43 protein-coding genes and 3 pseudogenes are annotated in these 53,746 nt (G+C 70.8%); 11 read left to right on the top strand and 35 right to left on the bottom strand.

The genetic code is table 11. The annotated features are described in order from the left end of the window. Positions 1-53: 53 nt before the first annotated feature. Positions 54-1,280 (bottom strand): annotated as a pseudogene (istA, locus tag ECOMGDLI_RS01825) (IS21 family transposase); the annotation flags it as partial. Between the two features lie 394 nt (positions 1,281-1,674). Between istA and ECOMGDLI_RS01830 the strand changes: the two are divergent. Then, positions 1,675-2,256, top strand: coding sequence for a C40 family peptidase (locus ECOMGDLI_RS01830; RefSeq protein WP_143447437.1), 582 nt, complete (start codon positions 1,675-1,677; stop codon positions 2,254-2,256). Positions 2,257-2,349: 93 nt separating this feature from the next. Here ECOMGDLI_RS01830 and ECOMGDLI_RS01835 read toward each other — a convergent pair whose 3' ends face one another. The 15 genes from ECOMGDLI_RS01835 to ECOMGDLI_RS01905 all read right to left on the bottom strand — a co-directional run bounded on the left by ECOMGDLI_RS01835 (position 2,350) and on the right by ECOMGDLI_RS01905 (position 25,200). Next, on the bottom strand, positions 2,350-5,898 hold the full coding sequence (locus tag ECOMGDLI_RS01835) for a LysM peptidoglycan-binding domain-containing protein (protein WP_088313043.1): 3,549 nt from the start codon (positions 5,896-5,898) through the stop codon (positions 2,350-2,352). Continuing rightward, on the bottom strand, positions 5,898-6,368 hold the full coding sequence (locus ECOMGDLI_RS01840) for a pilus assembly protein TadG-related protein (protein WP_143447438.1): 471 nt from the start codon (positions 6,366-6,368) through the stop codon (positions 5,898-5,900). The genes ECOMGDLI_RS01835 and ECOMGDLI_RS01840 overlap by 1 nt, the downstream gene beginning before the upstream one ends. Beyond that, positions 6,365-6,769 carry a TadE/TadG family type IV pilus assembly protein gene (locus tag ECOMGDLI_RS01845; protein ID WP_088313047.1) on the bottom strand — a complete coding sequence of 135 codons (405 nt, stop codon included), beginning with the start codon at positions 6,767-6,769 and terminating at the stop codon, positions 6,365-6,367. The genes ECOMGDLI_RS01840 and ECOMGDLI_RS01845 overlap by 4 nt, the downstream gene beginning before the upstream one ends. 53 nt (positions 6,770-6,822) lie before the next feature. After that, entirely contained in the window at positions 6,823-7,284 is a 462-nt protein-coding gene (locus ECOMGDLI_RS01850) for a TadE/TadG family type IV pilus assembly protein (protein WP_088313049.1), read from the bottom strand. Continuing rightward, positions 7,281-7,487, bottom strand: a complete 207-nt coding sequence (locus tag ECOMGDLI_RS01855) for a hypothetical protein (protein ID WP_088313051.1) — start codon at positions 7,485-7,487, stop codon at positions 7,281-7,283. The genes ECOMGDLI_RS01850 and ECOMGDLI_RS01855 overlap by 4 nt, the downstream gene beginning before the upstream one ends. Before the next feature lie 93 nt (positions 7,488-7,580). Further along, entirely contained in the window at positions 7,581-8,327 is a 747-nt protein-coding gene (locus tag ECOMGDLI_RS01860) for a hypothetical protein (protein ID WP_143447439.1), read from the bottom strand. Between the two features lie 191 nt (positions 8,328-8,518). Further along, positions 8,519-9,550: a type II secretion system F family protein gene (locus tag ECOMGDLI_RS01865; RefSeq protein WP_088313116.1), complete on the bottom strand. Its 1,032-nt coding sequence runs from the start codon at positions 9,548-9,550 to the stop codon at positions 8,519-8,521. Beyond that, positions 9,550-11,007, bottom strand: coding sequence for a CpaF family protein (locus tag ECOMGDLI_RS01870; RefSeq protein WP_158220849.1), 1,458 nt, complete (start codon positions 11,005-11,007; stop codon positions 9,550-9,552). Before ECOMGDLI_RS01870 ends, ECOMGDLI_RS01865 begins: the two co-directional genes overlap by 1 nt. Positions 11,008-11,066: 59 nt before the next feature. Next, positions 11,067-12,107 carry a hypothetical protein gene (locus tag ECOMGDLI_RS01875; RefSeq protein ID WP_143447440.1) on the bottom strand — a complete coding sequence of 347 codons (1,041 nt, stop codon included), beginning with the start codon at positions 12,105-12,107 and terminating at the stop codon, positions 11,067-11,069. 35 nt (positions 12,108-12,142) lie between these two features. Further along, a complete protein-coding gene (locus ECOMGDLI_RS01880) occupies positions 12,143-12,688 on the bottom strand; it encodes a hypothetical protein (protein WP_088313060.1) in 546 nt (181 codons plus the stop codon). Positions 12,689-13,709: 1,021 nt separating this feature from the next. Beyond that, the gene (locus ECOMGDLI_RS01885) at positions 13,710-14,180 is read right to left on the bottom strand and encodes a hypothetical protein (RefSeq protein ID WP_088313063.1); all 471 of its coding nucleotides are present in this window, start codon (positions 14,178-14,180) and stop codon (positions 13,710-13,712) included. Between the two features lie 762 nt (positions 14,181-14,942). Then, on the bottom strand, positions 14,943-15,977 hold the full coding sequence (locus ECOMGDLI_RS01890; protein WP_143447441.1) for a C40 family peptidase: 1,035 nt from the start codon (positions 15,975-15,977) through the stop codon (positions 14,943-14,945). A 578-nt stretch (positions 15,978-16,555) separates the two neighbouring features. Then, entirely contained in the window at positions 16,556-18,349 is a 1,794-nt protein-coding gene (locus tag ECOMGDLI_RS01895) for a copper resistance CopC/CopD family protein (protein ID WP_158220850.1), read from the bottom strand. A 1,020-nt stretch (positions 18,350-19,369) separates the two neighbouring features. Beyond that, positions 19,370-21,862 (bottom strand): heavy metal translocating P-type ATPase, encoded by a 2,493-nt coding sequence (locus ECOMGDLI_RS01900; protein ID WP_088313069.1) that lies wholly within the window; start codon positions 21,860-21,862, stop codon positions 19,370-19,372. Positions 21,863-22,137: 275 nt separating this feature from the next. Then, positions 22,138-25,200 (bottom strand): trypsin-like peptidase domain-containing protein, encoded by a 3,063-nt coding sequence (locus tag ECOMGDLI_RS01905; RefSeq protein ID WP_158220851.1) that lies wholly within the window; start codon positions 25,198-25,200, stop codon positions 22,138-22,140. A 254-nt stretch (positions 25,201-25,454) separates the two neighbouring features. On the opposite strand from ECOMGDLI_RS01905, the gene ECOMGDLI_RS01910 reads away from it, so the two are divergent. Then, positions 25,455-25,736 carry an SHOCT domain-containing protein gene (locus ECOMGDLI_RS01910; protein WP_158220852.1) on the top strand — a complete coding sequence of 94 codons (282 nt, stop codon included), beginning with the start codon at positions 25,455-25,457 and terminating at the stop codon, positions 25,734-25,736. Between the two features lie 16 nt (positions 25,737-25,752). Here ECOMGDLI_RS01910 and ECOMGDLI_RS01915 read toward each other — a convergent pair whose 3' ends face one another. The 10 genes from ECOMGDLI_RS01915 to ECOMGDLI_RS01960 form a co-directional block, all read right to left on the bottom strand. Then, on the bottom strand, positions 25,753-27,138 hold the full coding sequence (locus ECOMGDLI_RS01915) for a YibE/F family protein (protein ID WP_143447443.1): 1,386 nt from the start codon (positions 27,136-27,138) through the stop codon (positions 25,753-25,755). A gap of 152 nt (positions 27,139-27,290) precedes the next feature. Further along, positions 27,291-27,950, bottom strand: coding sequence for a DUF305 domain-containing protein (locus ECOMGDLI_RS01920; protein WP_255395967.1), 660 nt, complete (start codon positions 27,948-27,950; stop codon positions 27,291-27,293). Positions 27,951-28,018: 68 nt separating this feature from the next. After that, on the bottom strand, positions 28,019-28,648 hold the full coding sequence (locus ECOMGDLI_RS01925) for a DUF305 domain-containing protein (RefSeq protein ID WP_198954445.1): 630 nt from the start codon (positions 28,646-28,648) through the stop codon (positions 28,019-28,021). Positions 28,649-28,752: 104 nt separating this feature from the next. Further along, positions 28,753-30,294 (bottom strand): multicopper oxidase family protein, encoded by a 1,542-nt coding sequence (locus tag ECOMGDLI_RS01930; protein WP_088313079.1) that lies wholly within the window; start codon positions 30,292-30,294, stop codon positions 28,753-28,755. Positions 30,295-30,513: 219 nt separating this feature from the next. Then, positions 30,514-31,149: a peroxiredoxin gene (locus ECOMGDLI_RS01935; protein WP_088313081.1), complete on the bottom strand. Its 636-nt coding sequence runs from the start codon at positions 31,147-31,149 to the stop codon at positions 30,514-30,516. Next, positions 31,146-32,123 carry a cytochrome c biogenesis CcdA family protein gene (locus ECOMGDLI_RS01940; protein ID WP_088313083.1) on the bottom strand — a complete coding sequence of 326 codons (978 nt, stop codon included), beginning with the start codon at positions 32,121-32,123 and terminating at the stop codon, positions 31,146-31,148. Before ECOMGDLI_RS01940 ends, ECOMGDLI_RS01935 begins: the two co-directional genes overlap by 4 nt. Then, on the bottom strand, positions 32,123-32,419 hold the full coding sequence (locus ECOMGDLI_RS01945) for a glutaredoxin (protein ID WP_088313120.1): 297 nt from the start codon (positions 32,417-32,419) through the stop codon (positions 32,123-32,125). The genes ECOMGDLI_RS01940 and ECOMGDLI_RS01945 overlap by 1 nt, the downstream gene beginning before the upstream one ends. 182 nt (positions 32,420-32,601) lie before the next feature. After that, a complete protein-coding gene (locus ECOMGDLI_RS01950) occupies positions 32,602-33,021 on the bottom strand; it encodes a DUF302 domain-containing protein (protein ID WP_088313085.1) in 420 nt (139 codons plus the stop codon). A gap of 289 nt (positions 33,022-33,310) precedes the next feature. Beyond that, the gene (locus tag ECOMGDLI_RS01955; protein WP_088313087.1) at positions 33,311-33,592 is read right to left on the bottom strand and encodes a metal-sensitive transcriptional regulator; all 282 of its coding nucleotides are present in this window, start codon (positions 33,590-33,592) and stop codon (positions 33,311-33,313) included. Positions 33,593-33,814: 222 nt separating this feature from the next. Beyond that, a complete protein-coding gene (locus ECOMGDLI_RS01960; protein ID WP_088313089.1) occupies positions 33,815-33,994 on the bottom strand; it encodes a hypothetical protein in 180 nt (59 codons plus the stop codon). A 334-nt stretch (positions 33,995-34,328) separates the two neighbouring features. Here ECOMGDLI_RS01960 and ECOMGDLI_RS01965 point away from each other — a divergent pair, with 334 nt between their 5' ends. The 3 genes from ECOMGDLI_RS01965 (at position 34,329) to ccsA (ending at position 37,495) form a co-directional block, all read left to right on the top strand. Beyond that, positions 34,329-35,231 carry a hypothetical protein gene (locus ECOMGDLI_RS01965; RefSeq protein WP_088313091.1) on the top strand — a complete coding sequence of 301 codons (903 nt, stop codon included), beginning with the start codon at positions 34,329-34,331 and terminating at the stop codon, positions 35,229-35,231. Between the two features lie 645 nt (positions 35,232-35,876). Continuing rightward, on the top strand, positions 35,877-36,560 hold the full coding sequence (locus ECOMGDLI_RS01970; RefSeq protein ID WP_233153263.1) for a TlpA disulfide reductase family protein: 684 nt from the start codon (positions 35,877-35,879) through the stop codon (positions 36,558-36,560). Positions 36,561-36,895: 335 nt separating this feature from the next. Further along, the gene (gene ccsA / locus ECOMGDLI_RS36245; protein ID WP_255395968.1) at positions 36,896-37,495 is read left to right on the top strand and encodes a cytochrome c biogenesis protein CcsA; all 600 of its coding nucleotides are present in this window, start codon (positions 36,896-36,898) and stop codon (positions 37,493-37,495) included. Here the strand turns inward: ccsA and ECOMGDLI_RS01980 are convergent. The 6 genes from ECOMGDLI_RS01980 to ECOMGDLI_RS02005 all read right to left on the bottom strand — a co-directional run bounded on the left by ECOMGDLI_RS01980 (position 37,477) and on the right by ECOMGDLI_RS02005 (position 45,350). Then, positions 37,477-38,949, bottom strand: a complete 1,473-nt coding sequence (locus ECOMGDLI_RS01980; protein ID WP_198954447.1) for a hypothetical protein — start codon at positions 38,947-38,949, stop codon at positions 37,477-37,479. The two genes, ccsA and ECOMGDLI_RS01980, sit on opposite strands and share 19 nt — an antisense overlap. Before the next feature lie 67 nt (positions 38,950-39,016). After that, entirely contained in the window at positions 39,017-39,709 is a 693-nt protein-coding gene (locus tag ECOMGDLI_RS01985) for an ABC transporter ATP-binding protein (RefSeq protein ID WP_088313097.1), read from the bottom strand. 566 nt (positions 39,710-40,275) lie between these two features. Then, positions 40,276-41,067 (bottom strand): prolipoprotein diacylglyceryl transferase, encoded by a 792-nt coding sequence (locus ECOMGDLI_RS01990; RefSeq protein WP_088313099.1) that lies wholly within the window; start codon positions 41,065-41,067, stop codon positions 40,276-40,278. A 342-nt stretch (positions 41,068-41,409) separates the two neighbouring features. Beyond that, entirely contained in the window at positions 41,410-41,787 is a 378-nt protein-coding gene (locus ECOMGDLI_RS01995; protein WP_088313101.1) for a cupredoxin domain-containing protein, read from the bottom strand. After that, positions 41,784-44,129, bottom strand: coding sequence for a heavy metal translocating P-type ATPase (locus ECOMGDLI_RS02000; protein ID WP_369812698.1), 2,346 nt, complete (start codon positions 44,127-44,129; stop codon positions 41,784-41,786). The genes ECOMGDLI_RS01995 and ECOMGDLI_RS02000 overlap by 4 nt, the downstream gene beginning before the upstream one ends. Positions 44,130-44,408: 279 nt before the next feature. Next, a complete protein-coding gene (locus ECOMGDLI_RS02005) occupies positions 44,409-45,350 on the bottom strand; it encodes a DMT family transporter (RefSeq protein ID WP_158220853.1) in 942 nt (313 codons plus the stop codon). Positions 45,351-45,491: 141 nt separating this feature from the next. Between ECOMGDLI_RS02005 and ECOMGDLI_RS34305 the strand changes: the two genes are divergently transcribed. The 3 genes from ECOMGDLI_RS34305 (at position 45,492) to ECOMGDLI_RS02015 (ending at position 46,795) form a co-directional block, all read left to right on the top strand. Beyond that, positions 45,492-45,668 carry a hypothetical protein gene (locus ECOMGDLI_RS34305; RefSeq protein ID WP_158220854.1) on the top strand — a complete coding sequence of 59 codons (177 nt, stop codon included), beginning with the start codon at positions 45,492-45,494 and terminating at the stop codon, positions 45,666-45,668. Positions 45,669-45,776: 108 nt separating this feature from the next. After that, on the top strand, positions 45,777-46,271 hold the full coding sequence (locus tag ECOMGDLI_RS02010; RefSeq protein ID WP_143447445.1) for a hypothetical protein: 495 nt from the start codon (positions 45,777-45,779) through the stop codon (positions 46,269-46,271). A 170-nt stretch (positions 46,272-46,441) separates the two neighbouring features. Next, positions 46,442-46,795, top strand: coding sequence for a hypothetical protein (locus ECOMGDLI_RS02015; protein ID WP_198954451.1), 354 nt, complete (start codon positions 46,442-46,444; stop codon positions 46,793-46,795). 158 nt (positions 46,796-46,953) lie between these two features. Here ECOMGDLI_RS02015 and ECOMGDLI_RS02020 read toward each other — a convergent pair whose 3' ends face one another. Continuing rightward, positions 46,954-48,483 carry a molybdopterin-dependent oxidoreductase gene (locus ECOMGDLI_RS02020; protein ID WP_158220855.1) on the bottom strand — a complete coding sequence of 510 codons (1,530 nt, stop codon included), beginning with the start codon at positions 48,481-48,483 and terminating at the stop codon, positions 46,954-46,956. Positions 48,484-48,532: 49 nt separating this feature from the next. Here ECOMGDLI_RS02020 and ECOMGDLI_RS02025 point away from each other — a divergent pair, with 49 nt between their 5' ends. Further along, positions 48,533-49,168 carry a TetR/AcrR family transcriptional regulator gene (locus tag ECOMGDLI_RS02025; protein WP_158220856.1) on the top strand — a complete coding sequence of 212 codons (636 nt, stop codon included), beginning with the start codon at positions 48,533-48,535 and terminating at the stop codon, positions 49,166-49,168. Beyond that, positions 49,168-50,046: an alpha/beta hydrolase gene (locus ECOMGDLI_RS36585; protein ID WP_143447446.1), complete on the top strand. Its 879-nt coding sequence runs from the start codon at positions 49,168-49,170 to the stop codon at positions 50,044-50,046. The genes ECOMGDLI_RS02025 and ECOMGDLI_RS36585 overlap by 1 nt, the downstream gene beginning before the upstream one ends. 141 nt (positions 50,047-50,187) lie before the next feature. Here the strand turns inward: ECOMGDLI_RS36585 and ECOMGDLI_RS36590 are convergent. Continuing rightward, positions 50,188-51,045: pseudogene (locus ECOMGDLI_RS36590) on the bottom strand (GDSL-type esterase/lipase family protein); the annotation flags it as partial. Further along, positions 51,042-52,584, bottom strand: a pseudogene (locus tag ECOMGDLI_RS36595) (oleate hydratase). The pseudogenes ECOMGDLI_RS36595 and ECOMGDLI_RS36590, both read right to left, overlap by 4 nt. A gap of 468 nt (positions 52,585-53,052) precedes the next feature. Here ECOMGDLI_RS36595 and ECOMGDLI_RS02045 point away from each other — a divergent pair. Further along, on the top strand, positions 53,053-53,727 hold the full coding sequence (locus ECOMGDLI_RS02045; protein WP_088313114.1) for an isoprenylcysteine carboxylmethyltransferase family protein: 675 nt from the start codon (positions 53,053-53,055) through the stop codon (positions 53,725-53,727). Positions 53,728-53,746 lie beyond the last annotated feature (19 nt).

The raw sequence follows: 53,746 nt of genomic DNA on the forward strand, positions 1-53,746 counted from the left end.
ACAAAGACCACCTTCTCGTGGCTTCAGACCAGTCACCAGACCGGGGACGGTTCAGCCTGGGACAACGCCATCGATCCGGGCAGCGCGCCGGGCTTGCGGGCCAGGACCTCCAGGTAGTGGTCCAGGACCAGGACCTGCCCGCCGCGGACCCGGGACCGCTCGTGCCGCGCCACCACGGTCTTGCCATCGAAGACCAGGACTTCGTCGGCACGCAGCAGCACCCGCAGCCGGGCGCCGATGAACCGGGCCGGGACGGAGTAGAGGGTCTGGCGGACGCTGATCCGGGCGTGCCGGTCGACCCGCGGGGTCAACGTGATCCCGGTCTCGAACGCCTCACCCGGCAGCGGCCGCAGCACCGGCGCCTCGAGCGCGAAGTCCGTCGCGACACTGACGGTGCGCCCTTCCAGGCGCCGCCGGTCGTCCTTGAGGTCGGCCGCGGCCAGGAGCAGGTTCAGCTCCCCGATCGTGGCCACGACCGGCATCGGGACCAGGTGATTGCGGCGGAACCGGCCGCCTTCGACCTCGACCCCGCCCTTCTCGTGAGCGCCCTCGACACCAGGACGGCAGTAGAACGCGTCGAAGCCGTAGTGGGAGCGGAACGTGACCCACCGGGTCGACTCGATCCGGGTGCGGCCGAACAGCACCCGGGTCACGGCGTTCTTCAGGTTGTCGTAGCGGATATGGGTCACCGGCACCCCGCCCAGCTGCTCGAAGGCGTGGACGTGGCCTTCCAGGAACGACTCCTGACACTGCGAGGCGAACGCCCGGTGCACCGCCCTGCCCGAGTACGACATCCGCAACGTGAACATGAACACCTTCGTCTTCACCCCGGCCAGCACCACCCACAAGTCGGCGAAGTCCACCTCGGCGTGTGCGCCCGGCTCATGAAACTGGGCGATGTAGACCTCCTGCGGGGACCGGCCGGCCTCAGCCCAGATCTGCGGGCGCCGGTCCCGGACGTAGTCCCGGACCGTGGAGTACGTGATCTCGGTCAGGGCATGCTCGTCGACCAGCCGGGCATGGACCCGCCGAGCGGTGTGACGCTGCTTCCTCGGCGCCGTCAGGTCCTCACGCAGCATCGTGTCGATCAACGCCTTGGCCGGCTCCAGCCTCGGCGCCACCCGCTGCGGAACCTTGCGCTGCGGCGGCTCCGCGGCGTCCAGCGCCTGACGGACCGTGCGCCGATGCACCCCGTGCCGGTCCGCCAATCCCCGGATCGACAACCCCTCGACCCGGGCATCACGCCGGATCGCCTCGAACAACTCCACCTTCGACCGCACCTATCCGGCCCTCCGCGCTCCGCGCCGTCAACGACGCGCGAAGGTTCGCGGGTGGGGCCACCCCAGACCGTCAGGACACGCCCCGGCGCGTCGACCAGTGGGGCCAGATCAGACCGTCACAACCCTCGACTCACGCCACCCGCTGGAGCCAGATCAGACCGTCAGGGTGGGGCCAAATCAGGCTGACAGACTCACCCAGGGAGCAGTCATGCTGATCCGACGTCGAAGGTCCCGCCAGCGAATGTCAGCACGTGCGGCATGGGCCGCCTTGGTGACCGTGCTGCTGGCAGCCCTCTCACTCACGGTGACCTCACCGGCCAGCGCCGCGACGTACCCGACCCAGGTCTACGCGGGGAACAACGTGCGGGCAGGCGCCTCCACATCGTTCCGGGTCGTGGCCACCACGACCTCGACCGCGCGGATGCAGTGCTGGCGTGACCTCCAGGTCGTCAGCGGAAGTCCTCGCTGGTTCCTCGTGGAGCTGAGCAACGGTCAGGAGGGGTTCATTCACTCGTCCCTCACCGTGCCCAGCACCCAGACCTCGACCCCCAAGTGCGACACGCTGCAGCGAGTGCGCGCGGCCGACTGGGCCCTCGCCCAGCTCGGCAAGACCTACGACGACACCGGCCGCCAGGTCACCTGGGCACCGGGACCGGACAAGGAGTGGTCGGGCGACTGCTTGGCGTTCGTCAACCACTCCTACCGCATCGCCGGGCACACGGGTCTTGGCGCGGCCACGGCGATCGGTCAGTGGAACAGCCCGCCCGCTGGGGCGATCAAGATGACGGGTCTTCTCCCGCGGTACGGCGACCCGGTGTTCACCAACATCCCGAGCGTCGGGCACACCGCGATTTACATCGGCGGGACGTCCATGATCGGAACGCAGGGTGTGGACGGGTCCCGGCTGCCCATCGAGATCTACTCGCTCTACAACAAGTACCCGACGTACCAGGGCTACCTGAAGCTCGGATCGTGACCAGCCACTGACCCCACGCGGCAGGGGAGGGAGCCAGGCGAATCACGCCCGGGCCCCTCCCCTGTCGGTGTCGGTGTCGTTTCGATGCCAGCGCTAGCCCGCGCGGCCCAGCCAGTGCCGTCGGTGCAGTACCTCGGCTGTGCGCGGCGGGAGGTCCTCCTCGACCTCCGCGTCGTGGTTGGCGAGGATTCGGCTGACGAGCCGGTCGGCTTCGGCTCGGTTGCCTTGGGCGTCGCAGGCTGCGACCAGGTCGAGGAGCGCAACGTCGTCGGCGCTACCGGCGGTGAGGGCGACCCGCGCGGCGGCGGCGGCGAGGTCGGGGCGGCTGGTGGCGAGGTGGTGGGTGGCGACGACGTGGGCGACGTCGACGATCATGCCGGTGTAGGTGTGGTCGAGGGGGTCGTCGGCGAGCCAGGCATAGCCGCTGGGCCGGCGGTCAGCGAAGGGTGGTCCGGTGACCAGGTCGAGGGCTGCCTGCAGGTCTGTGACGCCGTCGGCGCCGCGGGCGACCCCGCGGAGCCGTAGCCGACGGAACAGGTCGGCGTCGACGAGCAGCCCATCGATCCGGTAGAGGCCGGGGCCGCCGGTGGGGTTGATGGCGGTGGGGACGTAGTCGGTGCCGCTGGTGGGGTCGGTGCCGAGGCGTTTGCGGACCATGTAGATGGCCTGGCGGACCTTGGAGGTGGTGGTCGCGCGGGGGTCGGTCGGCCACAGGTCTTCGCCGAGCTGCTCGGCGGTGACGCCGCGGGGGTGGCAGGCGAGGTAGGCGACGACTTCGGTGGTCCAGGCGCGGCGGTGCTTCTCGGTGGGCAGGTCGACGCCGGCGCGCACGATGAGCGGCCCCAGCACAGTCAGCCGGGGCCGGGGGCAGTCCGGCGTCATCCAGTCGGCGAGGTCCGAGTCGAGGGTCGGGTCGGCATCGGTGACTCGGCGGCGGGCCGTGTCGTCGACGGCGGGAGCGAGGGCCGTCAGGTCGTCGCGGGTGGTGGCTGTGCTCTCCAGGTACGCAGCGGGCGGCAGGGGCAGCACCCGGTCGGGGCGCACCGACCCGGTCGTGGCGTCCCCCGCCTGTCGCTCGAGGCTCGTCGCACTGACCGGCCCGGGGTCGGCTGCGGTCACGGCCTCGGTCAGCACGTCGTGGCGTGGCGCGCCCGCGAGGTCGGCGCAGCCCTGCCAGCCGGCGTCTCCGGGTGCGTCGGGCATCGGCCGGTCGTCGGTGCGGGCCGCGACGGTGAGGAGCTGGGCGAGCTGGGCGGCCTCATGGGCAGGGAGCTGCTGGGCGACCAGGTCCAGGCCGAGGGCCGGGATGTGGAGCGCGCCGTCGGCGTCGACGTTCAGCTGCCACGATGCGGCGCCGGTGGGCAGGTGGCGGCCCGTGAGGACGACCGCTGCTGCCGTCCGCCGCCCGGCACCGTCTCGACCGTGGTCTGGGTTGCTGCCTCGGTCGCTGTCTCGGCTGCCGCGGACGGCGTCGAGCAGGGGGCCGAGTTCCTCGAGGAGGTCGGGGTCGTCGAGGTCGGCGAGCAGGACGACCTGGGGGAAGAGCAGGTCGGCTGCGACGTCGCGGAGTCGGCCGGTCAGGACGTCGATGCCGGCGGACTTCAGGGCCCATGCGACGTTGCGGAGCTGGGTCAGGGACCGGGTGACGGCGGTGGCGGGGTCGGTGGTGACGGTGACCCGGTCGGGGTTGAGGTCGGCGATCTCGGCACCGAACCCGGCCAGGGTGACGGCGAGCTGCTCGGACCAGGTGTTGTGGGCGAGCTCGGCGGCGATGAACCGGGCCAGGTCGAGGCAGCGTGCGGGGTCGCCGGTCAGGGCCACGGACCCGGCGCGTTCCAGGTCGAGCAGCCAGTAGTCGCCGCCGGTGGTGTACCCGACGGAGGCCAGCGCCGGGTAAGGCGCGAGCAGCCGGCCCGCAGCGGCCGGGTCGAAGCCGGTCGGGGCGCCGCGGTCCAGGGTCCAGCGGGTCCCAGACGTGTGGACGGTCCATGCGCCGGGCGCCAGGGCCCGGGGCTCGGCGAGGACGAGCTCGAGTTCGGTCGCGGACAGCCGGGCCGCGACGACGTCCGGCAGCGATCCCCGCGGCTCAGTCCCGTCCGGTGATCCGTCCGGTGAGCTGTCGGGGCCGGGCATCTGGAGGTGGACCAGGCCGCGCAGGGCTTCGTTGAGCCAGCTGACGTCGGCGACACCGGCGCCGGTGGTGACGGCCCGCTCGGTTCCGGACAGGTGCGGGGGCGTTGCGGCGATGGCCCGGCCGAGGCGGCGGTGGCGTTGCTGGCGGCGGCGGTGACGGCGCAAGGCTTCGGCGCTGACCCCGGCCAGCAGGAGCCCGCCTGCCCCGAACAAGGTGGCGGCCAACGAGAAATCACCAGCCGGGGCACCGGCGTCTGCCGACGTCTCCTCCCCCGCTGTCACGGTGGTGGCGTCGGGGGGCGGCGTGACCCGTGGCGCAACTGCGCCGGTGGTCGTCGACGAGGCAGCGCCTCGACCACGATCCGTGTCATCGGCTCGCGTCGCAGGGTTCGGCGCGGTCTCAGGCGCGGCTTCCGTGCCTGCCGTGGGCGCAGCGGTCGGTGCGACGGTCGGGGCGTGGGCCGAAGGCGGTGACGCGCTCGGGGCCGACTGGTCCGGGCTCTTCCTGCCGTCGTCGGTGGGTTGGGCGGATGGGAGGTCGAGGGTCCAGCCGGGCAGGATGAGGTCGGGGTCGGTGAAGGTGCGGCCGCCGGGTTGGGGGCTGTTCTGGTTCTCCTGCCAGAGGCGGTGCCAGTCGGCGACGTCGTGCTCGACGGCGATCCCCGACAGGGTGTCACCGCGCCGGACCGTGACCTCGTCCGTGACCTCGTCCGATGCCGTGTCGGGGGCTTCTCGCGTGTCCGCTGCTGCGGTGCTGTCATCGCTTCCGGGCGTGGTGACGGCCTCGTCACCGGGCGGGAGGTCGGCGCCAGCGGGGAGGGTGACGGTCCATCCGGGGCGCAGCAGATCCGGGGAGGTCATTACGGCGCCGTCGCTCTGGCGGCGGCCGCTGTTGAGGTCCCAGATCTCCTGCCAGCGCAGGCCGTCGCCGAGGAACCGCTCGGCCAGATCCCAGTACGTCCCAGGCCCGTCGTCGCTGACCGTGTAGACCGCCTGCCTCGTCGCTGCCTCGTGGGTCTCGACGGACCCTGCCTGTTCGGCGGGCTCGGGGGCGACGAACGTTGCTGGGGCGGTGGCGACGGCTGTCGGTCTGGCCGCCGATCCCCGCGCGCTGCTCGAGGCGGCGGACGGCGGGGCCCCGAGGTGCAGGGGGGCGATGACGAACGCGGCGACGACGAGCAGGTGCGCCAGGTGCCGCTGGCTGGGGAACAGCCCGGGCAGCCGGGCCGGCAGCCGGATCCCGGCCAGGACGGCGAGGGTCTCGGCGACGACGGCGACGGCGAACTGTGCCCAGGCGACCCAGGCGACCACGGCGAGGACCGCGACGACCGCGGTGTCGGACAGGTCGCCGGCGCGCAGGTCGGGCCAGGCCTGCAGCGGGTTCCCGACCGTGGCGGCCAGGCCCACTGGCAGCCCGACGACCAGGACGAGCAGGACGACGAGTGCGGCGGCCGCCCGCAGATACCGCGCGGGGCTCCGCTGGGAATGCAGCAGTTGGAGTTGCGGCATCAGGGGCCTCCGGTGGTGGTTCCGTGCAGCACGGTCGCGGTCGCGGCGGCGGTCCCGGTCAGGTCGCTGACGCCGACCGCGCTCAGGACCACCGCGCGGCGGGGGACGTGCGCGGTGACGGTGACGTCGAGACCGTTGACCTGGATCTCACCGGTCGCGCCGGCCAGGGCGAGGACCCGGGTGGCCGCGGCCCGGGCGGCGGCCGGGTCGACGGCGAGAGCGGCGGGGCTGGGGCCGCGCAGGGATGCCGGGGACAGGGCGTCGGCGCCGGCGCGGGAGGCCTGCTCGGCGAGGTCGGCGGCCCGGGCCCGGGCAGCGATCGCGGCACCACCGTCGATGACCAGCCCCGCCATCACCAGCAACCCGACCATGATCAGCGCCATGTAGAGCGCGACCGACCCCCGGTCCTGACGCCCCGCTCCCCCACCACGCGTCAGGACGCGGCCCTGGGGAACGCGGCACTGGGTCACGGTGCCGCTCCTGCGCCGGCGAAATCGCGGTACGACTCAAGGGGTGCCGTGGAAGACGCCGTGAGAGTGAGTCGCCCTGGCACTCCGGCCAACGCAAGGCTCGACAAATCGACGGTGCAGGTGACGTCGGCGGTGACCTGCCCGCCCGGCCGGAAGGCGCTGGTGTCGAGGCTGACCCGGGCGCCGGTGCAGGACAGGCCCGCGCCGGCGAGGGTCTCCCGGGCGTCTCGGCCGGCGATGGTGGATGCCTGCCCTGGGGTGGCCGCCAGCGACGCGGAGCGGGCCGCTGCGGCGGCGGCCTGGTCGACCATCGCGCGGCCGTGGGTGACCCGGCCGAACGCGACGACGACGAGCAGCATCACGATGATCAGTGGCGCGAGGATCGCCATCTCCAGAGCCATCAACCCGTCATCTCCGCGACGCTGTGCGTGCTGCTCGGGTCGTCCAGCCCGAATCACGGAGCCACAAACCTCTCGACGGGTCCGGAGGCGCTCTCCTCGACGTCGACGCCGCCGGAGACGACGGCGGACAGGCCGGGGATGACGGCCAGGACCCGGGCGTGGACCCGGACGGTGGCGGTGGTGGGGGTGCGGGTGACATCGACGGACGGGGCGCTGAGCAGGTTCGGTGCGACCGCGCGCAGGTACCCGGTGGCGGCCTGCTCGCCGGCGCCTGGGGTGGCCTGGTAGCCGCGGGCGGTGCGCAGGCCGGTCTGGGCGGCGGCCTCGGCGACGTGACGGCCGTGCCAGATCAGGGCCCACTGGACGACGAGCATGCTGAGCAGCACCACGACGGGCAGGACGATCGCGGCCTCGACGATCGAGTACCCCGCGTCGCCCCGAGCTGCGCACCGGCGGCAGGTAGCCCGCTGGCAGGTTGCTCGCGGCCAGCGGGTTGCTCGTCGTCGAGAGGTCACTGGGTCTTGACGCTGTTCGCTGCCTGGGTCGCCTTGGCCACCAGGATCCCGACCACGAGGATCGCGGCTGCGGCGAACAGCCCGACGATGATGACGGTCTGGACGATGTCACCGCGGTCCTCGATGACGCCGTCACGGTCACGGCGCTGCAGGCGCTGCTGGGTGGTCGCGAGCCAGGCTCGCACCATCTGGATCTCGAGCATCCGTCTCTCCTTCTTCGAGGGTCCCGGGTGAGGGGGCGGTCCCTGGGTGGCAGGCGCTATGGGGTCAGCAATTGCGAACTGTCGGAAGACAACTCAGAACGCCAGTACGGCGACGATGGCGGGATAGGAGATGAACACGATGAACCCGAACCCGATGAGGACCTGGGCCAGGCGCATCGACTGGTCCTTCTGACCGGCCAGGCCTTCGGCTTCTGCGAGCTCGCGGCGGCGCATCGTGGCGGCGCGGGCGGTCAGGGTCTGCCGGACCCGGGCGCCGTCACGACCGACGAGCCGGACCAGCGTGCCGAGGTCACGCAGCTCGGCGACCCCGATCCGCTCCCCCAGCTCGGTCAGGGCGTCCCACTGGTCGACGCCGGACAGGTTGGCCCGCCACAACGTGTCCCGCAGCAGGGCCATCGGCCAGCCGGCGCCCACCCGGGCAGCGTTCGGCAACGCCTCCGCCGGTGCGGCGGAGCCCGCCATCTCCAGGGCGACCAGGTCCAGATAGGCGCCCAGGGCGCGGCGGAACTCCTGGCGGCGGGCCGCGGCGTGCCGGCGGGCCTCCAGGTCGGTGAGGAACGAACACGCCACCCCGGCCCCGAGCGCCAGCACGGTGGTCACCCCGGACGGCGGCGACCAGTTGGTCGCGACCTGCAGTCCCACGGCGGTCGCGGCCACGAGCAGGAACCCGACGACACCGGCGAGCAGCTTTCGCCCCAGCGCCCACTCCAGGGTGTTCCCGGTCAAGGTGAGGTCCTGCCGCAAGGTGGTGAACGTGATGCCGCGGCGGGCGAGCTCGGTGGTCAGCCACGCCCCGGCCCGCCCCAGGACACCCGACATCCCCGCAGCCTCGAGCGCGCCAGCCGGGCCGACGGACAGGCGGTCGTACCCAGCGCGCTGGCTACCGGGCTGACTGTGGAGCGCGTCGAACTGACCCAGCTGCACCAACGCCGACGGGCGAGGCGCGGCGAGACGCCAGATCAGCGCGAAGACCACCGCCCCCAAGCAGGCCCCGACCGCCGCCAGGGCGATCACCGCACACCCACCGAGTGGACGCCCGCCGAGTGGTCTGCCGAGTGGTTTGCGCCGAGCCGGCTGGTCACCGCGGCGGCGGACAGGCCGGTCAGGGACGCGACGAGCCGGACCTCGGCGGGGTCGGTCCAGGCCGGTCTGCCGGGTCTGTTGAGGAACGCCGCGACCGGGTCGTCGGCTGCGAGCTTGCGCATCCACGCGAAGCCGGTCGCGAACAGGCCGACCACGACGAGCAGGGCGATCTGCCCGGCGAGGGTGTCGTACGGCTTGACGTAGTCGCCGCCGAACAGGATGAGGAACCCCGCGAACACGACGGTCATCAGAATCACGATCTGGACCCCGCGCCGCAGTCCCGCGCGGCCCGCGGACACCCGGCGGCGCATGTCCAGCTCTTCGCGGGCCGCGGCCGCCAGGCCGCCGAGGACCTCGGCGAGCCGGTCACCGCGGCGTCGGACGTTGAGGATCAGCGCGGCGCACACCAGGTCGGCGCTCGGGTCGTCGAGCTCGGCGGCCAACCCCAGCAGGGCGGTGTCCATCGGGGCCCGCGCGCGGATCTGCCCGGCGAGGCGGCTCAGCGCGGGCCGGATCAGCGGCGGGCAGGTCGCCGTGCTGGCCGGGATCGCCTGCTCCAGGCTGGCGTGCGCGGCGATCGTGTCCCGCAGCGACTCCGTCCACACCACCAGCGCCTCGAGCCGGGCGATCTGCCCCTGCTCGGCGTTCCGGCCACCGAACAGCTGCGGCCAGAACGCCAGCAGCACCGCGACCGCCGCCGCGGCCACCGGCCATCCCGTGAACAGCACCGTGGCCACACCGGCGGCGGCGCCGAGCGCGAACCGGCCCGACACCGCCGGCGACGACACCCACGCCCGGACCTGCCCCAGCCGCTGCACAACACGAGCGTCTGGCCGCGAGTCCGGGCGGCCCGCGTCGACCGGGCGGCCGCGCAGCCCGGCGACAAGCAGGACCAGCCCGGCCGCGACCCCCGCGGCGCACAACGCCGCCGCCAGTGTCCCCAGATGCAGGCCGGGCATCAGCGACCCCCGCTCCACCCGACATCGGCGTACCCACTGCCCGAGTACCCGTCGGCGCGGTAGGTGTTGCCGCCGTACCCGTTGCTGGCGTGCGTGTTGCTGGCATGGGTGTTGCTGGTGTGGGTCCAGCCGGGGGCATCGTTGTAGCCGGCTTCCTCGAGCTTGCGCAGCCGGCTGATCGGGATCTCGATGTCTCGGACGGCGGCGCCGTCCTGGCCTTCGGTGAAGATCCGGGACCGGGTGACCCGGCCGTCGGCGGAGCCGGTGACCTCCAGGACTTCCATCACCGCGCGGCGGCCGCCGGCGCGGGGGTTCTTGCGGACGAACACGACGAAGTCCAGCGTCGAGCCGATCAGGGAGTGCGAGACGTCGAAGGACAGGCCCTCGTGCTGTGCCGCGTAGGTCGCGAGCCGGCCGAAGACGTCGGCGGCGTCCCGGGCGTGGATCGTCGACAGGGACCCGTCGTTCCCCTGGCTCATCGCCGAGAGCATCTCGACGACCTCCGACCCCAGGACCTCACCGACGATCACCCGGGACGGGTTCTGCCGGCGGGTCCGGCGCACCAGCTGGCCGATGCTCACCCCGCCACCGGTTCCGCCGGCGCTGTCCGGGGACCCGAGGACCTCCTCCATCTCCACCACGTCGGGGTGCAGGTCGGGGTGGCGGCGCAGCCCCAGCTCGAGGGCCCGTTCGACGGTGATCAGTCGCTCGTGCGGCGGGATGCAGTTGATCAGTGCCCGCAGCAGGGTGGTCTTCCCGGCGTCGGTGGCGCCGGCGACCATGATGTTGCAGCGGGACAGGACCGCCGCCCGCAGGAACGCCGCGAGCTGCTCGTCGACTGTGCCCAACTCGACCAGCGTCGTCGCCCTGCCCACCCCACTGCCCGGCCCGCTGCCGTTGCCGCGGCTGGTGCTGTTGGTGGTTCGGGCCTGGGGTGGGATCTCGTCGAGGAACATCTGCGGGAACCGGTTGCGGCGGATGGAGATCGACGGCCGCTCCGAGGCGACCATGATCGCCGACAGTCGCGAGCCGTCGGGCAGTCGCAGGTCCAGCTCGGGGGTGGCCGGGGTGAACGGGCGGGCGTTGAGCCCGGCATAGGCACCGAGGTTGCGGACGATGTCGACCAGGTCCTCGTCCGTGGCCGCGACCGGCCGGTCCCGGACCTTGCTGCCGTCCGCGCGGGTCACCCAGACCTCGTCGCAGCCGTTGATGTCGATGTTCTCCACACCGGCGTCGTCCAGCAGCGCCTGCAGCGCACCCGCCCCGTACATCGCGGCGTCGATCGCCTCGACGAGCCGCACGTCGTACGACCCGTCGGGCAGCTCCTGCCCGGCCGCGATCTGTTCCTGCATGTACCGCTGTACGGCGTCCCGAGCGAAGCTCAACGCGAGCTGCCGCTCGTCCGCCGAAGCCAGCGCGGCACCCTGCTGCTCGTACTGCTGCTTCGTGGCGGTCATCCGGTCGGCGACCTCCGCCTGCAACCGGCGGACCAGTCCGTAGTTCAACGCCGGCGCCGTCACCGAGCCGCCTCGTGCCGGCCGGCCGCAGACGCACGGGCGTGGTCGGCCACACCGCGCGCTGCGGCCGGCTGTGCTGACGAACGAGGTGCTGACGAGTGCGGCGCTGACGAATGGGGGGCTGCGGCGTTCGGGCCCGGGACGGGGACCCCGGACGGCGGCGGCCAGGACCCAGGCGCAGCGCCTCCGTCAATGGGAGTCGCTGCCGCAGAACGCGTCAGCACCGGAGCAGCGGCCGCCGCAGCAGGCGATGCCGACGGCGATGCGGACGGCGATGCGGACGGCGATGCGGCCGGCGATGCGGACGGCGCGATGAGCTCAGGCCACCAGCTGCCGAGCGTCGCCGCGAGTTCGCCGGCACTGGCGAACAGGTCGCTGCGCGCGGCGCGCTTCGGCAACTCCCCGGCGCGCAGCGAAGTTGCCGACGCGGGGTCGGTCGCGACGTACCCGGCGACCGGGATCGGTGACCCGCCGGCCTGCAGCATGTGGCTCACCTGACGCACCGCGGCCGTGGCCTCCTTGCGCGGGGCTGTCACCACGACCGCCACCGGGTGCCGCTTCAGCCGTGGGTCGCCGAGGGTGTGCGCGAGCTCGTTCACCCTCTCCCGCAGGTGATACAGGTCCTCGACACTGACCCGGGTCACCACCAGAACGGCGGTCGCCGCCCGAGCCAGCGCCGCCGCCGGGTTGCCCGGCTGGAACCGGCCCAGGTCGGCGATCACCGTCCCCGGCCAGGCCGCGGCGACACCTGCGACGGCCGGCCACAGGGCACGCATCGGCTGGTAGGCCTGCGCACCCGCCGGGCCCGGCACGACCGGCAGCCCCCACGCCGTCGCCTGGCAGTACCTGGCGAGGTCCGCGGCCGGTAGACCGGTCCGGGCATCAGCAGCCAGCGTCAGCAGCCCGGGTTCGGCGGCGAGAAGCTGCCCGGTCGAGGGCTGCTTCGCGCGGAACGCGAGGTCACCCCCCGAGGAGTCGGCCTCGAGCAGCATCCGCTCCCCCGGCCACGCGATGCCCAACGCCGCCGCCAGCGTCGTCACCCCAGGGGACCCCTTGTCGGCGCAGACCCCGACGATCACTGCGCCGCGACCTTGATCAGCGCGATCTGGCCCGCGCCGCTGGCCGCGGCCACCGGGACCGCCTGCGTCTTCTGCACCACCAGGGTCAGCAGCGTCCCGCCGAGCTGGCTCGGGTCCTCCCGCGCCGCGAACACCCGCGCCCGCCCCACCAGGACCTCCGGCGGGCCCGGCTTGGCCGACGACCCCGACGGCAGCGCCACCACCTCGACGACATCACCGGGACGAAGACCGTCCGCAGGGATCTGCCCCGGCTTCACCACCACACCCACCTGGGCCTCCGTGGCCGCGAGAACCGCCCCGGAGGTGACCATCGACCGCTGCAGCAGCATGTTCGGCAACAGCCGCACCGCCGCGGTCTGCCCGACCACCGACTCCAACCCCGAACCCGCGATCGCCGTCACCCCGCCGGCCACAGCGACCGTCGACAGGTCGGCCCGGACGATCTGCCGGCCCTCCGGCACTTCACGGACCACCACGACGACAGCGGTCTTCGCGCCCGCCGCGGTGTAGAGGTACGCGCCGATCGCCGCGAACCCCACCACCAGAGCCACCCCGAGTGCCACCCAACCCGGCCGGCGTTGCCTGGTAGGCAACGCAGCAGCACGCGCACCAGGCGGCGCCGCAGGCGGGGCGGTGGCCGTTGCCATGGCAGTCACCGGACTGTCCCTTCCGTCACCGGGTCACGACCTGGATCTGCTGAACGACGAACGACGACGACGCCTGCGTCCGCATCGCAGGCAGCGTCCCCCCGGTACCGCCGGAGCCGCGCCAGGTCACCGTCCACTCGATCGACAGCGTCGCTGTCAGCGGGGCCGCAGAGACCCGCTCGTATCGGAACCCGCAGCCGCCGGCCGTAGGAGCCGCGTTCCCGTCCGCCTCCCGCCAAGGTCGCCCAGGACCAGGACTAGGACAGGCGACAGTCGCGCTGCCGTCCCCCGGCGTGAACGACAACTGGGCCGGGGTGACGGCCACCTCCGCCCAGACAGCGCCAGCCGCCGCGCGCCGAAAACGGAGTCCACGACGCCGGGTCCGTCCAGACCCAGGTCCACAAGTTCACCCACGTGTACGGGACCCCGGCATCGGTGTTCGACTCAGACGGCGACCGACGCATCACCGGACTCGGCATCGTCAAGGAGTCCAAGGCGCGCCGGGCAAGCTCCTCCGGAGTTGGGCCAGCGGGAGGAGCAGCCAGCCACACCTGCCTGGATGTTGGAGCGAGACCCTGGTTCGTCGTGCACCAGTACACGGCACCGTCCGTATGCCCGGCCCACACGGGGTCCGTCTGCGGAGGCTGCGGGCTAGCGAGCGAGAGGTAGCACTGCATCTGGTTGGACCAGGTGCCTCCAGACGCTGTGCAGGACACTGGCGTACCGTCACGCAGGCATTCGTTCCTGCCTCCGGAGCCGCCGCCTCCGCCCCCGGTCCCTGGCGTTGGAGGGGTAATGACCTCGATCGTGCACTGTCCAGTGAAGGGGTCGCAGCCAGCGTCCTGCCCTGCGGCCTGCGCTCCGGAGGCTGGGAGAACGAGCGCCACCACGGCCAACACGACGGCCACTGTCAGGCTCAGGCTGCGGTGCATGTCCGACTCTTGTCTGCGGTCACCTTCGAGGGGCCCCAGCGTCCGTCAACCTTGATGACCTCAACCGTGAGCTTGTACGGCGGGGACACGCTGCCGTTGGCGTCTGGGACCAGTTCACCGGTCTTCACCACGTACTTGCGCCATGTTGGCGCCGGTGTCATGCAATCGGTCAGCACAATCAACGGGTATGGCTGGGCGGCCAGGTCGACCGACTGCACCTTGACGCGAGGACGACCGGGGGTGCCACGGAAAGCGGTCTTCTCATTGGCCAGGCCTGCGATGTAGTCGATGTACTGGATCCGGATCGGATCGAAGGCGACGGAGGTGAACGCCTTCGCGCTCTCCTCGTCCTTCGAGAACGCTGCAGGGTCACGTTCAGCATCCTTCGCCGCCCGCCAGAACGCCTCGTATGCGTCGAGCGCCGGCTGAGCCGCCGGATCGACAGCGGGGCTCACGCTCGGGGACGACGTCGGGGTCAGTGTGGTGGAGGTCGGCGCTGGCTGGATGCGCGGCTCGCTTCCGCCAGAGCATGCAGTCAGCAGAAGGCCGCCGCACACAGCGGCAACGAAGGCGGCCCTACTCCCCCGGCGACTCACGACTCGCATCCCTTCCCAGACAGGCGACAGTCCGATCACACGCGTCGTGTGATCGGTCGCAGGGCCGTGCGACCGATCACGCGGGTGATCGTTGGCGTAGTCAAGCGAGACCTGGCACCCAGGTCAAGCCCCTGGTGCGCACCTGACACCGATGCCTATGGCAGGGCGACAGGGCTGCGCTCGCGGCTTGCGCCCCTTGCCGACTGATGCTCGACGCTAGTGGCGGACTGTGACCCCGGGCGTCTGAGCTGTGATCCACTGATGGTATCCACCGCCCGTCTTCACGAGTCACGCCACGGCCGGTGGCCTGCATCCCCTCACCGGGGATGATCAAGGAGGGAACGGGGGTGGTGCCGAGAGAACGAAACCGTTTGCCGGCGCCGGGCCGTCGGCTTCAGCGCTGATCTGCCCTCTAGACACGAACGCGCAGCATGCAAGCCTGGATAGGTCACCTCACGAGCACTGTGACGATCCATGCGACGTAGCCCGCGGCGATGGTGCCAAAGCCGATCAGTGTCGCTCTGTTGCTCCGACGCCGGCGGCGCTGCTCACGATCTTCTATGTCCATGGGATTCCTCCGTCTGTGGTCTTCCAACCGGCCAGCGACGGGCGGCTCAGGTTTCACAGACGGACCACAGCGACCAGATTTTTGTACATTACGGCCTTCACCCGCACGGAGTCGCCGGTCTGCGGTGCGGTCACCATCATGCCGTTACCTAGATAGATCGCGACGTGGCTGATCGGTGAGTAGAAGAAGACCAGGTCGCCTGCCCGCATGTCCGCTGAAGACACCCGCGTCCCGTAGGTGGCCTGCATGCGTGAGCTGTGCGGAAGGGAGACGCCTCCGCGAGCCCAAGCCTGCATCGTCAGGCCGCTGCAGTCGAAGCTGTCTGGCCCGGCCGCGCCCCAGCGATACGGGTCACCGATCTGCGCGCAGGCGTAGGCCAGCACCGCCTTCACCCTGGCCGACGGGGCCGAGACGCCAACGTCGCCGCACGTCGTTGACGTGCCGCTCGGTGATGACGTGGGAGGAGGCGCTCCGCTGCCGTCATCCTGTGCCGCGCGGCGCTCGGCATCTCTGCTCGCCCGATCCAGGGCGCGGCGCTGTTCTGCGGTCAGGCGGGACAGCAGAGCCTGCGCTGCGGCGAGCTTCGCCTCCACGGCTCGCCGCGCGCCCGCGAGCTTGGCGTCCGCGGAGGAAACCTTGGCCTTCTGGCGACCCAGGTCGGCGATATCCGTCGCGAGTTCGCGCTGCTCCGCCTTGAGTCTCAACACCGCGGTCGTCTGTCGGTCAGCAAGCGTTTCCACGACTCCGGCTTGCGCGAGAAGAGTGTCGGGATCGTCGCCCAGGTACAACTCGAGGGTTCCGAACGAACCGTTGCGGTATGACTCAGCGGCCAACTGGCCGACGAGGCGCTGTGACTCCTGAACTCTGCGTCGCTGGGCATCCAGCCGGACCTGGGCGGCGCCGACACGCACGTCCAGACCCTTGAGCTGCTCACGAGTGTCGTTGTAGCTCTCGGAGGCAATCTCTGCCTCATGCCGGAGTTTCTCAACCTTCGCCTGCAGCGTGCTGATGTCGACGGTCGGGCTTGCCTGAGCCCCGCCGGCCGCTACGACGATGAGCACCGAACTGAGAACGACGGCTAGACGCATGCGGGTGACCGAAACGGATGGCCTGGCGGGGTCGAAGGAGATACCGCGCAAGTGAGAGTCACTCCATCTGTCGTCGGACCAGCGGGTGCGCGAACCTTGACCGCGCGCCCGACGTGAGTCGAACCTTGTCGAAGCCGCGGCCAGGGCCGGCAGCCGTTCGGGAAGTACACTGGTGGGACGTCAACGGCCTGACGGGCCGCCTGGACCAGCTGGTGGTTCGCCTAGCGGTCGTGGGAGACCTTAGCGGTATCGCCGTGCGGCGGCCAGATGTCCTCGCCACCTTGTGGCTATGGTCCGGCCCGGCCGGGCCGCGACTGGCGGCCCAGGTGTGTTCAGCAGCCCAGGTAGTGCTAGTCCATTCGCTCTCCGTTACGCCCAACACTGGCACGTTCGCGGGGAGTCGCTGCGTCGACGCATAGAGCAACTATTCCCTGGCGACGTAGAGTGAGACTTCCAACCCACTCTCTAACAGGGCAGTCGGCTTCGGCGGCTCCCGGCCGCGCTTCGAGACTTGCTACCGCCACCGGTGTTCGTCGAGGTCGCAGGCGCTCAGACGGCCGGATCGGCGTACGGCAGCGTCAGCCTCGGACCCGGTATCGGGTGGTCGCAACCAGGGACGCGCCGCTGTCGGTGAGCAGGTCGACCGTGACCGTCCAGTCGCCTGGGCTCGGCAACAGAAGGACGTCCGTAGCGACGTGGCCAACGGCAACCTCGGGCAGGTCGACCGGAGTGGGCGCGATCTTGGCGGCGGCGTTGGCAAGCGACGCTGACGCTGACGCCAACTGGAGGGGATCGCCATATGAGGTGTAGGCGTAGACGTGCATCGTCGTAAGGCCGACGCGAGTGCTGTCGATATCGATTATTACGGGCAACTGGCTGTCTGACGTGTCCTTCGCCGTGACCCTTGCCGAGAAGGGAATGTCATACGTGTCCTTAGCCGGGATCGTGTTGACGAGCACGGCCGTGACGACGAGAACCAAGAGACCCAGTGCCGCCTCGAGTACGACACGGCGACGCAGCGCTCGAATGAAGTGTTCGCGTGTGGCAGGGCCGGCCGCTGGGAGACGCATCTGTGTGGCGGTCGAGCTTTCGCTCGATGTTCGCTGGCCGCGTTCGGGTGTGAATGATGCGGCCACTTGATCGGGAGAGGTGACGATGTCTTGATCGTAGGCTGCGGTGGTCTCGACGGACGTCGGTGCAACGTCGTGTGACGGGGGGCTCGCGAGCCTGCGGGCGACGGCTCGGGCAGTTGCAGCGCTCGCGAGCATTACCGTGACGAGAAGTATTTTGCCGATCAGCAGTCGGCCGTAGCCCGTCCCCACGATGGCATTGCTGTACCGCACCTCGCGCCAGGCTTGGAACGAGCCCGTCACGACAAGTACCCCCACGGCAGCCACGGCGATACGTGTCCATCGCGGCAGCAGGGTCAAGAGGTCCTCCGCGGTCCCGGTGCACCGAGTACGTCTGAGCACTGCGGTCAGGAGCATGAAGAGTCCGCCGAGCCAGATGGACGCCGCGGCCGTGTGGGCCATGTCGCTCGGGACGGCCAGAACGGCGAGGTTTCCCTGCCCGGAGTGCTCGGAGTACGCAAAGGTGAAGACGAACAGGGTCCCCAAGCCGCCGAGGACGGCTCGGTGAGGGGGAGTGGACCGGAAGAGGTCACGAAGAATCGGTGCGGCGCACGCGAGCAGGGCAAGGCGCAGCAGAAGAAGCTCGCCGTACCTGGTCGTTGCTGTGCCCACCAAGAGTTCGGGATCGACCAGACCGGTGAGGCCGGTGCTTGCGCCATAGGGGCCCTGGATGACGAGGAGTGCGGCTGCCGCGACGACGGCCAAGAACCACGAGCGATGCACCAGGCTTCGCGCCAGAACGGCACGGCGGCCCGCCGGCCAGACGACTGTGAGGAAGAATGTGCCGCCGAAGAGCGCGAGGGCAGAGCTGAGCGCAAGGAAGCGCGCAACGCCGTGCGCAACGGTCACCACCACTGAGGGGGATGTCTCCAGCGTCGCCCTCGTGCTGACAGGAGTGACTCCGAACCCGAACGAGTAGGCGTTGGCCACCGGATGGCTGTCCGCGGATGACACCCGCCAGACCACGGTATAAGTGCCTCGCAGCAAGTCATCCGTCAAAGCGACGGCCACCGAGGAATCGTCGCCCGACGGGTGAAAGGGATCGCCGACATCGACTCGCCTGCCGTCGGAATCCAGGACCTCCATCGAGCGGCTTGACAGGTCCACCGACTCGGTGAAAGCCAGCCTCACCGCCCGGGGTGCCGTGTCCGTTCGGCTGTTCTGCGCGGGGGTCGCCTGCGTGAGCGTGGCATGCGCGAGCGCAGGCGTGGCGCTGACGAGTGGCCACGCGAGCGCAGCCACCAGAGCGATGAGAATGCGCGCCGCGGACAAGGCTCGGCGGGCGCCAACCGGCGTTGGGCCGGAAGGGAGGTTGGGACTGCGCACAGACGCCCCTCGATTCGTTGCTGAACTCCACGAACACGCGCAGACGACTGCATATCTCCGCGATCCGCTCTGTTGCTCTCGGGCGCCGACTCTACGGACTCATCGCGGCTGCCGACACCGTCCGATCGGGTGTGCTGAGCGCGGGATGAGCTCACCGGTGGCTCCGCGCCGTATGCGGTCGCAGCACGTGGCTCAGACCAAGACCGGCCAAGTGCTGAACATTTCACCCGGACGCACGTCCCGTTGTGGGCACCCTCACGAACAGTTCGCCTCCGGCAGACGTCGGAGTACTCGCTTAAGTCGTCAGATCCCAATGCCGGCCGACGATGTCGCCGACGCCGCGCCCCAGCTGCACGCGGAGACCGCGATCCCAGCGAGACGAATTCGCAGCGTCCGCTGGCGGGTCCAAGAACGTGCTCCCGGAGTTCGCCGTGAAAGACGTGCTCTCTGAGTTCGCCGCGAACACGGCCGCGCCCGGCGCCGAGGGCGACGGTGTCGAACTTGAGCATGACGAACCGCACCGGGCCGTGCGGAGCGGCCTCCGGGGGCAGGTCGATCCCGGACGTGTCGGTCACGGTGCGGCCGTCGATGACAACGCGGCCGAGTCAATGCGTCATCGCAAGCTCCAGACCTGGGAACGGTGCCGTCATGAGCGCGACTGGGCGCGAGCAGATACGTGCTCGTGCTCGACGGCGCCGGCGTGTGCGGCCCCGACCGGGCAGGCGCGGCCAATCCCCCGGGGATGGTGTGGGTCTGCTGCGAACCTGGGCTCCGGCGGCCCCAGCCGGCATGGCTCACACGTCATGGCCCCAAACGCTCTAGGTGTCCTCGTGGAACTCGAAGCGTGCGGGCAGCCCGCCCGTCACCGGCACCACAGAGGAGGGGCGCAGCGCCTGGCGCCGCGCCCCTCCTTTGTCCGGCTCCTGTGGCGCTCCGCTAGAGGGTCTTGGTGCGTAGCCGCAGTGCGTTGCTGATGACGCTGACTGATGACAGCGCCATGGCTGCGGCCGCGATGATCGGGGACAGCAGGAGGCCGAACACCGGGTAGAGCACGCCGGCGGCCACCGGGATGCCGGCGATGTTGTAGGCGAAGGCGAACACGAGGTTCTGGCGGATATTGGACATCGTGGCCGCTGACAATGCACGGGCGTGCGCGATGCCGTTGAGGTCTCCGCGCAGCAGGGTCACGCCGGCGGACTCGACGGCCACGTCGGTACCGGTTCCCATGGCGAGACCGACGTCCGCGGCGGCCAGGGCCGGGGCGTCGTTGACGCCGTCGCCGGCGAAGGCGACGACCCGGCCCTCGGCGCGTAGCTGTTGCACGACCTCGCTCTTGCGGTCGGGCATCACTTCGGCTTCGACGCGGTCGATGCCGAGCAGGGCCGCCACGGCGTGGGCGGTGGTGGCGTTGTCCCCGGTGAGCATGACGACCTCGATGCCGTCGGCGCGCAGCCGCCGCAGCGCTTCGGCGGTCGTTGCCTTGACGGGGTCCGCGACGGCCAGCACCGCGGCCAGGTCGGCGTCGACGGCGACGAAGACGGCGGTCGCGCCCTGCCTGCGCAGGTCCTCGGCCTGGTCCTCGAGCCGGGACGGGTCGACGCGCTCGTCCCGCAGGAAGCGCGCGGTCCCGACCCGGACGCGGTGTCCGTCGACGGTCCCGGCGACGCCGCGTCCGGCGGGGGCATCGAAGTCCGTCACCGATGGCAGCGCCCCGAGCCTGTCCGTGGCTGCCGCGACGACGGCCCTGCCGAGCGGGTGCTCGGACGGCTGCTCGACCGCGCCGGCCAGTCGCAGCACCGTTTCCTCGTCGAACCTCACCCCGGCGGGCGACACCGAGCCGGCGCCGGTGCGGCCGGGGTCTGCGAGGCGGATGTCGGTGACGGTCGGCTTGCCCTCGGTCAGGGTGCCGGTCTTGTCGACGACGACGGTGTCGACCTTCTCCATCCGCTCGAGAGCTTCGGCGTTCTTGATGAGCACGCCGAGCCCGGCGCCACGGCCGACGCCGACCATGATGGACATCGGCGTGGCGAGACCGAGTGCGCACGGGCACGCGATGATCAGGACCGCGACGGCTGCGATGAGCGCGTGCGCGAGCCGCGGATCCGGCCCGATGAGCGCCCACACGGCGAACGCGACGACGGCCACGGCGATGACGACCGGGACGAAGACGGCCGAGACCTTATCGACGGTGCGCTGGATCGGTGCCCTGGACCGCTGGGCGTCGGCGACCATCTGGACGATCCTGGCCAGCATGGTGTCGCGGCCGACCTTCTCCGCGCGCACGAGCAGGGACCCGGACTGGTTGACCGTGCCGCCGATCACGGCGTCACCGGCCTGCTTGGTGACCGGCATCGACTCCCCGGTCACCATCGACTCGTCCAGGCTCGATCGGCCCTCGGTGACGACCGCATCGACGGGGACCTTCTCCCCGGGCCTGACCCGAAGGACGTCACCGACCTCGACCTCGTCGAGGGTCACGTCCTGCTCCCGCCCCTCCACGACGCGATGCGCGGTCGCGGGAGTGAGGTCCAGCAGGGCACGGATCGCACCGGAGGTGCGTTCCCGGGCGCGCAGTTCGAGGACCTGCCCGAGCAGGACCAGGGTGGTGATGACGGCGGCGGCCTCGAAGTAGACGTCCACGCCGCCGTCCATGTCGCGGAAGCTGGCCGGGAACAGTCCGGGGGCGAAGGTGGCGACGACGCTGAACAGCCAGGCGACCCCGGTGCCGAGCGCGATCAGGGTGAACATGTTCAGTGACCGGGTCCGCAGGCTGGCTGCGCCGCGGACGAAGAACGGCCAGCCGCCCCACAGCACGACCGGGGTGGCCAGGGCGAACTGCCAGATCACCGAGGCCCGCTCGCCGCCGACGGCTGCTCGGATCGCCGGCACGAAGTGACCGACCATCTCGAGCAGAACGACCGGTACTGACAGTGCGACGCCGACCCAGAACCGCCGGGTCATGTCCCGCAGCTCTTCGCTGGGGCCGGTGTCGGCGGTCACCGTGACGGGCTCGAGCGCCATCCCGCAGATCGGGCACGCCCCGGGCCCGGGTCGCCGGATCTCCGGGTGCATCGGGCACGTGTACTCGACGGTCTGCGCCCCGACATCCGCGTACGACCGGTCGCCGGAGGGAGCCGGTCCCGTCGAGTGTGCGCCGAGCCGATCGTGGCCGACATGGTGATCGCCAGTGCCGTGGTGCGCGTGGGCGGTGTGGTCCGGGTGCTCGGCGTCGGCCGCGGCGTCGGCGGCCCGGTAGCGGTCAGGGTCGGCGAGGAACCGCGTTCGGCAGGAGTCGGAGCAGAAGTAGTGCTGGCGGCCGTCGTGCTCCACCGGTTCGACGGCGGAGCCCGGGTCGATGCTCATGCCGCACACGGGGTCGGTCACGAGCGCAGCGGCAGGGATATCGCTGGTGTGTCCATGGTGAGCCATAGCTCGACGATACCCCCCTGGGGTATGACTGCAAGGGGGTGTGATGCTTCTTCACAAAACCTTGACCGGACGCTCCGGAGAGCATCGTGAGCGCTGTCCGGCGTCGAGCTTCGAGGCGTTCACAGCGCCTCCCCCGGCCCAGGATCCATGCGGACTTAGCGGACTGGCTGGGGCTCGCCTTCTTTTCGCGGGCCCATCGCGGCGGGGCTGCTGCCTCACCGCAAGGGCAACCACTGCTGCGCGAAGACTGGCACGCCTTGGTACGCATGGACCGGTCAGCGGTGGCACCGGCTGCACCGGCCGGCCGGCCCGTGGTGCGATCCGTGGCTAGGCGTCCGGTCGGGGTGATGGGTGCAGCCCTTGCCCTGGCCGTGGTCGTCGAGGTCCACGCGGAGGGAGACGCTGGTGATGCTGACCGCGCCGGCGGACGCGTCGGGCAGACCGAGACAGTGCAGGAGGTCCTCGGCGCGGTTCGTGCAGCAGTGATCGGTCGGCCGGGTGCTCCCGCAGCCACGGTCGCCGCAGCGGCACGGTCGATGCTTGTCGTCCGGGCAGCCGGTGCCGTTGCTGGGTGGTGTCAGCACGACGGGGTCGCGGTCGGGCTGGTGGACGACGACACCGGGGTCCGTGGTCACGGCCGGGTCCCAGTCGACGGGGACGTCGTAGGTGCCGTCGCCCCGGTCGCGGACGGGCCCGGTGACCTGGACACCGGCTGCGGGGCTGGTGGTGAAGAGGTCGCCGCGCCCGGGTCCGAGCGGGTTGCCGTAGACGTCGTGCGGGGTGATGACGAGGGTTCCCTCCGCGTGGCCGCCTGAGACGGTGACGTCGACGACGGTGACGTCGGTGCGTCCCGGGTCGATGCCCGGTTCGACGTGGACGGACCAGTGGGCCTCGCGGGTCGCGTCGCAGCCGCTGCCGTAGCGGGCGACGGCACGGAACTGGTACGTGCCCTCGGCCCGGGTCAGGTCGGTCAGGTGCTCGCTGAAGACGCCGTCCGGCTCCATGGCACCGTCGCCGTGCAGCCCGTCGTCGTGCAGGGGGATCTGCAGAGTGGTCGTGCCGATCGGCAGCACGCCGCCCGAGGACGCCACGATCGCCTGCAACGTGGCGTGGAAGGCGTCGAGCGAGTCGCCGCCGGCCCGCGGCGGTCGCAGCCCGGACTGGGTGGTGAGCTGGCCCAGCGCGGTGTCGGGCCGTGTCACGTGCACGGTGACCTCGGCGTCGGCGGGGAAGGTGCGGTTCGGGTAGTGCAGGGCCGCGGTGAGGTCGAGCGGGTCCCCGGTGTAGAGGCGCCGGGTCGGGGGCAGTGCGGTGAGCGTGGGGCCGCCGGCGCACAGGACGAGGTACTGGTAGCGGACGTCGCTGGGCGGTGGCGGGAACTCCCCGCCGACGGGGATCCGTTCGACGGTGAACTGCCAGTGGCCGTCCCGTTCGCCGTCGTGCGGGAGGTCGATGCGCCAGAACGCCCAGTTGCGTCCCCGGACCGGTCGGATGGCGCGTTCGGAGAGCGTCTTGCCGGCCGGGGTCTGGATCCGCGCGCGCAGCGGCGTGCTCTCGTCGTCCCAGGTCAGCACCAGCGTGATGCGCGCTTCGCCGCAGACGTCGAACCCGTGCGGCTCGGACGTCTTCTCGCTGCTGCGGAGCACCGCCTCGGGGTCGGTCAGGGCTCCGCTCTCGAAGATGTTGCCGAAGCTGAGGCCGAAGAACTTGCGCAGCGCCAGGCCGTCGGTGGCGCGGGTGAAGTGACCGCCGTGCGCGTGCGCGACCCGGGTGAGCAGCGCCGCGTCGAGGTCGGCGTCGGAGCCGAGTCCGATCACGTTGACGATCGTGTTCCCCAGGGACCCTTCGATGTCCTGGATCATCGGGGCGGTGTTCTGCAGGCCGTCGGTCAGCAGCAGGACGGCGCGCTGGTGGGTCCCGGCGGAGCTCAGGGCCAGCAGCGCGTTGCCGATCCCGGAGCCGATGCTCGTGGCTCCCCCGGGGGTGATGGCGCCGATGTGCCCGGTGATGAACGGGGCGGGCCCGACGAGGACGCCCTTCGCCGCCGCCGCGTCCTGCGGCGGGTCGACGAGGTCGGTGGTCGTGCTGAAGGTGACCAGGCCGACCCGGTCGCCCTGCCCGTCGCGGACCAGCTGCACGAACAGGGCAGCGGCGTCCTGCGCCTCGGCGAGCTTGCTGCGGCCGACGGGCGGGGCGGACGCCGCCATGCTCCCGGAGCGGTCGAACACGACCATGACGTCGATCGGCTGCGGGGGCGGGGGCGGGTTGTTGAGCCCCGCCTTGACGGCGGCGGCCGGCGCGTAGCTCACGCTGCAGCCGCTCCCGCTGCTCAGCGGGCCGCCGACCACGAAGCCGTTCGCGTCGAACAGGGACGACCCGGAGCTGCCTCCGGCGTAGTCGAAGCCGTTGACGGACCCGCCGGCGAAGGTGCCGGCCTGGGTCTTCTTCGCCGCGCCATTGGGGTGGTGCATCGTGAAGACCGTCTCGCCGGCCATCAGGCCCGTGCTGCGGATCCGCAGCGGTGCGGGCAACGCTCCCGGTGCGGCGTCGAGGCGGACGACGACCCAGTCCACCGCCACCGGCGGTTGCGCCACCCCGGTCGCGGCGACCCCGAAGGCGACCTCCTCGATGACCTTGAAGAAGCGGGTCACGTGCCCGGGCGGGCGGGTGCCGTCGCAGGCCGTCGCGTAGTCGAAGGTCACCGAGGCGCTGAGCAGGTCGGCGTGGTTCGCGTCGGTCAGGCAGTGCCGGGCGGTGAGGAACAGGTCGGCGCCGATCAAGGTGCCCGAGCAACTGCTCACGTGGTCGGAGTCGACCTCGACGATGATCCCGGTCGCCGCCGCGACCCGTTCGCGGACGACGTCCGTGATCGTCGGCAGCGGGCACGCGGCGTTGCGCCACGCGAACCCGGGCGTGCACTCGAGCCGGGTCTCGTACGTCGGCTCGACGTACGGGCTGGAGTGCAGGAACACGTCCGGGTTCGTCAGACTGCCGACCGAGGTTCCGGGGGTCTGCCCGGGCGGGACGTCGGGCTCACCGCTGCCGTACCTGCGCAGCACCGCGGTACCGGTCCCGCCGACGATCCGGATCTTCACAGGGAGGGTGGCGGTGTCCACCGGACGCGTCCAGAACGTGCTCCCGGAGTTCGCCGTGAACACGTCGGTGCCGTACCCGAGGTCGACCCGGAGCTGCGCGCCGGGGCTGAGGGAGACGGTGTCGAAGTTGAGGACCACGAACCGCACCGGGCCGTGCGGCCCGGCCCCCGGGGTCAGGTCGATCCCGGAGGTGTCGGTCACGGTGCGGCCGTCGGGGACGACGCGGCCGAGTCGATGCGTCATGTCAGGCTCCAGACCCTCGGGACAGGTGACGTCATGAGCACGACAGGGCGCGAGCAGATACGTGTTCATGATCGACGGCGCCGACGTTTGCGGCCCCGACGGCGCCGGTGCTGCCGCTCCCCCAGGATCATGTGGGTCTGCTGTGAACCTGTAGTAGCGGGACCTACGGCTCCGGTCGACCTCGGCGGTACGGCGCACTGTGGACGCAGCGGGCCGAAGGCGCGACGCCGACGGCCCGGTCGACGCAGCCTGCGGTGCATCCGCAGGCCGGCGTTCCGAGCGTGGAGGACATCATGATGAACGGCTACTACGGGATGGGCTCCGGCGGTGTGCTCATGTGGCTGACGTCGCTGCTGATCGTCGCTGCGCTGGTCTGGCTCGTCGTCCGCTTCGCGACGCCGAGCAGCACACGCGGGTCCGGTGGGCGCGAGCGCCCTGAGGACGTCCTCGACCGGCGCTTCGCCGCCGGGGAGATCGACGCCGACACCTACAAGGCACAGCGCGCAGCCCTCGTCGAGGCCCGCAAGAACCGCTGACACGACGAGTTGCGATTCAGAGCGCCGCGCGCCGCCCACGGGCGCGTGGCCTGCTCGCGAGGTCCGCCTCCGCAGTCTGATGCGCTGCCGCTCCAGAGGGCGCAGCCCTGGTGGTCGCCGCGCCGGTGGTCGCTGCGTCGTTCGCAGGGGTCGCGCCGTGGCTGATCGCGACGCCGATGGCGGTGGTGAGGGGGATGGCGAGGATGAGGCCGATGGATGCGACGAGGGTGCGGGCGATCTCCTCGGCGATGCCGCCGCTGGTGAGCAGCTGGGTGACCGGGGTGCCGTACAGGTCGACCAGGAGCAGTCCGGGCAGTGCCACGCCGGCGTACGCGAACGCGATGGTGTAGATCGTCGACGCCATGTGGTCGCGGCCGATCTGCATGGCGCTGGTGAACAGCTGTCGGGCATCGAGGTGTGCGGCGTAGCTGCGGAGCTCCCAGACGGCGGAGGCCTGGGTGATGGTGACGTCGTTGAGGATGCCGAGCCCGGCGAGGATCATCCCGCAGAGGATGACCGCTCGGATGTCCGCGCCGGTGGTGAGGCGGGACAGGGTGAAGTTCTCCTCGCTGACCAGCCCGTTGAGGTGCGCCGCAGAGGAGATCCACCACGCCAGTCCGGCGGTGACCCAGATCCCGGCGAGGGTGCCGAGCAGGGCGGTGGTGGTCTTGTTGGACAGGCCGTGGACCAGGTAGAGGATGACGCTCATGATGAGGCCCGCGCTGACGGCACCGACCAGGACGGGGTTCCTGCCGGCGAGCAGGGCCGGGAGCACGAACGTGACCACGGTGGCGTAGGCGATGAGCAGCCCGACCACCGCAAGAAGTCCGCGCCATCGACCGACCAGGGCGACGGTCAGCAGGAACAGGGCGGTGAGCAGGACCATCGGGGTGACGCGGGCGAAGTCGAGGTAGGCGTAGTCCGCGGGCTGGCCGGTCTCGCCGGGGAACCGGGTGAGCCGCAGCTCGTCGCCGACCCCGAACCCGGACCTGGTGATCTGGGTCGGGACACCGACCTCGACGACACGGGTGCGTCCGTCCTCGTCGATGCGCACGCTGGCTTTGAAGCAGGTCGTCGTGGCCGGGACGGTCCCGTCGGCCTGACGGTCGGTGGGGTCTCCGGCGCAGCTCTCCTGCCGGGTGCCGACCACGACGCCGGTGACGAACCCGATGCCGTCCTTGTAGGCGTTGGCCCGGTCCTTGAGGGGGCGGTCCTCCCCGTGCGGCCACAGCGCCGCCATCGCGCCTGCCTGCAGCAGGACGAGGAGCACGACGACCACCCACAGCCGCGGGTCCCGCCGGTCACCGGGCCCGGCCGGCCGGGCCGGCGGTGTCGCTGCGGCACGGCGGGGACGGGCCCACCGACCGGGGACGAACCCGTCCGGGGTGTCCCCCACGGCCACGCCCCGCTCGTCAGCTCCCCGACCGGCCGCGTCGCCGTCCTGTCCGGCTGGCGGGGGGAACAGGTGGCCATGACCGTGTCCGTGACTCATGCCGTCTCCTGCGTCATCGAATCGAACACCGGGGCTGGCCGCTACTGGTCAGGCGCTGGTCATCAGGACGGCTGCCTGAGCGTCTTGAGCGTCTCGAGCTGGTTGTTGACGTCGTTGAGGACCTGTTGTGCGTACTTCTTGGCGACGGGGTCTGCGCCGAGCTGGAGCTCCTTCTGCGCGATCGGCAGGGCCTTGCGCTGCTGGGTCACGAGTGTCGCCAGGAACGTCTTCTCGAACTCGGCCGCGGGGCTCGCGACGAGCGCCGCGAGCTGGGCCTTGTCCAGGACACCCGGGATGGAGTCGCCGAGGTCGGTGTGACCCTCGATGTGCGGGGGTGACTTGCCCCATCCGGTCATGAGGTCTGCGAGCTCGGCCATCTGGTTCTCGTGCAGGGTCTGCAGCTCACCGGCGTAGCTGAGGATGGCCGGGTTCTCGGCGTGCTCGGCGGACAGGCCGACCAGCTGGAGGGTGCGGTGGTGGTGGTCGATCATTGCTGCGGCGAAGGCGGCGTCCTGGGCGGCGGCCGCAGCCGGGTCTAGCGACGTGGCCGCAGCGGTAGCCGGCGAGGATCCGCCGGAGGCAGCGCCGCAGCCGGCCAGTGGCGTGCCGAGCAGCAGAAGCGCGGCGGCTCCCAGCGCGGCTGAAGTCCGCCGCAAGACGGTGTGGGCGGAGAGCAAGGTCAGGGCTCCTGGTCCGTGGGTTCGCTGACGTCGACAGCACACCGGCGCGCCGTCCGCGGCGGTGCGGCGCCCGCCGCGGACGACGCGCGGGACGATGTGCGCGGACGATGTCAGCCTGCCAGCAGGCCCTTCATCGTGTCGATCTCCTTGGCCTGACCGCTGACGATCGCCTCGGCGAGCGTCTTGACCTTCGGGTCGGCAGTCGTCGCGAGCACCTGGTTGGCCATCGTCAGCGCACCCTGGTGGTGGGCGATCATCAGCTGGAGCCACATCCGGTCGAACTCGGCGCCCTTGGCGGCTCCCAGCTTCTTCATGTCGTCGTCCGACATGGTCCCGGGCATGCCGCCCATGTCCATGCCGGAGTGGTCCATGCCCGCCATGTCCTCCTCGGCGCCCCACGTCTTGAGCCAGCCACGCATAGTCTGGATCTCCGGGTCCTGCGCGGCCTTGATCTGGGTGGCGAGGTCCTTCACCTGGGCACTGGAGGCGTTCTTCAGCGCCAGGTCGGCCATCTCGATCGCCTGCTCGTGGTGCGGGATCATGCTTTGCGCGAACTCGACGTCACCCTGCATGGATGCCGGGTCGGCCGCCGCCGACGAGGACGGCGCGGCCGCTGCCGCGCTGCTACTGCTCATGCCACTCATCCCGCTCATGTTCCCGCCGCACGCGGCGAGAGTGGCGGACAGGGCAAGGCCGGACACGACGACAAGCGCGCGTCGGAGGTTCGGTCGGACGGTCACTAGACGGTTCTCCTCGGGTCAGCAGTGGCGCATGTGCCACTCGGGTGGACGACGTCCCGCACGCTGTGGCGGGACGCACTGGCGGAAGGGCTTACAAGGTCCGGTCAGGTCGTGTAGTCGAGCCGGGTCATCATCCCGGCGACAGCGTGGTAGGTGTTGTGGCAGTGGACCATCCATCGCCCAGGGTTGTCCGCGATCAGGTCAACGTCGATCCCACCCATCGCCGGGACCAGGACGGTGTCCTTGCGTGGGCCGGTGCCACCGGCGGTACCGAGCTGGAAGGTGTGGCCGTGCACATGCATGGGGTGGGGCATCATCGAGCGGTTGCGGATGCGTAGCCGCCCCGCCTGCCCCTGTCGGATCTTCAACGGCTCGGAATCCTCGTATGCGGCGCCGTTGACTGTCCACGCGTACGGGGACATCGTGCCCGCGAGTACGAGGTCTTGGCTGGTGTCCGGAGAGCGTTTTGCCAGTGCCGCCCCGGCGGCCACCGTGAGCATGTCGGCGGTGAGTGGGACGCTGTCGAGCTCTCCGGGCCTGGCGCTCAAAGCTGGGGGCTGCCCCGAACCTGATCGGACCAGGGCCCTGGCCAGACCCTCCTTGCCCGACGGGGACGCGACCAACGGGAAGACCCCGTCGGCGAGGGTGACGACGGCGTCGTAGCGTTCGCCCATCCCGATCCGTAGGCTTGCAGCCCGCGTAGGCTTCACCGGGTACCCGTCGGTGTGAGTGACGACGAGATCGTGCCCACCGAGGGCGACGGTGAAGATCGTGTCGGACGCCGCGTTGATGATCCTGAGGCGGACCCGTTGACCGGGCTTGGCCGTCAGGACGTCCGGGTCGTCCGGGACGCGGCCGTTGACGAGATAGAACGGGTAGGCGACGTCACCCTCGCTCATCCCCATTCCTGACATGCCCATCCCCGACATGTCACCCCCGTTCGACCCGGAGCTCATGCCGGACATGCCGCCCATCCCGCCGCTGTCGGCGCCGCCGGTGGCACCGGATTTGAGGTCGGCGTAGATCTGGTCGGGGGTCTTGCCGACGCCGTCAGTCCAGTCGTCGAGGACGACGACCCATTCGGTGTCGTAGTCGCCGGGCTCGGCGGGGTCGTCGACGATGAACGGCGCGTAGAGGCCTCGGTCGAGCTGCAGGCCGGTGTGCGGGTGGAACCAGTGGGTGCCGGGATCGGGGACGACGAAGTCGTAGGCGAACGACCCTCCGGCCGCGACCTCGGGGGTGGTGACACCGGGGACGCCGTCCATGTCGTTGCGGATGGCCAGCCCGTGCCAGTGCACGCTCGTCGCCTCGGGCAGCTCGTTGCGGAAGGTGACCCTGACCCGGTCACCGGCCCTGGCCCGCAGGGCCGCGCCGGGCAGCGTGTCCCCGTAGGCCCAGGTGGAGACCGTCCGACCTCCCAGGTCGACCTCGATGGGACTGGCGACCAAGGACAACGCCCGGATCTTCCCGGTCGTCGTCCGGTCGGCCTCGGCCGCGCGGATCGCGGACTCTAGCGATTTGGGTGCGCCGGCTGTGCCGGGTGTACCCGTCCTGGAGCCACTGCTGCAGGCTGTCAGGCCTGCAGCAGCACCCACGCCGAGAATCCCGAAGAGGACTTGTCGCCGATCGGGGGCGTACGGCGTCACGGGGGTGGTCCTCCTCAGTATTTTGCCGCTGGAGCGGCCTCTCGGGGTGCTTGCCGACCTACACTCGGCGGCGTTACGGACTATCGGGCCCGTTGACCACGACCTACTGTGCCGTGGGGATATGAAGACGAGGCGGAACGCCGCGTCAAGGTTCGATGAAGATGGCCGGACGCCGCGTTCGGGACGTTGTCGGTGCCCGGCGTCATGTCGGGGTCAGTGTCATGCGAGGTGACTGCGGATCTGGCCGAGCAGGTCGCTCGGTGCGAGCCACATCGAGGGGTATTCGCCGGACCAGCGCTGGACGCCGGCGGCGTCGATGAGGAAGAAGCTGTGGCCGGGAAGGCCCGCGTGCATGCCCTTGCCGAGGGTCCCGTACGCCTTGGACACGGTTCCGTCGTCCAGCAGGAACGGCGTGGTGGCGCCGTAGGTGGCCATGTCCGCGGTGATCTGCTCACGGGTGTTCATGACGATCGGGAGGACGGTGACGCCTGCGGCGTCGAAGGCGGCCTTCTCCTTCTCGATGCCGGTCATCTGCTGCAGGCACGAGCCGCAACCGGCGCCCTCGCTGAAGTAGAGGACGACCGGCCGGCCGCGGAAGTCGCCCAGGTGCACCTGACGCCCGGTGGTGTCGGTCAGGGTGAAGTCCGGCGCGGTCCGGGTGCTCGTCGTCGACGTCGGGCGAGAGGTCAGCATCATCGCCGTGACCACAGCGGCGAGCACGGCCAGGACGGCCAGGCCCGCTGCGGCCCTGAGCAGGCGTGTGCGTCGCTGCCCACGGCGGTCGGCCTTCTTGGCATGCGCGAGCACCGCCTGGCGGTGCTCCTCGTTGCGCTTGGTCGCCGATCCGCTGGTCATGACAGGGGTCCTTCCGTGCCGATGTTCGCCACCGTGCTGGTGTGCTGGTCAGTGCCGGTGTCGTGGGCGCACCCGGCGTGCACGTCGGGCGTGTCCGAGGTGTTGCCGCCGGTCACGGTGCGGGGTCGCAGAGTGGCGACCACGAAGCCGGCGGCGATGAGCAGGACGAACAGGCCGAGCACGGGTTCGGGGACGCCGGCGGTCCACTGCTCGATGCCGGCGAAGACCCGGGTGAGGAGGCGTCCGACCGCGACCTGGACGCCTGGCCCGCTGGTCATGCGGCCGCTGTTCGCGAGGTAGATGACGAAGCCACCCATGACGGCGAAGGCCGCGGCGACGGCGGCGTTGACGGTGTTGGTGCGCAGGGTCCGGCCGGCGACGGTGATGCGTAGTGGCCGTGCTCGCATCCAGCGCTTCGAGCCGAGGTCGTAGCGGTCCCAGGCCAGCGCCATCACGAACAGCGGGAACGTCATCCCGAACACGTATGCCAGGCCGAGGACGACACCGCCGACCGCGGACCCGGACAGCGCGGACAGCGTCATCACGCCGGCCAGGACGGGGGCGCAGCAGGACGACGCGATGCCGGAGAACACACCGAGGGCGAAGAAGCTGCCGCTGTCGCCGGCGGTGGTGTCCGGGGCGCGCAGGAACGACGGCAGGCTCCACATCCGTCCGGACAGCGAGTATCCGGCGAGCAGCAGCATCAGGACGCCGCCGGTGTAGTACAGCGGTGCGTGGTAGTTGGCGATGGTGGCGGCCACCAGGCTCATCCCGAGCGTGATCGGCACCAGGACGAGCGCGAGGCCGGCAGCGAACACGAAGGTGAGCGGCAGCAGCCGCCAGCGGCGGTTCTTCACCGCCACGGCCAGGTACGACGGGGCGAGGAAGACGATGCAGCACGGCGCGAACAGCGCCACGCCGCCGGCGAAGAAGGCCGCGAGGATGCTGCCCGTGGTCAGGAGCGTGCTGCCCATCACCGCGCTCCTGCGGCCGGACTCGCAACGGTCCCCAGCAGACGGCGCAGCTTGCCGCGTGGCAGCCGGCCGGCACTGAAGAACGCCTCGTCGACCAGGACGAGCGGGAACATCGGAGCGTGGTGCTCCGCGACCAGGGCTGCGCCGCGGGGGTCACCGACATCGAGCAGCCGCACGTCGAGCGCGAACTCGCGGGCCAGGTCGCCCAGCGCCTCTTCGGCGTCGTCGCAGAAATGACAGCCCGGGGCATGGACGACGGTCACCCGTCGGGGCGGCAGTGTTCGGGGTTCGGCCATCGGGGCCTCCATGACGTCCAGTGCGCGTCAGCGCCTTCTGACCCTCACCTTCGACCCGCGCTGTGATGGTTCCCCCGACGGCGCGGTCAAGATCTGGTGAAGCCGTCTCGACGCCCGTCCCGGCAGGCCAATGGACACTGCTTCCGGATTCTGAGGGACGGACCGCCTGGCTTGGTGCCCGCTCAGCTCGAGGAGCGCTGGCTCAGCTCGGACAAGGCTGCGTGCAGCCGCTTCTCCGCATCCCTCGCGGTGAGTGCCACCTCACGTCCAGCGCCGAGCTGGGACATGATGCTCGGGTCGACGGCCTGCACCGTGGTGAGAGTCGCGCCGGGCCCCCGGCGTACCACCACGTTGCACGGCAGCAACAAGCCGACGACCGGCTCGGCGCGTAGAGCGGACTGGGCCAGGCCAGGGTTGCACGCGCCCAGGATCCGGTAGTCGCCCAACTCGTCCGCGGCGGGTTGGCCGAGCTTGGTCGCGAAGATGCTGTGCATGTCGAGATCCGAGATCACGCCGAAGCCGGTGGACTGCAGCGCGGCGACGGTCCGGTTCAGCGTCTCCTCGAAGGGGAGATCCACGGTCACCGTGATGTCGTAGGTCATGGTCCTGTCCGTTCTTCCGGGGTGCGTTAGCGGGTCGAGAGGCTTGGTGCCAGTACGTGCAGGTGGGCAGGCCCGCGGCCGCGGGGCAGTCGCTGCTGAGGCTCGGCGACGGAAGGGGTGTGATGGTCCCTTGCGTGGACAGGTCGGTGGCAGCTACATCGCTCGCGGGGCTCCGCCGATCGGGACAGGTCGGCGGGTGGGGCCGACAACTGACATCTCTAGGTCCTGGCCGAGAGCGACGATCCATGTCAGGACCTGACGTGTGGTCCTGAGGAGTCAGGGCCACACGTCAGGATCTGACGAGCCGACGAACTGCTTCGGCCGCGTCGTGGACCCGAACCCGTGCGCTGTCATCTCCGGCCCTGATCGCCTGCTCCACACAGAGTTGGAGGTGCTCCTCGAGGAGCGTCACGGCTACGGCTTCGAGCGCCCGCGTTGCGGCAGCGATCTGTGTCAGGACGTCGATGCAGCCTGCATCCTGGTTGACGAGGCGCTGGAGGCCACGGACCTGCCCCTCGACGCGACGCAGCCGCACAGTCACGTCGTCCTTGGCGGTCACGTATCCGGTCATTCCTGCCTCCCGTTGCGCAGAACTGTCTTCCGCACTAGTGCTACACGTTGGTGCGACCCGGCAAGTCCTCCAGTTGGAGGGCCGTCTCGCGCTGGCAGGTCCGGCCGTCGGTGCGACCCACAGCCGGCGACCGCCGGCGATGGAGGCCACCTCAGCTTCCTCACCGAAGCAGGCGGCCCGTGGTCGACGTGCTAGGTGTCGCGTGCGCCGTTGAGTCCGCGGTCACCCACGTCCGGTTCGGATGAGCTCGTCGCGGGCGCTGCGGTAGGTGTCCGTGTCGATCTCACCTGCTGCGAACCGTTCTGCGAGGGCTGCGGTCGGGCCGCCGTCCGGGGCCGAGGGGAACAGTCGTGAGACGCCCCAGACGACCACGGCGACGAAGCCTGCCCAGAGGCCGATCATCAACAGCCAACCTCCGATGCCCATCGTGGTGCAGGACCCGAGCATGATCCACCTCCAGGTCGCGTGGTGAGGTTCCGTGCTCACCGCTTCGATACCTCTACGGTCCGGCGTGCGCATGGAGGATCCGGCGCGGCCACGACGAAGATTCGATGAAGCCTGGGCGGTTGGCGGCCGGAGCGGCCGATACATCTGCAACGGTGCCCGGACCGGGCGGCGTTGCTCACGACCGTGCTCTTCCCGGCCGAACGTTCCCGGCCGAATGTTCACGGCCGAAGGCTCACGGCTCAGGGGGCGATCGCCAGGCGGTCGGTCACCGTGTTGTTCACTGGTTGCGATGAAGGAGGGGAACGTGCGCCGATTCCGCATGTCGATCACTGCCGCGGGTGTGTGCCTGGTGGCCGTGACGCTGGTGGCAGCGTGCAGCGGCATGTCAACCGGGGAGAACGACGCGCCGGGGGCGGGCGACGTCCCCGGCGCGGCGTCGGCCGGTGCGACGGCCCTGTCCGAGGTGGAGCACGTCCACGCGCTGGCCAGCGCGGAGGGCGGCATCCTCGTAGGGACCCATCGCGGGCTGCTGCGCATCGGCCCCGACGGCAGGCCGGTGAAGATCAGCGATCAACCCTTCGACGTGATGGCGCTGTCCGCGGCCCGAGGGGCCCTGCTCGCCAGCGGACACCCCGCCCAGGGGACCGACTTCCCGGACCCGCTCGGGCTGGGCCGCTCCGAAGACGGCGGCCGCACCTGGGCCGCGGTCTCCCAGACCGGCTCGGTGGACTTCCACAAGCTGCAGGCAGCCGATGACAAGGTCTGGGGGCTGGCGGCCGACGGGGCACTGTGGCGGTCGGTGGACGCAGGACGCACCTGGCAGGTCTCCCGGGGTGCCGCCCCGCTGGAAGACCTCGCCGTCGACCCGGACGACGGCAAGCGTCTCGTGGCGCTGAGGCAGTCGTCGGTCGTGATGAGCCGCGACGGCGGCGCCACCTTCACTGCATGGACCGACGCCCCACCCCTGGCCCTCGTCGCGTGGACCACCGAGGGCGTCTACGGAGTCACGCCCACCGGTGAGGCCCTAGCGGCCGCCAGCCTCGGTGGGCCCTGGCAGCGGCGCGGGCGGGTCCCGCAGGACACCCAGTCGATCGCCCCCGCGGGCACCGAGCTGATCGTGGCGACGGCACAGTCCATCGACTCCTCCAGCGACGGCGGCCGAACGTTCGTCCGCGTGGTGCTCTGGCGGTGAACTTGGCGCGCTGGCGGTGAAACCTGCGCTCCGGCAGTGGGCGCGCCCGGCCCGCACCCTGCGCCACTTCTGACTGTGAGGAGCCGTCGCGCGGCCACGTCCACACGGCAACCCAGGAGCTCGTCGTACCAGCCGGCGGAACGCCCGCCTGTGATTCAGCGCTCGAATCCCGGAGCGGAGTCACGGTCCGCCCCATCGCGTTCGCCGTCGCCACTGTGGCCATCGCCACCGTGGCCGCAGCGCCGATGAGTGCTGGCGGGATCGTGGGCAGATCGGCGTCCGGTCGTACGCAGGTCCCGCAGCTCGGCCGGTCCTCGGGCCAGCCAGACCGCCAGGCAGATGGCGATCACCGCGCCAGGGACGAGCAAGAGCAGCGCCGTCCGGCCGTCGATGCGTCCCAGTACGTCGGAAGCCGAGGGCCAAGACGCCAAGGTGGCGACGGCTAGCGCCTGGCCTCTCATCAGTCCCACCTCCAAGGCTCGGGCGTACCGATTCTGTCCAGCAGACCTGCCTAGACTACTATCCGGGGTAGGAGATCGGTCTGGTCGTGAACGCGGCGGGGTCGTTGAGCCGTGATCACCCCTGTCTGCGGAGGGCTGCTGGGACGTGACGTGGATGTCATTCCGTTCGTGCCGTACTGCAACCGTGGCGGTCGTGTCCGTCCTGGGCATCCTGCTCGGCGCCTGCGGTAGTTCCGGTGCAGCGGGCGGGTCCGACGGGCCCGTGACGATCGTGCCTCCGGCGGCCCGCGCGGAACCCGTCGACCTGTCGGGGAAGACTCTCGACTCCGCCTCGCTGGACATCGCTGAGTTCCGGGGCGACGTGGTGGTGCTGAACGTCTGGGGCTCGTGGTGCCCGCCCTGCCGTAAGGAAGCACCGGAGCTCGAGCGCGCGTATCGCAGCCTGCGTCCGCGCGGGGTGCAGTTCCTCGGGATCGATACCCGGGACAACGCCGCCGCGGCAAGCGCGTTCGTCGTCCGGTTCGGCATCACGTATCCCAGCCTGGTCGATGACGGCACCCTGCTGCTCGCCTTCAGGGGTGCGGTGCCGGCGGCCGCGGTGCCGACCACCCTTGTCCTGGACCGTGCGGGCCGAATCGCGGCACGCGTCGTCGGCGGCACCGACGCGACCACAGTCGAAGGGCTGGTCGGCGACGTGCTGTCGGGCGCGAGTGTGCCGGCCGCGAGCCGACCTGGTGCGCCCAGATCCGAGGGTGCACCGGCGTCGGAGGCGGCGTTGTGGGCGGTCCACAGCTCGCGGCGGCGAGCCACGTCCTCGTCTACTCCGCCATTCTCGTATACACCTTCGCCCTGGTCGCGTTCGCTGTAGACCTGGGCCGTGCACACCCGCGCGTGCCCGAGGTGTCGCTGATCCCGGCCGCGGCTGCGACCGAGGAGTCGTCGGAACCCGGTGCCCTCCGTGTCTCCCCGGTCTCCCCCTGTCGCGCCGCTGTCTCGTGTTCCCCTGGTCCGGGTCGGCATCCTCGGCTGGGGCCAGGCGTGCGGCCGGGGTGGCCCGCTCACTGACGCGGCTGGCGTTCCTGCTTCACGTAGCTGGTGTGGCGGCCAGGGGCGGCCGCCCCGGTGCAGGCCGCCGTGGGGAAACATGTACGAGTTCGCGGTCTCGGGTGCATCCGAGGCGACGGCGGCCGACCTTGCGACGTCGTGGCGCGGGGAGCGCGGCTACCTCTGAGCATTCGTCGTCGGTCCCGTCGTGCTGACCCTCGGGCTGGCGGTGACGGTGCTGTACACCGAGGCGGGGCAGCTCGAGCCTGCCCTGCAGAGCTGCTGGGCTGGCCATCCACGTCTTGGTGGCATTCGTCGCTTCGGCGCTGTTCACATTGGGCTTCTCGGCGAGCGCGCTCCAACCCGTCCAGGACGGGCGCGCGGCAGAGGCCGGCCGCGACGGAACGGGAGAATGCCCGCGCACGGCTTCATGCAGCACCTCCCGGATGCACGGGCGTTGGAGCAGACTGCCTACAAGTTCAACGCGGTGGCGTTCCCGTTGTGACGTTGGCGCTGATGACCGAGGCGAACTGGGCTGAGGCGGCGTGGGGACGCTACTGGGGTTGGGATCCCAAGGAGGTGTGGTCCTTCATCATCTGGGTGCTGCACGCGGCATGTCTGCATGCCAGAGCCACTCGCGGCTGCACCGGACGTAAGGCCGCCTATCTGAGCACGGCGGGGTATACCGCCGTCCTGTTCAACTTCGGCATCGTGAATGTCTTCGTCGTGGGCCCGCACTCCTACGCCGGGGGCAGCTGAGCCGGTACTGCCGACGCGGCGCGGGTGCCTGCCGCGTGCGGCAGCTGGCGACTCACGACGTACAGAGTGAGTGCCGCCAGGACGGCGACCCAGGCCGTTGCCGCGGCGAGGGCGGCGGCTTGGTCGAACCCAGTGGTCAGGGCGCCGTCGACGGCAACCCTGACACCCCCGTAACCGGGGAGGTACTCCGCCCACCGATCGGGCTGGGCGTGGAGCATCGGGCTCTGGCTGATCCCGATGTCCAGGAACGGGGCGAGGAAAGCCACGAAGACCCCTGCGACCCGGCCGAAGAGGGGCCCGATGAGTACGCCGATGAGTCCGTAGGTGACAGCGACGAGGCCGTTGCCGAGCGCGTACACCAACCAGCGGCCGGGGGTGAACTGTGCTCCGGTCACGGCGAGGGCAACCGCGGTCACGCCGAGCGCAGCCATGATGATGATGAGCAGCCGGGACGCGACGATGAGGAACCGTCCGCCGCCGGCAAGGGCGAGCCTGCGGTCTCCGGCGCGGTCGTCGAGCGCCAGGAAGAGGCCGACGAGTGCGGCGAGTGAGGCGACTGCGATGGGCGCCATCACCGCGCCGTGGATTTGTGCCGGGTCGTAACTGCGCAGCTCGGAACGGCCGTGCTCGAGGACGGCGACGAATGTGGTCCCGCTGGGGGTGACGGCTCGAGCCAGGGTGATGAAGACGACGGGGACGACGACGAGCAAGCCCCACAGGAGTGGAGTGCGCGCGAGACCCAGTAGCCCTGCGCGGAGGTCGGCCGCGAACCGTCCGGTGACAACCGTGCGTCGCAAGGTCGAGCCGTGCCGGACGGGCCCGACCATCCGCAGCAGCAGGACTGTGGCGACGGCCAGGGACAGCGCGGCCCATGTCGCCATCCCGACCAGGTTGCTCAGGGGGGTTGCGTGGTCGGTGGGGAGGTCGAGGGCCCACATGGTGGTCAGGTGCGTGGGCATCAGTCGCAGCGGCACCTGCTGGGCGGCGGACATCGACGGGCCGAAGAAGACATCGAGGATCCAGATAAACAGGATGAGGACGGTGCCGTTGATCGCTGTGGGGACGGTGGCCCCGACCGCCGTTCCGATACCGAGGTAGATCACGGCGAAGGCCGCCGTCCCCGCGACTGTACGGTCGGTGATGCCGGTCCCGGTGCGCAGGATCAGCGCGAGGACCGCGACCACGCTGACGCCGGTCGCGATGAGCAGGCCCGTGCCGATGCGGGCGGTGACGATCCGCCAGGGCGGGTAGCCGGATTGGGCAAGCCGGACATCGGTGCTGCGGGCGATGGACACCTGGAAGTACATCGCGATGGCGATGAGGAATCCGGCCGCCCATCCAGGAGTGATTGCTTCGACCGCGGTCGAGGAGCCGGCGCCGCCGAGAATCGCTGATGCATCGGCCAGGGCCGGGGCTGCGACGACGACGAAGACGGCCGGGACGAGCACGAGCACGAGCAGGTTGACACCGTTGCGGAGGTAGTCGGCAGTGAACCGCCGGACGAGCAGCAGGTCGCTCATGTCACACCGCCCGGCCCTCGCGGAGCGCGATGATGCGGTCGAATCGCTCGGCGTCCGCGGCGAAGTGGCTGATGATCAGAATGCTTTGGCCGTGCTCCCGACGTTGGGCGACAAGGGTCCAGAACTTCTGGTACGTGTCCCAGTCGAAGCCGGCGTAGGGCTCGTCCAGGAGCAGGACCGCAGGGTCTGCGAGCAGGGCCAGGGCGAGGTTGAGCTTGGAGGCCGTGCCGCCGGACAGGCGCTCCGCCCGGGTCCGTGCGTACCGTTCGAAACCAAGCGCGGCGTAGAGGGACTTCTGTGTGTCGATCCGGACGCTCGTGCTGAGTCGATGTGCCTTCCCGAAGAGTTCGAAGTGCTCGTCACAGTTGAGCCGGGGGTAGAGGACGGGCTCCTGCGGGCAGAAGCCGACCAGTCCCGTGGTCTCGACCCGGCCGGCGTCTGCGTTCAGCAGGCCCACGAGGATCTTCAGCAGCGTCGTCTTGCCGGAACCGTTCTCGCCCACCAGACCCACCACCTCGCCGGGACGCAGGACGAGGTCGACGCCGCGAAGCACCGGTTGCCTGCGCCGGGTCAGACCCGTGCGGTAGGCCTTCTCCAGCCCGACCGCTCGAAGCACTGCAGGGACCGGCCCCGAGGCGGTGGTGCGCCCTGCCGACGGAGCTGTGTCACGAGTTGTCTCTGGAATCGCTGTCATCGCTCTGCTCCTTGCCAGACTGTGGACGCCGTGTGCACGAGCGCCGCGGAGTGGTCAGCAGCCTCGGCGCCGCCGCTGGTCCGGCAGGTGGGTCGAGTCGTGCGAGGCGGGCCACGACGGTGCACCGCCGCTCGACGATGCGCCGTTGCTGGGAGGCGTTCCCCAGACCGGAGCCTGCTCGCCATGGGGACGGTCCACCCCCGGAACTCGGTGCTCGGACGGGTACACCGCCGTAGGCTCCTGGCCGGCGCGGGTCGGGCGCGGTTCGGGGTGGGTGTGCTCGTCCCCCGCACGCCCGCCCCGTGCGCCGCCGCACCNGTCTGCCCGCCGTGGCCGCCGTGGCCGCCGTGGCCGAGGTGCATCCAGGCCATGGCGCCGAAGAGCAGGATCAGGAACCAGTTTCGGATCAGGAAGTCGAGCACGGTAGTTCCTCTCGGGATCGGGGGCGATGTCTGCCGGGTCGTTCCGCCTTCGACTCTGCCCGGTGCGTGCGACCTCAGGATCCGCAGATCGAGGTGCGTCTCCGGTGGTTTCCTGACGGCGCCTGACAGGTCCGTTGCGGCGGACTACGCAGACCCTCTGCGGGCGAGGGCTGGTTCAGAGACATGCTCGACCCGGGCTGCGGTCAGGTGGCGGCCGCCGCGTCCGGCGCGCCAGAGCACGACGGCGGCGACCAGGCCGACCAGCGACCAGAGCTGGGGCTGGGTGAGCCCGGCGACGACGGGGTCGTTGGTGCGCAGGAGCTCCACGAGGAACCGGGCGGTCCCGCTGAGGACCAGGTAGAGCGCGGCGACCCGGAGGGCGCTCGTCCGGCGGGAGGCGAGTGCCAGTACGGCGGCGATGCCGAGGGCGGCGAGCGCCTCGTAGACCGGTGTGGGGTGCACCGGCACGTCGGTCGCGACGACCCCATGGGGGAAGCTGACCCCCCAGGGCAGCTGCGTAGGCCGGCCGTACGTGCCGTCGCCAGCGAGGAAGCACCCGATGCGGCCGATCGAGTAGGCGACGCTGAGCGGTACGGCGGCTACGCCGGCGACGAGGTCGAGGGGCAGCCGGTGTCGGCGCGCGAAGACCACTGCGGAGGCGACGCCGGCCAGGAGGCCGCCGTACCAGGTGAAGCCCATGCCGCCCAGGTCGTGCATCGTCACGTCGGGCCACTGCTCGAGCAGGTAGTAGACCTTGGCCCCTGCGAAGCCCCAGATCGTCCCCCACATCACCAGGCCGTAGGCGTCGTCCCGGGGGAGGCCGAGACGGCCGAACGACCGTGCGAGCAGGAGCGCCGCGACGAGTGCCGCGAGGGCCTTGCTCACCCCGTACGTCTGCACGTCCAGTCCGAGAATGCTGAACAGCACCGGTCGCATGGCAGGTTCCTCCGGGTCTCTGGCTCGTGGATCCGTTGCCTTGTGGATCCCGTTGGCTCGTGGATCCGTCGCGTCGGTGGATCCGTCTGCCAGTCTTGCCACGCCCTGTGAAGGTCGGTGCCCCGTGCTCGTGAAGATTGGCTCAAGCCCGTTGATGCGCCCGCCAGCCTGACGCTCGCGCACGACGCCCGGCGGTTCGACGTCTCGCCCGCGTGGCACGCCTGGGTCGGCACCGCGGCGGCGCTCGCTATGCGCCCGCCGGACGCGGCGCGAGGGCCGGGCCCACCGTTGCGGTGGACCCGGCCCTCGCCTTTCCCGCCCGGGGACCGGGGAGTGTGCCGTCTACTGGACGATCACGGTGCCGTGGAGCATGCCCATCCCGCAGGTGAAGCTGTACTCGCCCGGGGTCTTGGGCAGGAACTCGACCGGGACGAGCTGGCCCTCGGGGAGGTGGGCGCTCTTGCCGAAAGCATCCAGGACGACGGTCTCCGAGCAGGGGGAGGTCTCCTCCCGGCGGAACGTGAGCCGCACGGGCTGGCCGTGCTGGACCCGGATCGTCGAAGGGGCGTAGCCGCCCTTCACCAGGATCGTGGCCTCCTGGTACCCGCTGGACGTCAGGGCGGCTGCGACGCCTTCTTCCTTCTTGAGCCAGAAGAACCACACGATGAACGCGACGAGCGCGACTCCGACGAGACTGACGAGGATCTGGGAGGTGCTCATCGCGAACCGTCCTTGGGTTTCCAGTTCCGCAGCCGGTTGGCGTTGGAGATGACTGTCAGGGAGCTGAGGCTCATCGCTGCCGCGGCCAGGAGCGGACTGAGCAGGATGCCGAACAGCGGGTAGAGCAGGCCCAGGGCGATCGGCAGGCCGAGGACGTTGTACCCGAAGGCGCCGCCGAGGTTCTGCCGGACGTTGCGCATGGTCGCCTTGGAGATCGCGACCGCTGTGACGACACCTTCGAGACTGCCGGAGATCAGGGTGACGTCGGCGGCCTCGATGGCCACGTCGGTCCCCGTCCCGATCGCGAAGCCGACGTCGGCCTGGGTGAGTGCGGGGGCGTCGTTGATGCCATCGCCGACCATGCCGACCTTGCGGCCCTCGAGCTGCAGCTTGCGGATCTCGTCGGCCTTGTCCTGCGGGAGGACCTCGGCGAGGACCCGGTCGACGCCCACGAGGCGGGCGATCGCATCCGCGGTCCGCTGGTTGTCACCGGTGAGCATCGCGACCTGCAGGCCGGCGGCCTTCAGCCGGGCGATCGCGGCGACGGAGCCGTCCTTGACGGTGTCCGCGACGGCCACCAGTCCGACAAGGCTGCCGTCGACGGCGACGAACATCGGGGTCTTGCCGTCGTCGGCGAGGCGCTGCCAGGTCGTGGCGAGATCGCCGATGGTGATCCCTTCGCGGCCGAGCAGCCTCTCGTTGCCGACCAGGACTGACCGGGTGCCGACCTTGGCGCGGACGCCGTGGCCGGGGACGGCCTCGAAGTCGACGGCCTGCGTCAGGGCGAGGCCGCGGTCGTGGGCGCCGGCCACGATCGCCGTCGCGAGCGGGTGCTCCGAGACAGCGTCCACCGAGGCCGCCAGCTCCAGCAGCTCGTCGCTGTCCCAGCCGTCGACCGTGACGATGTCGGTCAGCGCCGGCCGCCCCCAGGTCACAGTGCCGGTCTTGTCGAGCACAACGGTGTCGAGCTTGGACGTCACCTGCAGGGCGTCGCCGGACCGGATCAGGATGCCGTGCTCGGCGCCCTTGCCGACGCCCGTGGTCAGGGACATCGGGGTCGCCATGCCCAGCGCGCACGGGCACGCGATGATCAGTGTCGTGACCGCCACGATGATGGCGTAGGCCAGTGCGGGGCTGGGGCCAAGGTCGTACCAGGCGACGAACCCGAGGATGGAAAGGATCATCACAGCCGGGGTGAAGTAGCCGGACACGACGTCCACGACCCGCTGGATCGGCACCTTGCTCGCCTGGGCGTCCTGGACCAGGCGGACGATCTGCGCCAGCGCCGTGTCGGCGCCGACCTTGGTCGCCCGCATCCGGAACGCGCCGGTGGTGTTCAGGGTGGCCCCGATGACCTCGTCGCCACGGGCCTTGATGACCGGCATCGACTCGCCGGTGATCATGCTCTCGTCGACGGCCGAGCTGCCGGTGCGGACCTGGCCGTCGACCGGGATCTTCTCGCCCGGACGAACGACGATCTCGTCACCGACGACCACGTCCCCGACAGGGACATCGACCTCGACACCGTCCCGCACCACACGGGCGGTGCGGGCCTGCAGGCCGACCAGCTTGCGGATCGCCTCCGACGACCGGCCACGCGCCTTGACCTCCAGCGCCAGTCCCAGCACGACGAGTGCGGTGACCACGACGGTGACGTCGTAGTAGACGTCGCTCATGCTCGCTTCGGGGAAGATCTGCGGGGCGATGACGGCGATCGTCGAGTACACCCACGCCACCCCCGTCCCGAGGGCGATCAGCGTGTGCATGTTGGCCTGCCGGGCACGCAGCGCACGCGCCGCACCGGTGAAGAACTGGGACCCGGAGTAGGCCAGCACCGCGAACGCGAACACGCCCATGACCGCCCACAGGCCACGCAGCGCGTCGCTGCCGCGCGGGAACCAGTCCCGCAGACCGGGGATCAGCCACGGGTAGCTGAGCACCATCGTCGGGGCACCGACCGCCGCGGCGAACCACCAGCGGCGCATCAAGGACCGGTACTCGCGGTCTGCCTCCGCGGAGGCGGACCCATCAGCGGTATCCGCCGGTGCGGGTGTGACCGGGGTAGGTCGCGTCTGGGCCATCAGGTGCGACGCTGGTTCGCCAGGCTGGCCCGGCGAACCGCCCGGCGAACCGGTCTCGGCCCAGTCGGCGAGCTGTTCGAGGGTCACCAGGTCGGCCAGGTAGGTCACCTCGACCGTGTGCCGGACCGGGTCGGCGTGTGCGGACACGACGCCAGGTCGTCCTCGCAGCTCCGCGCTCACCGCGGCCGCCGACGACTCGCAGTGCACCCGGCTGCTCGGCACGACCACCGATCGTGTCCCGGGCTCGCTCCTGACGCTCACACCGTCGACCTCGCCTGGCAACGTCCTCATCCTCCTCGGCCCGCACAGGGCCCTCGGACAGACCCGCGGCACGGATCCCTTGCAGACGACGATGGCCTCTAACGGGTGTGACGACGTCCGTGATCGGACGTCGTCACGCTGCGGCAAGTCCCGCAGGCCGACCGCGTACCCGACCACGAGGCCGACCAGGAGGCCGACCAGGAGGCCGACCAGGAGGCCGACCAGGGCTCGTTCTCTGCAGCCTTGTCCGGGACCCGGTCGGGCGGGAACGGGCCGCATTCAGTGGCGGACGCGGTCCGCGGCGGTGGTGCGCGTCTCGCCGACGAGAACGACAACCGTCGACACCAGGACGAGAACGTAGCCCAGGAGCGCGACAGGGCCAGGTCGTTCTCCGGCCGCGACAACCCCGAGGGCGACGCCGAGCACAGGTACCAGCAGGGTCCAGGCCGCCAGCGGCGTGACAGCGCAACGGCGGGCCTCGCCGAGCCAGATCACCAGCGGCACCGCGGTGCCGAACACGCTCAGGACCAGCAGCGCCGCGACGGGACCGGGTCTGAGAGGGACCACCGGGTGTCCTTCGACGACCAGGGCCGTCACTGCGAGCAGCAGCCCGCCGACGACGTACTGCCAGCCACCGACAGTGAGCAGGTCCGCCGTCCCGATCCGTCGGGCGAGCAACGTCGACACGGCCAGGCCGACGGAGGCCAGCAGAGCGGCGGCACTGCCCGCCAGCGATGCCGTCGGGTCCGCCGTCAGGACGAGCCCGAGGGCGCCGACGGCCAGGGCAGGCAACGTCCAGCGCCAGGGCCGCTCGCCGTAGAGCATCCACGCCGGCAGGATCACCAGCAGCGGCTGGGCATTGGCGAGCACGGTGGCCGCGCCGGTCGAGGTCCCCCCGGCGGCCGTCGCCATGGCACCCAGCCCCACGCTGACGTTGGCCAAGGCCATGACCCCGACCAGCGGCCACGGCACCGCGACGGTTACCCGCACGTCCCGTCCGCTGCCGCTGCGCCGACGACCCAGCAGTCTGTGGCCGGCGCTCACCGCAAGAAGGGAGGTCCCGGCGAGCAGAGCCCGCCAGGTCGCCACCCACAGCGGCGGTGATCCGCGCAACGCGACGCCCAGCAGGAGGAAGCAGCCCGCCCACCCGGCACTGGCGACAAGCATCCGCAACGCCCGTGGCCGACCGGTGAACGCCGCCTCCGCGGTTCCCGTCGTCATCGTCCGCCTCTCACTCACCGGTCTCGCGGCACCGCCGTCGGGTCTCCGGCAATGCTCGACCATGAGGCAACTGCTCGACTGTGAGCAGCCAGGTCGGGCCAGGCACTCGCGGGCGTTCCGTCACGTGCTTACCCTGACGCTGTGAGATTCCTCGTTGCGACGCCGGTCATCGGGTTCGTCGCGTTCCTCGCGATCGGTGCCGTGACCGGGCGGGTCAAGACCCGAAGCTGCTGCTGCCCACCGGCCGGCGAGGACCGCCGTCTCCAGGACGCCGCGCCGACCGACCGGACGACCACCACACCCACCGCCGCACCCTAGCCGCCGCCGGCAGCGTCGCACCGGTGGTCGCGTTCTCGGGAGGGTCGTCGCCTCCTTGAGCGAAAGTTCATGGTTCTACCGGCAGATACTTCAGGCGGCGCAGGGAGCATGGAGGCGATGCCCCCTTCCGACGAGGACGCCATGAAACCAGCCCGGCCGACGACACCGGCGCGATCTGCGGCCGTTCCGGACAGCGTCCAGCGCGATATCCAGAGCGGCGTCGATCGCGCCGTCCAGGACATCGGACCGCAGCCGCGGTGGCTCCCGCGTGCCGACGCGAACGGTCGCTGTTTCGACCCGTTCGTCTCCCTGGCCCTGCACCGGGCCGCCGCCGGCCTGGCGGAGATCGCGAGCGGCTACGACGTCCGCCGTGACGGCCTCGAGGTCCTCGACCATCTCGCGGACCTGTGCTCGGCCCTCGACTCAGTCGCCGTGGACATCTGGCGCGGCGCACTGTGCGCCGGACCGACGGTGGCCCGCAGCGGCGATGACCCGCTCGAAGGCATCCGCGAGCAGGTCTGCGCACTGCTGAACGCCTACGCCCGAGCACTCGCCGGCGAACCCACCCTGCGACACGCGGGCCCTGCACCGACCCAGACCTGATGTCGTCCCCGAGACGAACGAAGAGAGCAGCCGTGAACACACCCAGTAGCGCCGCCGCCGACCCGACCGCCACGTCAGCCGCTACGTCAGCCGCTGCCTCAGCTGCCATGTCAGCCGCCGCGTCGGCCGCGGACCTTCCCCGCCCCGAGCCTTCCTCCGGCGGCGGCCGCTTGCGCACGCTCTGGAACGGCCTGACGGCCGCGGTCGGGGTGGTGACCGGGCTGGCCCCGCACGTCCTGCACCACATCGGGCTGCTCGCAGGGACTGCGCTGGTCGCCGGCGCGGGCGGCACGGCGCTGTTCGGGGTGATCGGCCTCGTCGCCTCGATCCCCATGCTGCTCCGGTTGAAGCGACGGTTCCGGAGCTGGTGGGCCCCTGCGGTCGCGCTGCTGGTGTTCACAGTGATGTTCTCGGTGTCGGCGTTCGTCGTCGGGCCACGGATCAGTGGGGTCGACGCCGGCTCAGGCACCGGGCCCGCGGCACCGACCCAGACCGTCGACCACTCAGGTCACCACCAGCCCTGATCGCACCGGCCCAGGGCGTTCTCCGAGGACATCCGTCAGTCACTCGCCGACCTGTGAAGGTCCCTGACCAACGTGAGCACGCAGAGGATCATGGTCTGCGTTGCCGTCCAGCGGACCACGTTCGGCCACATCGGAGAACGAAGGCCTTGCGCCGTGCGTCAGCCCGTCCCCAAGGGTCGTGGGGCGACTGGGCTGACCGGGTCGCTCGGCCGCACGGTAAATCCGATCTGGTGGTATCCGCTGACCCCGGAGGGGAAGGGTCGCCTCACCACCTCCTCCTGGATCTGTCCGTCGACGCCGAGACATCGGGCGCGGACCACGTGCCGCCCTGCGGGAACCTCGAGGTGCGCCCGCCAGCGTCGCCAGCTTGTCGCCGACAGATTCCCGGCAAGTTCCGCCGGTCGCCACGGCCCTGCGTCGAGAGACACCTCGACCGCTGCTACCGCGGTCGCGGGTGACCAGGCGACCCCGCAGACGGTGACGGTGCCGGAGACGGCTGGTAGGACCTGCCCGGCCACCGGGTTGTCGATGCGTGCCATAGGTCGGACCTGGAGCGGGCCCCGGGTCCAGCCACGCCGGGACCAGTAGTCCTCGTTGGGGGTGCTCTGCAAACGGATGTGCGTCACCCACTTCGCTCCCGCGTACTGGCCGTACAAGCCCGGCACGAACACTCGGGCCGGGTAGCCATGAGCGGCTGTGAGCGGGCGACCGGCCATCCCGAGCACAAGATAGGCGTCGCGGTCCGCGAGCAGATCCAGCGGCAGGCTGCACTCCCAGCCGTCGACGGACCGCGTGACAACGACCGCCGCCGTGGGGCGCGGCCGGGCGCGTTCGATCAGCCGGTGGAGCGGCACACCTGTCCAGCGCTGGTTGCCCAGCCGGTGCCAGCCGAGCCGGTTGTGCACGCAGACCATGGCGGCGTCGAACTCGACGAGCTCCTCGCCGAGCAGGTCGGTGTAGCTCATCGTGGCGGGGCGGTCGACGGCGCCCTCGATGCGCAGCCGCCACATGCCGGAGTCCACCACGGGTGGTCTCATCGTGACGTCGGTGACGTAGAAGTACTCCACCGGGGTCATCAGCGGTGTGGCACCGGGCCATGCCTCGGCACCGTCGACCGGCGGGGGCAAGGGGTGCCGAGGAGACGGCAGAAGATCCTTTCCGCAGGCGTCGCCCGATCCGCACGTGGTCGGTGGCGTCGAGCGGGCGGCCTGTCGCTGGGACCAGGTCAGCGCGGCTGCCCCGAGCAGAGCGGTGCACATCTGCGCCCTGATCGGCATCCTGAGCGCCGCGACTCCGACGGCGCTCCCCGCTGTGACGGCCAGCAGGTCCTGCGTGTGGGAGCGACGGTGCCCCGTCACGGAGCCGAAGCGCCCTGACACCACCACGCCTGCCGCTGCCAGCGCAGTGGTCGCGGCCAGGTCTCGGGGTCCCGACCTGTGACTTCCGCCGAGCAGTGCGCCGTAGGCGAGCACGGTCGCCAGAGCGCCGGCCCGGATCGCGGCCTTGTCCGCTGACCGCAGCACCGGGATGACGATCTCGACGGCTGATCTCGGTCCGCGGTCGACCACCAGCTTGCCGGCGGCGTCCAGGAACGAGCCGCTTCCGCGAACTGCGGCGACGGCTTCGGCGGCGCCGACGCCGGCGAGCGCCGCCGGCACGCCGACCCTCAGGGCTTGGCGGAGATTCATGACTGTGACAGTATTGCAACGCATACGATGCAACAAGGGAGCACAATTGATGCAGGATCCGGCGGTCGCGGTCGTCGAGGATGCTGTCCTTCGCGCCGCCGCGCAGGTGATCGCCCAGCACGGATGGCACGAGTTCACCTTGGAGCGTGTCGCTGACGCTGCAGGCCTGTCCCGGGTCACCCTGTACCGCCGCGGCATCACGCGAGACCTGCTCGTTGACGCGCTCACCGTCGGGGCGGTGCAAGCCTGGCAGGCAGCGCTGTGGCCGGCCCTGATGCACGAGGGCAACGGCGCGGCCCGCCTTCGGGTCGCTCTGGCCGCGTGCTGCGAGGTCGTCGAAGCCCACCTGGATCTGCTCGCCGGGTTGTCGTCCGCCCCGGACCCGGTGTTCCATCTCGACGCTCCGGGGGGTGGTCATGACGCGCGCGACGTCTACGTGGGCCCGTTCGCCCGTCTGCTGCGCGACGGGGCCGTCGATGGCAGCCTCGAGCCGCAGGCGGACTACGCGACCACGGCCACGCTGCTGTTCAATGTCGTGCCCCGCACCTACCTGCATCTGCGGGCCGCCCACGGTTGGGATGCCGACACCACCCGCACCGCGCTGGAAGAGCTGCTCATGAACGGGCTCGTCCCCCACCCGACCCATCGGACTCGGCCCGACGACCACGGGTCGGGAGCGCAGTGATGGCGACCCGCGCAGACCTCCTAGGACCTGCCCGTACCGTGCGGGTCACCGAAGGCGCCATCCGGATCCACGAGGCCGGCCCGCCGGACGGACCCGTACTCGTCTTCGTGCACGGAATCCTCGCCAACGCCGACGTCTGGCGGCACGTGGTCGCGGACCTGTCCGACCGGTACCGGTGCGTCAGCCCCGACTGGCCGCTCGGCGGGCACCAGCTCCCGATGGCCGCTGGCTGCGACTTCACGCTGCCCGGCCTGGCCGATCTCGTCGCGCGGACGCTGTCCGCGCTCGACCTGAGCGACGTCACTCTCGTCGGCAACGACACCGGGGGAGCGATCTGCCAGGCTGTGGCCGCAGGGCCCCACGAGCACGTCGGGGCCGTGGTGCTGACCCCGTGCGACGCGTTCGAGAACTTCCTGCCGCTGCCGATCAGGCATCTTCAGCTGTTCGGGCGCAGCGCCCCGGGTCTGCGCGTCATCGCCGAAGCGCTGCGGTTACGTCCGGTCCACCGGTCGCCCGCCGCGTTCGGCCTGCTGACCAGACGACCCATCCCGCCCGAGATCATGACCAGCTACATCGCGCCGCTGCGCGCGTACCCGGGGACCCGCCGCGACTTCGCCGCCCTGGTCCGAGGCATTTCCCGCCAGTACACCCTCGATGCTGCACGGGCACTGCCGAGGTTCACCAAGCCCGCCCTCGTCGCGTGGTCCCGACAGCGCTTCTTCCCGCTCGCGCACGGCGAGCGCCTGGCCGGACTGCTCCCGCACGCCCGGTTGGAGATCCTCGAGGACTCCGGCCCCTTCGTCAGCGAAGACGTCCCGGATCTCCTCAGCGCCGCGTTGCGCTCGTTCCTGCGCTCGATCCGGCCCGATGTCGCCTGACCGGCGCTGTCCGGGCCGGGTATCTGTGCCTCCGCCCTCGGGAGTCGTCCCTGCGCCGATCAGCGGCCGCCTCCAGCCCGGTCCTGATGCCGGTGAGTCCGCCATGACCCGTGCCAGCGCGGGTGCCAGGCTGTCGGCGATGAGCGCGTAGCCGGCGCTGGAGGGATGGAACCGGTCCGCGCTCAGAGTGTCGCGTCTGGTCAGGAAGAGCGGGCCGGTCTGGCGGCGCACGTCGACCCACACCAGATGCTGGGTCTGTGCGGCCGAGAGAGCAGCACGTTGCACGGCCTCCACGACGCGGGAGTGCAGCGCGATGACGTCGCGAAGGGGGCGGGGAAGCGCGAGCATCGCCCGCACCTCGGGAAGGCTGCTCATGACGACGGGGACAGCCAGGTCGTCCAGTGCCGACAGCAGCGTGCGGGTGTCCCGGTGGAGTCTTCGCAGCGGCGTCCGGCCCACGACGTCGTTGGTCCCGACCATGAGAAGCGCGCAGTCGGCGCCGCTGACGAGAGGGACCTGTTCGTGCAGCACGTCACGGGTCCGTGCGCCGGCTCTGGCGTACCCGACCACGTGAACAGGACGGCTCAGCTGCTCGGCGAGCCGACGGGCGACCTGCACGGCGAGGACGCCGTCGACGTCGTCGGCGCCGACGCCACTCATCCCGGAGTCGCCGAGCGCGGCGAGGCGGCACGCCCCGGCCGACCCGGCCGCCGAGCTACCGGACCTGTACGGGCGTCCCTCCCCTGGTCGCACGACCAGGTCGAGGTGGGGTGCCGGCGTGCTGCGGTTGGTGTGGCGGCGGCGGGTCCAGATCGCCTGCGCCAGGAGGACCGCGACGGCCAGAAGGGTGAGCGCGGCGCAGCGACGGGCCGCCGCGACCCCGGCTGGTCCGCCGGCTGGTCTGCTGGCCAGTGCGCCGGCCGCTGCGCGGGGTGGTCCGCCGGGTCGCCGCTGGGACCGGCTTTCGAGCCTTCCGCCGGGGCGTCGAAAGGTGATCACCGCAGGAGGGCTTTCGCCGCGCTCGCGGCGGCGCGCGGGTCGAGGATCCCCCGGTAGAGGTGGGGGGGGGTTCGCGGGGGACGTCGAGGAGTGTGTAGACGGCCTGCATCGCGCCGTGCACCGAGTACTCCACGGTGAAGACGATGTCTTCGGGGAGCTCGGTGAACTGTCCGAGGAACGCGAAGTTGCGAGACCTGTCAGGGACGACGGCGGGCCGGTCCCCGGGGGCGCGGCACGCGAAGAGGGCTGAGGCGTACGGCACATCACGGTGGTGACGTCGGTCGTCGCCTGCACGTGGTCCAGGATGTCGTCGAACCCGAGGTGGCCCACCAGTTCCGTGAGGATCTGTCGTCCGGTGGCCTGTGACATCGGCAGCGGGACGTGGTCACCCTGGTGGTCGATGTCGAACCCGTACCCCCACAGCGTGCTCGTGCCGGCGGGCATTCCCGCGAAGTGCGGCTGATGGGGCACCACCACCGACAGGTGCCACCCGGAGTCCACCCAGGTCATGAGGGCACCGGTGCCCGGTAGGTTCCCCGAGTACTCGGTGATCCGCCGCAGCAACGTGTCGTCGCGCATGGTCAGGGTGAACGACTCCCACTTGTGCTCGTCGATGTTCCCGAAGAACGCCGCCGGCCGGCCGAGGTCGGGTGCCTTGCGCGCGATCTGCTCCCACAGCGACCAGCCGTGGTCGCGGTGGTCCCGGACGAGTTCAGGGACGGTGTCGTTCCCGCCGTAACGGGCGTCCGCGGTGATCGAGCCGATCGTGATGAGCGCGATGTCCCGTTCGCCGATCCCGAGACGTTCTGCACCGGCGGGGGTCTGCAGGTGCAGCGCCGTCACCCGGCGCCCCTGCGGTCCGCCGTCGACGAGCTCGACGTCGTCGACCCGGGTCCCGAGCCGGACGTCGACGCCGCGCCCTACGAGCCAGCGCTGCAACGGCACGATCATCGAGTCGTACTGGTTGTAGACGGTGCGCCGCACGTCGCTGAGGGTGTCAAGGTGGTCGAAGACGTGCAGGAACCGTAGGCAGTAGCGGCGCATCTCGACCGCGGAGTGCCACCTCTGGAACGCGAAAGTGGTTCGCCACATCCGCCAGAACGGGGTCGCGAAGAACCGGTCGTCGAACATCTCGTCGATGCGCCGGGACCCCAGCAGTGGCTCCGGGGTGGCGATCAGCCGGAGCAGATGGGCGCGGTCCCGCGCGGAGAGGCCGAAGCCGGTGCTGTCGAGGATCCGATGATCGGCAGCGATGAGGCGCGCACGGGCGTGGGTCTTGACCTGCGCGTTGAAGTCGACGACCTCCTTCCGGACACTGGTCGACGGGTCGCTCAGTGAGGGCACCGTGTCGAACAGGTCCCAGGTGGCGCGGTAGGCGCGTTCCTCGAGCATCCGGCCGCCTCGGGAGACGAAGGCCTGCGCCGCGGTCGGGGAGACAGCCCCGTCCATCGATCCGCCCACCACGCCGGACTCCTCGAGGATGTGCACGCGTGGACCAGGGACTCCCGCGTCCCGGATCGCGAAGGCAGCGGCGGCCAGCCCGGCGATACCACCCCCGATGATCCACACCTCCCGCCCGGTGTCACGGGGCGAGTCGTGCGAGTCGTGCGAGTCGTGCGAGCTGTGGGAGTTGTCGCCGTGGTGGTGCCCTCGCTGTGCGGGTGTCATGTCTGCCATTCCTCTGGGCGGCGTCGACGCCCGGCGTCGTGCCGGGTCCGGCGCGCGGTCGGTGCGTCAACACTGGCGGCCTGCTGACGGCCTGGCATCCGTCAGGGCCACGGTGTTGGCGTCGGGAAGGTACGCGTCGGCTCGGCCCGTCGTTCGCGGACGACCGCCGCCGCAGGCAGCGGGGCCCCGGGGCCGACCTGGCCGCGTGGGTGGACGGCGTCGGAAAGGTACGCGCGGCGACTGTGGTCCGTACCGGATGCTGGTGCCGGCTGTCGACGGTCAGGATCGGGCCGACGGACCGCACACTGCGGGCCGCGCGAGACCTGGAGGACAGGGGCAATGGGCAGCGACTACGGGCTCTGGCCGCTGGTGGTCATCAACACGTTGCTGGTCCTGGCGTTCGCGGTGAGCTTCTACCACCCGACGAACACTGCCCGGGACTGGACCGTCATGGGTGGCTTCAGCGCCTTTCTCGTCGCCTTGTTCACCGAGATGTACGGCTTTCCGCTGACGGTGTACCTGGTGTCCGGATGGCTGGGTTCGAGGTTCCCGCTGCTGCGCGCCGACCACCGCGGCGGTCACCTCCTCAACGACCTGATCGGCTGGGACGCCGACCCGCACGTGTCCCCGTTCCACCTGGCGAGCTATGCGTTCATCGGGGGAGGGTTCTGGCTCATCACCGCCGCCTGGCAGGTGCTCCACCAGGCTGCCCGTAGTCGGCGCCTCGCCGTCGAGGGGCCTTACGCGTGGCTGCGGCATCCGCAGTACCTGGGGTTCCTGCTGGTGATGCTCGGGTTCCTGCTCCAGTGGCCCACCATCCCCACGCTGGCGATGTTCCCCGTCCTGGCGCTGGTCTACGCGCGCCTGGCTCGCCGCGAGGAACGAACTGTCGCGCAGGCCTTCGGACCTGCATGGGACCAGTACGCCGCCACGGTGCCCGCCTACCGTCCGCGGCGGCCACCCCCCGCGACTCCCACTGACCGGCAGGGCGCTCCCGACACCCTGGGCGGCTGACGAGGTCACCGCTCCCCTC

This window comes from Kineosporia sp. R_H_3 (genome assembly GCF_002198675.1).
Lineage (GTDB): Bacteria > Actinomycetota > Actinomycetes > Actinomycetales > Kineosporiaceae > R-H-3.

Excerpts from the sequence above, each read along its gene's own strand:
- ECOMGDLI_RS01835 (WP_088313043.1), bottom strand. The coding sequence starts at position 5,898 with ATGCCGCAACTCCAACTGCTGCATTCCCAGCGGAGCCCCGCGCGGTAT.
- ECOMGDLI_RS01845 (WP_088313047.1), bottom strand. The coding sequence starts at position 6,769 with ATGGCTCTGGAGATGGCGATCCTCGCGCCACTGATCATCGTGATGCTG.
- ECOMGDLI_RS01855 (WP_088313051.1), bottom strand. The coding sequence starts at position 7,487 with ATGCTCGAGATCCAGATGGTGCGAGCCTGGCTCGCGACCACCCAGCAG.
- ECOMGDLI_RS01860 (WP_143447439.1), bottom strand. The coding sequence starts at position 8,327 with ATGTCGGGTGTCCTGGGGCGGGCCGGGGCGTGGCTGACCACCGAGCTC.
- ECOMGDLI_RS01865 (WP_088313116.1), bottom strand. The coding sequence starts at position 9,550 with ATGCCCGGCCTGCATCTGGGGACACTGGCGGCGGCGTTGTGCGCCGCG.
- ECOMGDLI_RS01870 (WP_158220849.1), bottom strand. The coding sequence starts at position 11,007 with ATGACCGCCACGAAGCAGCAGTACGAGCAGCAGGGTGCCGCGCTGGCT.
- ECOMGDLI_RS01890 (WP_143447441.1), bottom strand. The coding sequence starts at position 15,977 with ATGCGTCTAGCCGTCGTTCTCAGTTCGGTGCTCATCGTCGTAGCGGCC.
- ECOMGDLI_RS01900 (WP_088313069.1), bottom strand. The coding sequence starts at position 21,862 with ATGGCTCACCATGGACACACCAGCGATATCCCTGCCGCTGCGCTCGTG.
- ECOMGDLI_RS01905 (WP_158220851.1), bottom strand. The coding sequence starts at position 25,200 with ATGACGCATCGACTCGGCCGCGTCGTCCCCGACGGCCGCACCGTGACC.
- ECOMGDLI_RS01935 (WP_088313081.1), bottom strand. The coding sequence starts at position 31,149 with ATGACCAGCGGATCGGCGACCAAGCGCAACGAGGAGCACCGCCAGGCG.
- ECOMGDLI_RS01940 (WP_088313083.1), bottom strand. The coding sequence starts at position 32,123 with ATGGGCAGCACGCTCCTGACCACGGGCAGCATCCTCGCGGCCTTCTTC.
- ECOMGDLI_RS01945 (WP_088313120.1), bottom strand. The coding sequence starts at position 32,419 with ATGGCCGAACCCCGAACACTGCCGCCCCGACGGGTGACCGTCGTCCAT.
- ECOMGDLI_RS01950 (WP_088313085.1), bottom strand. The coding sequence starts at position 33,021 with ATGACCTACGACATCACGGTGACCGTGGATCTCCCCTTCGAGGAGACG.
- ECOMGDLI_RS01955 (WP_088313087.1), bottom strand. The coding sequence starts at position 33,592 with ATGACCGGATACGTGACCGCCAAGGACGACGTGACTGTGCGGCTGCGT.
- ECOMGDLI_RS01960 (WP_088313089.1), bottom strand. The coding sequence starts at position 33,994 with ATGATCGGCCTCTGGGCAGGCTTCGTCGCCGTGGTCGTCTGGGGCGTC.
- ECOMGDLI_RS01965 (WP_088313091.1), top strand. The coding sequence starts at position 34,329 with ATGAAGGAGGGGAACGTGCGCCGATTCCGCATGTCGATCACTGCCGCG.
- ECOMGDLI_RS01985 (WP_088313097.1), bottom strand. The coding sequence starts at position 39,709 with ATGACAGCGATTCCAGAGACAACTCGTGACACAGCTCCGTCGGCAGGG.
- ECOMGDLI_RS01990 (WP_088313099.1), bottom strand. The coding sequence starts at position 41,067 with ATGCGACCGGTGCTGTTCAGCATTCTCGGACTGGACGTGCAGACGTAC.
- ECOMGDLI_RS01995 (WP_088313101.1), bottom strand. The coding sequence starts at position 41,787 with ATGAGCACCTCCCAGATCCTCGTCAGTCTCGTCGGAGTCGCGCTCGTC.
- ECOMGDLI_RS02005 (WP_158220853.1), bottom strand. The coding sequence starts at position 45,350 with ATGACGACGGGAACCGCGGAGGCGGCGTTCACCGGTCGGCCACGGGCG.
- ECOMGDLI_RS02010 (WP_143447445.1), top strand. The coding sequence starts at position 45,777 with ATGGAGGCGATGCCCCCTTCCGACGAGGACGCCATGAAACCAGCCCGG.
- ECOMGDLI_RS02020 (WP_158220855.1), bottom strand. The coding sequence starts at position 48,483 with ATGAATCTCCGCCAAGCCCTGAGGGTCGGCGTGCCGGCGGCGCTCGCC.
- ECOMGDLI_RS02025 (WP_158220856.1), top strand. The coding sequence starts at position 48,533 with ATGCAGGATCCGGCGGTCGCGGTCGTCGAGGATGCTGTCCTTCGCGCC.
- ECOMGDLI_RS36585 (WP_143447446.1), top strand. The coding sequence starts at position 49,168 with ATGGCGACCCGCGCAGACCTCCTAGGACCTGCCCGTACCGTGCGGGTC.
- ECOMGDLI_RS02045 (WP_088313114.1), top strand. The coding sequence starts at position 53,053 with ATGGGCAGCGACTACGGGCTCTGGCCGCTGGTGGTCATCAACACGTTG.